The sequence below is a fragment of the Rossellomorea sp. YZS02 genome, assembly GCF_033963925.1.
Lineage (GTDB): Bacteria > Bacillota > Bacilli > Bacillales > Bacillaceae_B > Rossellomorea.
Map to the genome: position 1 here is coordinate 1 of NZ_JAXBLY010000008.1, position 56,814 is coordinate 56,814.

Genomic DNA, 56,814 nt, shown 5'->3' on the forward strand with positions numbered 1-56,814 from the left:
CGTGCCGAGACCCCGGAAGCGGTTTTTGCTGAGGAGGCTCGGCCGAACGTCCGTGGAAAGCGGAGCAGTTCCCTTCACCCTCCTGCACCACAACTTAAATGACTGAGCATCGTAAATCTTAATTTGTATGAGAATAGCAACAATCTTTGCGAAAACAGCCTAAAAAAACACCCCGTTCGGGTGTTTTTAAGTTTCTAAACTTTCAAATCGTACCGGGTGAATCCTCTGTAAACATACATACCTGCTTTTTGGTAGACAATGGTGGCGTCGGTGTAGCTATCACTGTCGACGGAGAGTGCGGCGGTTTTCATTCCCCGTTCGTTCAGTTTTAAAAAGGCATAGGAAAGAAGGAGATGGGCTAGCCCTTTTCGACGCCAGTCCTTCCTGATCCCGAGATGGGAGATTTCCCCTATTTCAGTTTCCTCATTAACAGAACAAAGGATAAATCCAACCATATCGTTTTCTTCTTTTAAGAGATACCATAGTGTAGGATCAAATGATGGCCGTTGGAATCTCTTAATGAATTCCTGAAATTCTGAGGGGTGATAATCAAAATGATCTGAGAATACGTCCTCAAATGTCTCATAAAGAGACTGTGCTTCAGTATCAGGGTTGAATTCAGAAATTCGATAAGAAGAGGGAATCGACGGATTGTCCAAACCTTCGAGATTCTTTTTCATCTGAAACCAGTATCGGGTCGGAGTAAATCCAATTTTTTCAAATGTCCTCTTCTCTGCATCGAGATTTGCTGATAATATAATTGTTTTGGAATCGGAAATATGTTCTTTTCGGGCTCTAGCTGATTTGATTAATTCTGTTGCCATCTCTTCGATATACATACCAAGATTCTCGTCAGGCTTGCCTAAAATCAAAGAAGGTAGGCGGTGATCTTTTTCTGTCAAAATGGAAACTGCCACCAGATCCCCATCTTTCCAAAGTCCGATCCGATCTCCTGCAGGTATGAATTCAAGGATTTCCTGTAATTCCCCTTCACTTGTTTGCACTTCACCATATACCTCATTTTCATAGTTCATAAAGAGCTTAACAAGCGATGGTTTATCCTCCTTGGATATGATTCGCTTACTATATGATCCGTTCATATTTTACTCCCCGTTTAATATTAAATTTCCCAGCAATTTGATCGAACGATGTGAGGATTTGAATGATCAAAAAAAAGCTGATTTCTCCCGTGAATGTGGGAGAAATCAGCTGGAAGAAGGATTATACTTCTTCAAAGTACTCTTTGTAAAAGCCACCCATTTTTCCACTCTCATCGATCACGAAGAAGTAATCTTCTGATTCATTCTTCACTTCGTATTCTTTTCCAACGGTGAGAACATTAGCAACTGTGTATTTTTTGGCATCAGTATGTACACATTTTACCTTTTTATTAGTATTGTGCTCAGTCCAAGTCTTATGGATCACATCAACAACCTCCTTTTAATGAGAACTATGCTACTAGTATATTCTTACAGGCTCATTTGTTCAACTACTATCCTGCGGCATTGTATCTATTTCGTTTCTCTTCGATTGATTCATTAAAAAAGTAATTTGTATATTTTTCACAAAATCTGTCACATCTATCTTTTTATATGGTATATTATAGGAGATTAAATGTTTGGAGAGGTTAGGTACAAGTGAAAAAAGAATTAACCAGAATGGGAATGATCTTCTCTTTCATGCTGATTGTCTATATGAGTACACATAGACCAAGTGAAGCCCAGTTCTACTCATGGCTCTTGAAGGAATATAATATTGAATGTCATGAATCAATAACGTGCACGAAAAAATCAGAGGGCAATTCATACACAACACTGATCGAAACAGGATCAAATATTAAGAACGGATACCTTCTGTTCAACACGATCGGCAAGATCTATGAAGATGAGAATGGCTCAAGAATCACTGTTAAAGCGATGGGTATGTTTGGGAAGTATTTTACAATCATAATTGATGAACAAGGCTGATGGCAAATCAACACTTCCATCAGTCTTTTGTTATTTTCGGTATCTTACTTTTTTCCATTTTGTAGTGAGTGTACTTTTTTTCATGATGTGTATGAGTACGTATATAATGATTGAGATAAAAAGGATAGCAAAGAAGATTCCTGCTTTTACACTCACTTCCTCTAATATCGCCTGAAATCTTTTAGGAAAGTACCGTCCAATCTGAAAATAGATAAATCCCCATACGAAAGCTGAAGGAAGGGCATATAGAAGGAATTTCATAAAGGGGATTCCCTTTGACGCACCTGCAATGTAAGGCATGAATAATCGGACACCAGGTATAAAATAGCTGAACGAAATGGCTAAAGGGCCATATTTATGCAACCAGATCTCTCCATTTTCAATCAGTTTTTTTGATTTTTTCCCCTTCATCATACGAGAAGTTACCTTTGAGCCTAAATACCTTCCATTCAAGAAGGCAAAAATCCCATAGGAGATTAACCCACTGTACATAAAGAAAAAAGAGGTGTAAGGGTCAAAATGTCTCCATTCTGAAAGATATCCCGCTAATGCTGCAGCCAGTTCGTTTGGTACCGGTAAGCCTACAAATACAACCCAGCTAAAAAGGAACATGGCCAAATATCCAATTTGATCTACCAACTCAAGTAAAAAGTCCATCACACACCTCTTTTCACTTCCTGCGATTCGTTCCGCCCATTGAGATTCCTAGACGCTTACCAATGAATCACCCGCTTACGGGAGAGAAAACCATTTCAGAATAGAATTAACTTAATGGATTTACCTGTTTAACTTGGCTTTAAAAGATTCTGTACTTGTTCCTTTGTCATACCTATTTCCGTTAATTGTTTTTGTAACTTTTCATGGTATGCCATGCTTACGTGAGGAAGACTCCCTCGAAGGATTTCCCTTGCGTAATGATCGGGAGGACATGTTTCTTCATATTTCGCTTTTACAATAAAGGTCAACACATCTTTATGGCGGGTACCGTCAATTGTAATGTCAATGAAAGCGGCTCTGTACCAGCCAGGTGTCACACCCTCCCTCGTAAACAAGTATTCTACTGCCTGCTGAGGGATTTCATAGACGACGCCTTCCATTGTCCCGCCATCTTCTACAATGTCTCCTCGACCTCCATCATCAACTTGAAAAAGATATTTCATCGTATAACCTTCCAATTCACCGGCACCAAGGCAGTTTGCGAAATAACGATCTACTCCAGCTTTTTTAAAGCGATCATCATCCATGCAGGAACCGTATGCAAAATAAAGGGTTCCTTCAGGTTTTTCCTTTAGATATTGATGAACTTTCCAGTCCCCTGAAGGAATTTCTTCTTGAAATAATGCTTCGTTTTCAGAATAATATACAAACGCTTCATATTCTCCTGTATCAGTAGCAACTTTTTTTATCTTCCGAATATAGAGGTTGTCTTCTCTGCCTTCCAAGAAATCCTCAAGTTCATCCACTTTTGATAATATATCTGAGTTAATCTTATACAATTCTCCATAGACTCTTCCATCTCCTTCTCTAAGGGCGGGATACCCTCTACTAGTCTCGTAAAGAACTCCCTCAACCCAGGCTTGCTCCCTGATTAATAAAGATTCCTTCAATAGTGTATGATTACTTTCATGTCTTCTTAACGTACCATAAACAAAAATGTACACCGTTTTACCCCTTCCCCTTGGTTAACATAACTTTATTATTGTGAAACAATGAAATTTACTTTTCTATATTTTATCAAATGGCCGATCAAATTTCAGTTAAACATACTCAAAGAATAGGGATATAGTGTAATAGGGCATTCCTGTCATGACAGGAATGCCCTATGGGAAACGCTTTCAATTATTCAGTTACTTTTTGGTATGGCCGTTTGTCTTGCCTGCTCTCTTAATCGGAATTTTTGTATCTTTCCAGAGGCTGTCATTGGGTAAGAATCAGTAAATTCTATATACCTTGGAATTTTATGTCGGGAAATCTTACCGGTACAATACTCTCTGATTTCTTCAGACGTTGCCTTGTGACCTTCTTTGAGAATGATCCAAGCCATGACTTCCTCACCATATACCTCATCTGGGATGCCAATTACTTGTACATCCAACACCTTAGGGTGGGAATAAAGGAACTCTTCAATTTCTCTCGGGTAAATATTCTCACCACCTCGAATGATCATATCTTTAAGCCTTCCGGTAATCCTGCAATATCCATGTTCATCCATAACGGCCAGATCACCTGTATGTAGCCAGCCTTGATCGTCGATGGCAAGTCTCGTAGCCTCTTCATTTTTATAGTACCCTTTCATAACATGGTAGCCCCTGGTACATAATTCACCCTGGACTCCATTTGGTACTTCCCGGTTTGAACCAGGTTCCACGATCTTCACCTCAACATTCGGAAGTGCTTTTCCTACGGTCTCTACTTTTAATTCGATCGGATCATGAGTGCGTGTCTGTGTGATCACCGGTGATGACTCGGTCTGGCCATAGGCAATCGTGATTTCATCCGCTCCCATTTTATCCATGACACCTTTCATTACTTCAATTGGACAATTGCTTCCTGCCATGATACCGGTACGCAGATGAGACAAATCGTATTGATCGAAGTCAGGGAGATTCAGTTCTGATATGAACATGGTCGGTACTCCATGGAGTCCCGTACATTTTTCATCCTGTACGGTCTTTAAGACCTGACGAGGATCGAATTCCTGTAATGGAACCATTGTAGCTCCCACGGAAACACATGCAAGTACACCTAATACACACCCGAAACAATGAAAGAATGGAACAGGTATGCAAAGACGGTCTTTTTGACTGAGCCTCATGCACCCGGCTATGTTATAACCGTTGTTTACGATATTGGAGTGTGTGAGCATGACCCCTTTTGGAAATCCCGTCGTCCCCGATGTATATTGCATATTAATAACGTCTTGGGGGGAAAGGCTTGAAAGTCTTTCGTCCAACTCTTTGTCATCGGTTTCCTTCCCTTTGTCCAAAATATCCTGCCAGCTATATGTACCCGGATAGGAATTCTCCCCCAGAACAATGACGTTTTTCAAAAAAGGAAGTTTTTTACTCATTAATTCCCCCGGCTTGCAAGAGTTTAACTCCGGACAGATTTCATATAACATGTCTATATAAGACGCACCTCTGAAGCCTTCCATTAGAATGATCGTCTGACTGTCAGACTGCTTTAACAAATATTCTAATTCCGCGGTTCGATAATTGGTATTCACGGTTACCAGGACCGCGCCCATTTTACCTGTTGAGAATTGGCTCACTAACCATTCTGGAGTATTTGATGCCCATATGGCAATGTGATCCCCTTTATCGATACCCAGCTTCATGAATCCTTTTGCAGCCTGTCTGCACAGTTGATTAAATTCATGATATGACCATCGCAATCCTCTGTCCGCATAAACGACTGCCTCGATATCAGGCTGAATTCGTGCTTTTTCTTCAAGAAGTTCCCCTACTGTAGTGTGTAAAATCTCCGACAAATGAATATCCCCCTTTACTTAGACCGAAAGATGCTTGGAACCCTGCGAGCGTATGTAATCCTTGAGGTGAAAAATTTAGTTCCCTATTCGTGTATATTATCACAAAAATTTAAATTTTCAAACTAATCAATCCACCTTTATGCTTTAGAAATTTAAGTAGTTTAGTAAACTACAAAATTCCACAATATAAAAATGGTTTAACTAAACATTATAGACAAAAATCGCCTCACCTAAACCAAAATCAACAAAATAACTAAAAATACAACTTTTGACGTGATTTACGAAAAAACTCTTTTCAAATGTAGGTTTTCTATGTAGAATATATAGAAAATATAGAAAATTCTATATTTTATACATTTCCTGGGAGGTTGGTCATGAAAATCTTAAGTAATGAACAGTTGGTGGCAGCTTATCGTGATGCTGAGAAACAAGGGAATGATCAAGACTGGATTATGCTTCTTAAGAAAGAAATTCGTAACCGTGGATTAAAACCTTTTAGGAAATCTTGACTGTTTAAACATAATTAGAATTCAAGGCTTATATCTCACCCCCTGAGATACCATTGTGATGACAGACCCAAATTTATTTGAGTCTGTCTTTTTTCATTTCCTTCGATCCATGATATTCCTCGATTTGTTTATATTGCTCACTATCGAGCAGTCCCAACTTATGAAAAAAATAGGAATATTGAATGATTTTTTTTGAATGATACGGTTTCATAATTACACCTCTCTAATTTGTCCGAAAGTTTCCCGAAGTAAACTTTATTATACTTATCCATATTTTATGTGATTGGTGAAAAATGGTGAAAAAAAAAGCTGACTCATAGACCTAAAATGGTCATATGAATCAGCCAAACATTCATCTATCACTATTCAATCAGAATGAATTAACCTTCAAGAAGCAAATCTTCCGGGTTTTCAAGTAAGTCTTTAACCATTGCAAGGAAGCCTACAGCTTCTTTACCATCAATGATTCTATGGTCATATGATAATGCAATATACATCATCGGACGATTCTCCATTGTATCTTTATCAATGGCTACAGGACGGAGTTGAATTTTGTGCATTCCTAAAATTCCGACTTGAGGTCCATTTAAGATTGGAGTAGATAAGAGTGAACCAAATACTCCACCATTTGTAATGGTGAATGAACCACCTTGAAGATCTCCTAAAGATAGTTTATTGTTTCTTGCCTTAGTAGCAAGTTCCATAATTTCGCCTTCAATTTCTGCAAAATTCTTGCGTTCACAATCGCGTACCACAGGTACAACCAGTCCATCATCCGTTGATACGGCTACACCGACATCATAGAATTTCTTCAGGACAATTTCATCCCCATCGATTTCAGCATTTACATAAGGGTATTTCTTCAGAGCCGCAACGACCGCTTTAGTGAAGAAACTCATGAAACCAAGTCTTACATCATGGTCATCGAAGAATTTGTCTTTTTTGCGTTTGCGGAGCTCCATGACTTTGCTCATATCGATTTCATTGAACGTCGTTAACATGGCAGCAGTTTGCTGAACCTCGACTAGTCGTTTCGCAATCGTTTGACGACGACGGGACATTTTCTCACGTACTACCGGCTTTCCATCATCTTTCTTAGCAGGCGCTTTCTTTTCCTGTGGAGAAGGCTTGGAAGCTTCAGCTGGCTTATTGCTATAGGCCTCGATGTCCTGTTTACGTACACGGCCAAGTGGATCTGTTGGTACATCCGAGAGGTCGATGCCTTTTTCACGTGCTAATTTACGTGCAGCCGGAGAAGCGATTGGACGATTCTTTTTGTCCTCTTTCACAGGTGCTTCTTCTTTCTTGCTCTCTTCCTTCTCTTCTTGTTTAGTAGCCTCTTCTTTTGCTTCAGGAGTGGAAGGAGCTTCTCCTCCTGCACCAACGATGGCAATCACTTGCCCAACTTCAACGGTATCGCCTTCATCGGCTTTCAGTTCCTGGATCGTACCAGCTTCTTCTGAAATGACTTCAACATTTACTTTGTCCGTTTCAAGCTCGACAATATATTCGCCTTTTTCAACATAATCCCCAGGCTGCTTCAACCATTGGGCAATCGTACCTTCTGTTATTGATTCTGCTAATTCTGGAACTTTAATTTCTGCCACTGTGATGTCCTCCTCTTTCTTATCGGGTTAACGCTTCTCTGATAATCCGTGATTGTTCTTTTTTGTGTACAGTCGGTTCACCTTCTGATGGACTTGAACGTCTGCGGCGGCCGACATAATGCACTTCTACACCCTCTGGTGCAATATCCCTGAGGCGTGGCTCTGCAAAGGTCCATGCGCCCATATTCTTAGGTTCTTCCTGGATCCAGACCAATTCTTTAAGGTTTGGATATCTCTCTAATATGGCAGTGATATCCCCTTTAGGAAACGGATAGATTTCTTCGACTCTAAGAATATGCAACCAATCTTTATCTTCGATATCCTGTAGCTTCTCTTCTAAGTCGATGGCAATTTTACCACTGCATAATACAATCCTTTCAACTGCATTCGAATCTTCCCCAAGACCCTTTTGCTCAAGGACTGGATGAAATTCACCATGTGCCAATTCTTCAGCTGTGACAGCAGCATACTGATTTCGAAGTAAGCTTTTCGGCGTCATGATGACCAGTGGTCTGACTTCATCTTTTTGTAAGATGGCAGCCTGACGCCTTAAGATATGGAAATATTGACCGGCTGTTGAACAGTTAGCGACAGTCCAGTTATATTCGCCACCAAGCTGTAAGAATCTCTCCAGGCGGGCACTTGAGTGTTCAGGACCCTGTCCTTCATATCCATGAGGGAGAAGCATGACAAGACCTGTTTTTTGGCCCCATTTTGCACGTCCGGCTGAAATGAATTGATCAAACATCACTTGTGCCATATTTGAGAAATCTCCAAATTGCGCTTCCCATAGAACCAGTGTTTCAGGAGCAAACACATTGTACCCATATTCATATCCGACAACCGCGGTTTCAGTAAGAGGGCTGTTGTGCACGACAAAAGATGCGTGGCTATCCTTGAGATTGTGTAAGGGAATATATTCCTCACCTGATTTCTCATCATGAAGCACCAGATGGCGCTGAGCGAATGTCCCCCTCTCAGAGTCCTGACCAGTCAACCGGATTGGGGTACCATCCTTTAAAATCGAAGCAAAAGCAAGAGTTTCTGCATGGGCCCAATCGATTTTCCCTTTTCCTTCAAATACCTGGCTGCGTCTCTTTAATATGCGCTCTAATTTCTTGAACACATTAAAGCCATCCGGCCATTCAAGCAATTCACTGTTCAGCCCTTCCAGCTTATCGAAATCGACGCTTGTATTGATTTCCGGCAGTCCATTCGCTACATACTCAGGAGGAGCAAGAACTGTATCGGGATCATCGTCCTTCGCAGGCACCTTTTCATACGCCGCTTTTAATTCTTCTTCAATTTCAGTATCCATCTTTTCGATTTCTTCTTCTTTTAAAATCCCCTCGGAGATAAGCTTATCTGCATACATCTTCTTCACATTCGGGTGATTCTGAATGATTGAATACATCAAAGGATTCGTCACCATCGGTTCATCCATTTCATTGTGACCAAAACGGCGGTAACCGATTAGATCAATGACAAAATCTTTTCCAAATGTTTTACGATATTCATAGGCAAGGACTGCAGCTGCGAGACAGGCTTCTGGATCATCTGCATTGACGTGCACGATAGGCACCTCGAAACCTTTTGCAGTATCAGATGCATACTTTGTCGAACGTGAATCACGGCTTTCAGTTGTGAAGCCAATCATATTGTTCGCGATAAGATGAATTGAGCCACCAGTATTATAACCTCTCAGTTGACTCATATTTAATGTCTCTGCTACCACACCCTGGCCAGGAAATGCCGCATCTCCATGAATCATCACTGCATATGATGATTCAGGTGACTGCTCAGGATATCCTCTGTCTTCACGGACTTCCTGAGCTGCACGGGTATATCCTGCAACGATCGGGCTCACGACCTCCAAATGACTTGGATTGTTGGCAAGCGTCACCCTTGCACGTGCCGTAGGTGACTGTTGGGGAGATATTTCCCTGTCTGCTCCCAGATGATACTTGACGTCTCCTGTCCAGCCAAAGGTGATTCCGATGGAACCTTCAGAAGGTATTAAATCCTTGCTTGGTGCATGCTGGAATTCTGCAAAGATCATTTCATACGGCTTACCGATCACATGTGCCAATACGTTTAAGCGTCCCCGATGGGCCATTCCAATGTTGACCGTTTTAGCTCCAGATTCAACAGAATAACGGATCATCTCGTCAAGAAGTGGAACCATTGTATCCAATCCTTCAATCGAGAAGCGCTTTTGTCCTACGAATGTACGATGAACATATTTTTCAAATCCATCCACTTGAGCAAGGCGCTTTAACAATGCGACTTTTTTATCCTTTGATAGAGGAGCGAAATAGGATTCCGATTCAATCTTTTCCCTTAACCAGTTCTTTTCTTCAAGTTCATGCACATGAGCATATTCAAAAGCTAATTTATTTGTATAGACTTGTCTTAAATGATTGATCGCCTCGAGCCCATCCTTAATATGGGAAGGTGCATTCGGACATAAGAAATCAACCGGGATCTGCTTTAGATCTTCTTCGGTCAGGTTGAACTCCGAAAGTTCGATTCTTCTAGTATCCTTATTCCGATCATTCAGGGGATTAATATCCGCAGCCAAATGACCATATGTACGAATATTATCTGCTAATTTAACCGCAGCCACCATTTTGCTCAGAGCGGTTGGCTGTTCTGGTAATGTGAATGACGAATCACCGTGTTGAGCGCTAGCGATGACCTTGACATCTTCAACGGTGGGAGGTCCCCATTGTTCAAATAATTCCTTCAGCTCAGGATCTACCTCAGTTGGATCTTCAAGGAATTGTTCATAAACCTCCATCACATAACCCAGGTTTGGTCCGTAAAACGATTGCCACGGTTCCCCATGTGCAGATTGCTTTTTCATTGTGAAAAACCTCCAACTATTTTGCCAGTTAGTATAATTTGGGTATCATGTATTCTTACAGTTCACTTATCGTTTTTCATTATGCAAGAATAGTAATTTTTACTGCATTAAAACGCTTACAAGGACATTTTATCACTGTGCAGTGGTAAGATAAAGTCTTTATAACAAATTTCTCAAAATTTTGTTTTCCACATTTCACATGCGGCTATTACTTATATTCCCATAATAAACATTGGGAAAACCCTTTCTTAAATCGACTATTCTGAAATAATATTCTATTAAGCGCTTTCTCTTTCACCTTCTTGTATCCCGTGAGGGTACTTTTTTCATAAACCATCTTACTACTGTTACCTAAAAAAACCAAATATTTTTTGCTGATTTCATGTATTTTTTATTTTGTTAGAAATTTATAGAGTGATAGATACAGATTTTTAGGTTGCTGGCCGCATCTTCAGCTTGAAAAATGAACTCATCGCCCACCCATTGCATAGTATAAAACTAAAAGCAAATCAACCAATACAGTTTAAAGTGAGGTGGTTCACATGTTCCCATGGAGTTTATTTCCTTTCAATAAAGGTATGAAAGATCAAATGAACCAGATGAACCCGAAAGAAATGGATTCCTATATACAAGGAATGATGCAGAAAATGTTCCCTGGCGGTTGGGAGAGCATGATGAATCCTAATGATATGATGAATGGGGCTCAATCCTTCATGAACCCTATGGGGAATCAGGGGCAAAAAGAGAAGAATGAGAAAGGATACCATTCCCACTCCTCATCCATTCCAGTAACTGTCTTTGAAACATTTGAAGATATTTATATACGTTTTCATATTCCGAACGAAGAATGGATGAAACACCTGAAAATCTTCCACACCTCCAACCAGGCAATCATAGAAAACATCCCGGGGAGTGAAGAAAGACAAGTGATCACTCTTCCTTGTTTAGTAAAGAAAAAAGGGGCTGTGGCTCAGTTCAAGGAAGGAATCCTGGAGCTCAGGATCCCTAAGAGCATTGATATGCAGTACACAGAAATAGACGTCTCAGAAAAATATTGAGACGTCTATATATGAAGTGAATATTCATCGGACGTATTTAAGGGATAGCCGGATAACAGTTCCATCTGGTTGGTTTCTAAAGGCAGTGATGTATCCCTCATAGTTTTGGATTAGTTTTGATGCAATGGCCAATCCCAGTCCATATCCGCCCTTTTCCCGGCTTCTCGCCTTATCTACGCGGTAGAAACGATCAAAAATCTTAGGGAGATCTTCTTCCGGAATACCGATCCCCTCATCCTTTACCTCTACGATTAGTTCCCCCTGATGATCCGAAAGCTTCACTTCGATGGTGGAATGTTCATCTGAATACTTTACGGCGTTATCCAGGAGGATGATCATGATCTGCTCCAGATGCCGTGGCATGATGGCAACCAAAGCTTCCCGGTCTAATTCATCCAAGGATGCGAACGTATAGTTCTTATGAAGGAATCTAAAGTCCCTTATCACTTTATCCACTACTTTCTGAACGTTCGCACGGGCATTTTCCAGATCGAAATTTTCCCGGTCCGCCCTTGAGAGCTCCAGCAATTCACCCACAAGGCGCTTCACTCTTTCCAGTTCTTCTAATGATACTTGTAAAGATTCCTCCAGGATGGTTGGATCTTTTTTTCCCCAGCGGTTCAGTAAAGCAAGATGCCCTTCAAGTACCTGGATGGGGGTTCTCAATTCATGGGAAGCATCTTCCACGAATTGCTGTTGTTGTTGAAAGGATTTTTCGATTTGGCTCATCATCTTATTGAAGATCTGTGACAAATCACTGATTTCATCATGAGCCTTGACGATCTCGACTCTTTCATGAAACCCTTTCCGTTCAATCGATCTCATCGTTTCGGAAAGCTTATTCAATGGTCGAACAAAGCTTTTCGCCATGAAATAACCAACGACTGCGCTGATCAGGAGTGCCAAAATACCAGTTATAGTCATCATCCAGAAAAGGTTTTTCTTAATCTTTTCATAACGGTTCAACGGCTGAATGATTTCTACATATCCATTGAACTCGCTTGATTGAATCGATGAGCGTCCGATAAGCATCTTTTTCCCCTCGGATTCTATCAATGCCACAGATTTGGACTTTGCCTGCTGAAAGGGTACATAAAATGAAGCTTCATTTTCCCCTTTGATTTCCAACACTTGATCCCCTTGGTGATCCAAAATCCTTATTGTCTGGTCCTTTTCTGCAATTTGTTTCATCAAGTCCCGGCTATCATAAATGTCCTGAAGCTGAATATTGGGTCCTCTTTGTTTAAAAAATACAGAAATTTCATCCAATACCCGTTCAAAATTGTTTTCCTCTTCATCAAGCATCCATTTATTGATTGCATGATATTGAAAGAAACTGAACAGAAAAAATGCAAGGAATATGGCTGAGCCCGCGGCCAGAGCCCACTTCAGCTTAAGTGATGAAGGGTTCAAACGATTGAGGAATGTATTCATGTCCTCATCACATAACCCGTCCCACGTACCGTTTGGATATAGCTATCTTCGCCAGGTGAATCAATTTTATTCCTTAAATACCTCACATACACATCCACGACGTTCGTTTCTACTTCAGTGTCATACCCCCATACCTTGTTCAGAAGAACTTCTCGGGTCAACACAATATTCTTGTTTTCCAAAAAGGCGAGTAAAAGGTCATATTCCCTCTTCGTCACCTCAATTTCTTCTTCAAGCTTAAAAACCTGTCTGGACTCTTTGTGTACAGTGATATCCCGGAAATGAAAGGTAGTCTGGGTGACCACCGTTTCCTCTTTTATTGCACGCCTGAATACGGCCCTGAGTCTAGCTAACAATTCTTCAATTGCAAAAGGTTTGACAATATAATCATCCGCCCCGCTGTCAAGCCCTGATACACGGTCCATTACACTGTCCCTTGCCGTTATCATGAGTATGGGAATGGACTTCACTTGACGTATTCTCCTGCAAACTTCCAGACCATTCAAACCTGGGAGCATCAAGTCCAAAAGGATGATGTCCCACTCCTCTTCCAGTGACTTTTCCAAACCATCCCTTCCGTCATATGCGAGACCCACATCATAACCCTCATATTTAAGTTCCAGTTCGATAAAACGGGATAGATTTTTTTCATCTTCAATGACCAAGATCCTTTTCATACAATCACCTGCTCTAAAGCTTCTTACATGTTATTTTAGTTTACTTTTATTAAAAATAAAATCATTAAGGGCATGGAATATTTCGATACCTTGATAAGTCATTAAGGTAATGGCGGTAAAACTGAAAAATAAAACAGGAATAATTCGAATCCACATGGTTCTAACCTCCCTTTTATCAATACATTCATTTTCCTCTTCCATCATTAAAATGAAATGAGAAAAGGGTGAATTTTTATTAAGAGATACCATTGTTTACATAATAAAATTATAGGTGATTAAATTCGTAGTATGAAATAACCTTGTTTGAAGAAAATAAGCTCTGTAGAAACGAGAATGAGGTGCACGAAATGGAAAGCAAGAAAAAGTTGGATTTATTTGCATTATCATCTATTCCTTTAGTTATGACACTTGGGAATTCCATGTTAATTCCTGTTCTCCCTCAATTGGAAAGAGAATTGAAGATTTCTGGCTTTCAATCAAGTCTGATCATCACGGTCTATTCGATTATTGCAATCCTTTGCATTCCCATAGCGGGATTTTTGTCCGATCGCTTCGGCAGAAAGAAAATATTGATCCCTAGTCTCATCATTGCTGGAATTGGTGGAATACTTTGCGGTTTTGCGTCCATTTATGGATCAAATGCCTATTTCTTTGTGATCATCGGCAGGGTCATACAAGGGATAGGTGCAGCAGGAGCCTTTCCGGTCGTCATTCCAACAGTTGGGGATTTGTATGAAGATGATGATCAGATAACCAAAGGGCTGGGACTGATTGAAACGTCAAATACGTTTGGTAAAGTATTGAGTCCGATATTAGGCGCTTTATTTGCTGCCTGGATCTGGTACATTCCTTTTTTTTCAATCCCTCTCTTTTCAACACTTTCAATTGTTCTGATCCTTTTCATGGTAAAAGTGCCTCCTAAAAAAGGGGAAGAGGCAAAACAGTCTATCAAAGAGTTCATCCACGAAGTTAAGGTGGTCCTTAAAAAAGAAAAGAAATGGATTTTTGGTATCTTTATCATCGGTATCCTTTCTATGTTCATTTTATTTGGATTTCTGTATTATTTATCAACCCGACTGGAACAGGCTTATCATATCAACGGGATCATAAAAGGTCTGTATCTGGCCGTACCCCTACTATTTTTATGCTTGACCTCATACATTACGGGGAAATTAATTGGTAAGAGCAAAAATAAAATGAAGTGGGTCATTGTATTAGGTTCCTTAATGAGCTCTATTGCATTTCTCCCTCTATTATTCAGCGAAGGTAAATGGGTGATAATAGGCATCTTTTCTATTGCAGGAATTGGCATGGGGGCAGCATTGCCTTGTCTGGATGCATTGATTACAGAAGGTATCGAAAAAGAACATCGTGGAACAGTAACCTCGATTTACAGTTCCATGAGGTTTACGGGAGTCGCCCTTGGCCCTCCGATAGTGGCATTGATTGAACCGATGACCATTTTTATCATTTTTATTATTCTCAGCATTTTTTCGTGTCTCATCGGGATGTTTCTCATTAAAATTCCGGTTTCAGATCCGCATTCACTTTCAACGAGAAAGGCATGACCAAAGAACGGAGCCAAGGCTCCGTTCTTTATAGCGTTCCACCACATTCCCTACCGTATATGGTTTATTTTTTTCATATCGTGGTAGATATAACCATAAATATGGAAGAGAAGCAAAGGGGGAATAAGTATGACGTGGGTCATTGTAATCGTTTCTTTCTTTATCCTGCTCACCCTGTCGGAAGAGATGGTTTATTATTTTTTGCGGAAAAGAATCATGGAGAATCCATCTAAAGAGGATAATACTGAAGGTAAAATGAAAGAATGGTTCTATAAAGTGAAATTAAAGCTGAATCATCCCCAATAACCTGAATACATATACAGACTGGCAGAGAAATTTTTCTCTGCCTCTTTTTTTGAATGATCTTTTTTCCTCCATTTACACCTTCTCACCCTAAAGGATACTGATCAATATCTATACTCACAGTTTTCTCAAACCTAAAAAAAGAAGACAAAAGCTTCAGCAAGGCTTTTGTCTTCAAAGGAAAGAAATTAGAATGGGTCTTACATAATAAAGATTTAAACAGATTGAGAAAGCTACCCCACTTTCCATTCTGTTTAGGGAGTGATAAATCCTTATTCATAAGCAAGATTCATTGTATCTTTCAAAAAAGTGAACTCTATTAAAACAAGATTAAAATTTGATGAGAAAATACCTTTTTGACCGTGAAGTCCTTAATCAAAAGGAAACAGAACATCGGGTTTTATGATATGATGTAGAAGAATTCAGAATGTTATAATACATTCTCATGCTTGAAAGGATGAAAAAATGAAAATCGATTTAAATTGTGATTTAGGAGAAAGCTTTGGTGCATATACAATTGGTAAAGATGAAGACATGATGAATTATGTCACCTCTGTTAATATCGCTTGTGGTTTTCATGCAGGTGATCCCCTTGTAATGAAACATACTGTAACAAATGCCATGAAGCATAATGTGAAAATCGGCGCCCATCCGGGACTGCCTGACATTCAAGGCTTTGGCAGGAGAATGATGCATATTTCACCTGAAGAGGCTTATGCTCTTATTCAATATCAAATGGGTGCTCTTTACGCCTTTGTAAAGGCACAGGGAGGTGTTTTATCTCATGTGAAGCCTCATGGTGCTTTATACAATATGGCTGCGAAGGATTTCGCACTGGCTAAATCGATTGCTGAAGCCGTATATGACTTTGACCCGTCCCTCACTCTATTTGGTCTATCTCAAAGTGAATTAACAAGAGCAGGTGATGAAGTCGGTTTACATGTCGCTCATGAAGTTTTTGCAGATCGAGCCTATCAATCAGACGGTTCATTGACTCCTCGCTCTCTTCCACATTCAGTTCTTCATGATGAGAACGAAGTAGAAAAACAGGTCCTTCGTATGGTGGAAAAACAAGAAGTGATGTCAATTGATGGTAAAATCGTATCCATCCAGGCAGACACCGTTTGTCTACACGGGGATAACGAAGCAGCTCTATCCCTCGCTAAACGTTTATATAATAAGTTAAGGGTATGATACAGGGCGCATATGCCCTTTTCATCCCTTTCACTAATTGGGATTCAATAGGTTAGTGGTGGATATGGAGGGTTTTACATGAACAAGACAATACTTTTAAAAGGATTTAGGTGGATTTTTATCTTTATAGTCGGATTCGTCATTGTGATTTACTCGTACAAGCGGGTCCTATTGCATTCCGGTATAGAGTCAACCATTCATACCGTTTCCCCCCGGTCCACGATTGTGGGAATCATTCAAACTCATACAACAACCACAAATAAAAAAATCTATAAGGCTCTTTATAAAACAACAGAGGGAAAGTGTTTCAATGCTACATTTGAGCGGAAAAGCTACACGATCATTGAAAATCGTGAATCACCTTGTCAGTAAAGGAGCGAAAACAGTTGAAAAGGGCCATTCATATCTTTCCATCCTTTCATAAATCAGAAAAAATTCAGGATATCAGATATATTTACGATCCGCTTTTTGATAAGATTCCTCCTCACATCACCCTTGTTTTCCCTTTTGAATCCCGCATTCCCCAAAACGAATTATTCGCCCATGTTCAATCGCTGGCAAATGCTGTTGCACCTTTCAACCTTACCATGAATGGAGTGACTGGCTCAGGAGGGAAATATCTATTCTTAAATGTTAAACAAGGTAACGATGCTATTATCCATTTACACGATGAATTGTACAAAGGAATCCTGGCACCTTTTCGGAATCATCACATTACATACACTCCCCATATTACTCTTGGACGGATAAAATATCAGGAGGAGTGCACCCTGGCCGTCGAGAAATACAAGGATTGGGAAGAGAACTTCCATACGGTTGTAAGAGAAGTCGTCATAGAGGAAATAGGTGAAGATGATCATTCCCAGGTCATCGGGAGGATACGACTTGACGATAACAGGTTTTAATCTCGGCTTTCAGTGGAATGGAAACGAATAGATCACACAAGAAAAGAGGCAGGTATATATATGATAAAAACACTCACCATCGATACAAAGAAACGTGACGAAATGATCGAAATTACTGACTATGTGCAGGATATCATCAATCTTTCAAATGTGAGAGAAGGTTTTGCAATCGTTCAATCCCTGCACACAACTGCAGGGATTACGGTCAATGAAAATGCCGACCCGGATGTAAAAACCGACTTCCTCCGCCGATTAGACGAAGTGTACCCTTGGCATCACGTCTCAGATCTCCATGGTGAAGGAAATACAGCGGCCCATTTGAAAACGAGTACAGTTGGCCATTCTCAGATGATCATCGTTACGGAAGGGGAACTTTTGCTTGGGACATGGCAAGGTGTTTACCTATGTGAATTCGACGGACCCCGTTCTCGAAGAAAAGTGTCCGTTAAAGTCATTCCTTCAGAATAAGCCTTTTAGATCGAATTGGAAACCATCAACCTTGATTTATTAATCATCACGGATGTTGAAGTAATAAGTATCTTCAACATCCGTCCCCCTCGATTCATTTTCACAACCAGGTACTTCACACTGCAATATCCTTATTCTAAAAACCGATCCCGAATGTTTCCCGAAGGCAGCATACACGATTCCTTTTTTCCAAACCATTTATATCTATTCCTGGCGACCATTCTATATATGCTGTCTCTCAAGGGTTTTGGAATGAGGAGGAATACACTGAAAATCTTCCAGGGCCATACTAGCTTTGAACAAACCATTAAGGCTGCTGTCGATTCAATGAAGGCTTGATGATCATCAATCAGTACAAAACTGTCAGTCGTTTCAGGGATATTGTGTTTTCGTAATAATTCCTGTCCAATCTTGCTTTGCAGCGAAGCAAATCGAAAACTTCCCCTTGGATCCCGCTCAATGATGAAGCGGACGCTACTATTGCAAAAATTACAAATACCATCAAACAAAATGATTTTCACATCTATCACACCTTCGCCTTAAACAGATACCATGCACCTTCACTATAATACAGTCAATCAGAACCATAAAGGAAATTGTTCCTATCCTAACTGATACAATTCCTTACACCATTTCTGATAAATGACCAATCTGATTATAGGAACGGATGAACCACTTGCCATCCTTAAACTGAATGTCAGTAAAACATCCGTTCTGTAATTTCACATGTTGAAGTCCTGAAATACCTTCATGATATTCCCTTATTAAAGCATTGATGACGGCTCCATGGGCAACGACCAATACCTTTCGATCAGGATAAAGAGCATGGATATTTCTTAATCCAGTTTGGACCCTGGCTACCAGTTCTTCATAGGATTCCATATTTGGGAACGTAAAGGCCGGATAGTGCTTTTCCCTTTCTTCACGCAGCATTCCTTCCCCTTCACCAAAAAAACGTTCCTTGAAATGATCCATTTCTATCATATCCAGATTCAGGTCCCCATTAATGATTTCCGCCGTTTTCTTTGCCCTCTGTAAAGAAGTGGAGATCAGTACATCCCATCGATGGTTTTTCAAAGCATCCCTGCACTCTTCCGCTTGCCGTTTTCCAGTTTCATTTAATGGAATGTCGGTTTGACCTTGTAACTTTCCACAAAGGTTCCAATCTGTTTGACCGTGACGGACAAAACATATATGCGTCATACATTCTCCTCCTGCTGTTTCATTATATTGAAAAAATGGCCAAAACCCTCCAAAGGAAGATCGATACTTTTTGGTGAGTATAATTTTACTAGCTTTTATGATATACTATATTACCATTAATAGAGATTATTTCGAAATTTTCAAATCCATAAGCAGTATAAGGAGTTGGCTTAAGAAATGAGAGACGAATTATTCTATATGGGGCAAGAAATAATATCCCATAAATCCGAAATCGCTCAAGGGGTCATTCACTATCAGGAACAACGATATTCTGATCAGCTTAAGTTATCGGGTGTAAAAATGGAACAAATCACAGAATGGCGTATGCAATTAATTGAAATGCTAGGTCAATCCTTGTTTGAAGATAAAGCAGTATCCCTTGATAAAGTAACGGAGTGGACAGGAAGGGTAGGAAAAGTTGCTCTTGAGAAAGGCATCCCACTCAATGAATCTCTTAAAACATTATCAGCATTCCGAACCGCCATTTGGGACATTTTCTCTGAACAGTTACGTGATCAACGAATTTCTGCCTCCTTCATGCTTCAGGTAAACTCAGAAATCAATCCAATCCTTGATGAAATCGTATATCTATTAAACGAAGTGTTCCGTACACAACAAAAGGATCAGCTTGCCTTAATCCATACTGCAATGGATGAACTTTCGGCACCGATTGTTCCGATTGCAGATAAAGTAGCCATTCTCCCGCTTATTGGAGAAATCGATACCCACAGAGCAAGTTCGGTCATGGAAACAGCTTTAAAGAAAAGCTCTGAATTACAATTAGAGTATTTATTTATTGATATTTCCGGTGTTGCCATCATGGACACCATGGTTTCCCATAATATCTATCAAATCATCAATGCCCTAAAGATGATGGGTGTGCAATCTGTCTTGACGGGAATCCGGCCTGAAGTGGCTCATACATTGGGAAATCTCGGCATTACTTTCGAAGACCTGAAAACAAGCGCCAGCCTGAAAAAAGCCCTTGAAGACATCGGATTCAACCAATATGAAGTGGTACTCCCTGTTTAATTAAAGAGACCATAAACCGGAAAAGGCGGTTTATGGTCTTTCTTCTATAAAGAAGAGGTTTTATGATCTTGTTTTACCTTATGATGAAGCAGGATCTGTATACTTTGAACAGCCATATAAATCGGTATGGACCAATACATCTTGTATCCCTTGTCGAAGTGGAAGATTCCGATTTTCACCGTAAACCACTCCATCAATAGAGAGAAAGCGGTCCAAATCAATATGTAGGCAAGATTCATGATTCCATTTATCTTCAACTTCTTATATATATAAATAAAAAAATAACTGTAAGGACCATACATAATATAACTGATGAAATCGATTCCCTGATAAGCGGAACTGTCATTCACATCATAAAAGTCCCAAGGTGGGATACTAATGGTGTGATCATAAAACATACCGATTGATATTCCGTAGACAAAGTAATTCAATCCCTCGAGAAATGAAAAAATCTTCGGAGTTACCCATATCAGCAGGAGGAGGACGATCAGGCTTATTATGATAAACCATTCATTCCAATCGAATGACCTTTCATAGATTCTGTCCATTGCTTCCCTCCTCCTTCTTCTGAAAGTAATAAAGTCCTTTCCCAAACCATATACAGAACAGTAGATATACACCATTAACAACCACAGTATTTAATAAACTCCATTCAGGGTAGGAAAGAGAATGAAAATGGACATGTAGAACATCCAATACGCTGATGAAGAATAAGAGACAAACAAAACAAACCATTTTATCTCTTGTTCTTCTATAATTCAAATAGCCGTTCACCATTATGACTCCTACCAGTGGTAAGATACACTCCCTGTTAATAAGTAAGCTGATAAATGACGTGATGTCTTCTGAAGCCTTCATCCATTCCAATTTATTCGTCAGAATCGTAATATAATTCGTTGAAATGATGGATAACACCATAAAGTAAATCGTATTAGCTGTAAATGAAAGTTTCTTCTTCATGAATAAGACAATGTAAATCAAGATGATTAATATCGTAATAAAAAAAGGAAGTGACATAGGAACCTCCTATACTTTTTTCATCATTGTTCCCTTAATCCACCCAATACATAACATTTAGAAAGCACCAAGAGGTTTGATTTCGTTAACAGAGGGAAAATAAGGAACAAGAATCGAGGAGGTAGAGCGATGAGACATGAATCTGTAAATCCTAAGTATGCAAAGGATGAAATCAAAGAAATATTTGTAGATGGCTTGCAGCGTGACCTTTCAACCGAAGAGGAAACCCTTATCTCAGGCTGGACCCGATCTTTCGATAAGGGTGAAAGAGCAACCATCATCAATCTGTTGAAAGAATTACTGAACAAACATAAAAGGCATGACTGAAACAATAGGTGTGAGAATGTAAATGAGACATAAAAAAGGCAAGCCCCTCTTGAATGGGCTTGCCTTTTTCATATCTATATAGAGTTCCTATCAAAGATTACTTGTTGATTCCAATAGTTGATCAATATCAACGCGAAAGATCGGGCGCTTTAATTCCTCTTGTCCAAGTTCTACGGTATCGTCTAGTACTTCATCAATATTCATACTTATAATACCTCCCAAGTTGTGAATGTCAGAATGTGATGAACGGATGATTTATCATCTTCTCTATAGGATACGATGGAAACATCTCATTTTTGGGGGTATTTTTGAATTTTTCATGTTTAATTGTCTATAATAATCGGAAAGTTGAATCAAATGTCACGTTATGTTATCGTTAAACAACAATTGATTCTACTTAAATAGTAATAGATGGGTAGAATGGCTCTCTCCTTTAAGGAGGCATAACAATGAAACGATTTTCCATGCTTCACGTTCCTAAGGATATCAGGCATAGATGGCGACCAGCTGTTACTGTTCATGTCTTACCGGTCCATAAAGAATACTTTGCGGTAGGTAAATCATTAAAAGGACACGGTAAAGCTGCTAACAACAACGAAAAACTAGCCGCATATTATGCGTATCTAGATACTTTACAATAAAACGCTTATCTATAAAACAGCTGATCAGAACTTAATCCGATCAGCTGTTTTTTGTTCAAGGGTAACGCCTTAATTCTGTGTTCATTCTCTTACACCGAGGTGATGCCTTTGCCTTTGTATATTCATTGAAAATGTGTAGATGACTGCTTACCATGGATTGTGGCAATCCATCAAACGGATAGAACTTTAATTGAATGGATTCAGATGGATCCGCCCTCATTTGCCCGTGAAACTCTTGAGTAAAATAGGCCGTAGTCACAACGTAAAATTCATCCCCATTTGCCGCTTTAATGAATTGATCAGCACCTGAGTATACATTTAATAAATGAAGTTCTCCCAAATGGAGACCCGTCTCTTCTTCCACTTCTCTTCTTGCTGTCTCTTCTGTTGATTCCGCAAGCTCCATCAAACCACCCGGGAGGCCCCAGGTTCCACTCGGAAATCGCCTTTCCTGTAGAAGTACTTCATTTCGCTCATTTACTATAATAACTACCGCCCCAACCAAGATCAGTGGACGATTCCCAACTAATTCTCTAATTTCTTCTATGTATCCCAGCTACATTCATCTCCTCTCAGATAATGCAGAAGTTTTTTTACGGCAAATACTGACACACCTCAAAACAATTCCCATCGGGGTCATAAAATTGAAAATAGGTTACCCCTTCATCTACCTTAATGGTCCCTACCTTGACACCTTTCTCCATGAGCTTCAATCTGGTCTCCTCCAGTGCATCTGAAAATAAAATGGGTTTAATGGATGAGGGACGGACCTCGCCTTGTTGAATGGTGAGAGTGGACTCCCCTACCCCAACTTTATAAACAAGATAATTACCTGAATCGAAGGCTCGTTCTAACTCCAATACCTCTTCATACCATGCTTGAGCACTCTTTAAATCTGCTACTTGAGTATGTACCGTATCAATTTTTGAAAACAATGGTATTTCCACCTTCCCTAGGTTTAATCTTTCAATAGACTTAAATGACCGACAATTTCCTTCGCCTCAAATTTTTCCATAGGGGGAAGTGCAGTCACGGTTAAAGACCCCTTTACTATCTCCGTTAAGCCACTGTCATGAATACTGAAATATCCTTTCTTCTCCAGCTTTTCCAATTCTGTGTATTTGCCCTTCAGGACCACTTTCTTCATTCCCGTTTGTACCCATTCGATAAAGTCCGCCTGCCTGTTTTTGAATGGTGAATCCTCCGACATCATCGTCAGGGTACTCAAGGTTGCAGCATGTGCCACTTGTGCGGCTGTCTTTCCTTTAGACATCTGTAGATCCTTGTTTACGATAAAATATTGTACGAGATCCCTTCTTGTCATCCGTTTTATCATCCCTATCATCATTTTATTGGAGTACCATGATATCATCCTACCACATACTCGTTTTACTTCCTTCTAAGTTTCACCGTATTCTTTTCAATTGTGACAATTTTCACTTCTTCCCCGACAGTAAAGTCCAGATATTCTTCACAATTCAATTTATAGGTACGACCATTATCAAATTTCATGGCACAAGAGGAATTACTGTCATTCATATCCAGCCTCTTCCCAGATTTTATTCCCACCAGCCCCTCTCCTACACCTTCAGGAAAGTATTTTTCCTCAATCACCACCCAATCTTCTTTATCTCTGTTTACGAATTGCACGATCAGCAAACACATCAGCAGTAAGACCAATAATCCCAGAACAATCACTTTCATCCAAAAGGCTTTCATATAGTTCCCCTTCTCTTGTTAATAAACAATAAAGGATTATATGTCAGAAAATATTAAAACATTCGACTGCGTAACGATTGACTACCCTTGCATTTAATTGAAAAGGGATTTATAATCAACTAACGACCGTTAGTTAGTTTAGAGGGGATGATTCTTCTTGAATGATAATAAGCAATTGATTAAGACCGTTGCACTGGACTTATTTGGACAAAAAGGCTATGAAGATACCTCATTAGCAGAGATCGCACGGGAAGTAGGAATAAAAAAACCTTCCATCTATAATCATTTCACCAGTAAAGAGGATTTATTTGTGGAAGTATTGAAAGATCTGATTGTTTCTGAAGTGACGGCATACAGAATGGCTCAGGAGGAAATGAATCCCTCGGAACCCGTTGAGAATATCAGGACTCTCTTTGACCTCTTTTGTCGGCGATTGATGACAACAAAAGAATCTCTACTATGGAAAAGGGTCACATTTTTTCCCCCAGAGCCATTTAGAGATTTAATTCAGGAACATTTTATCCATTTTGAAGAAGTGACCTCTGCTATTCTGGTGACTATATACGAGAAAGGGATAAGCCAAAAACGGTTTCAAGGAATCACTGCAGATGAATTTGTGGCATCGTTTTTATGCTTGGTTGACGGGGTTTTCTTAGAGCATCATTATTACACGCAGGAAATCTTCCAGCAAAGGATTGAATCAGCCTGGAAAGTATATGAACGTGGAATAGTAAGTGACAAAGGAGTGTAGCATCATGGGTTGGCTTTATGTCATTATAGGAGGTATTCTCGAAATTGGGTGGGCAACCGGACTTTCCCTATCTGAAGGGTTTACAAAACCGGTGCCAAGTATTATTACGGCATTTCTCATATTGGTGAGTTTCTACTTTTTCTCCAATTCAATGAGATTACTACCCATAGGGACGGCTTATGCCGTCTTCACGGGCATTGGTGCAGCAGGGACGGCTTTGATCGGAATGTTCTTCTTAAACGAAGGGATAAGCTTTCTAAAGATAGTATTCATCTGTTTACTCATTTTCGGAGTCATTGGATTGAAGATGAGTGATAAGGAAGAAAAAGAAGCAGGGGGTGAACTCTGATGGCGTGGATATTTCTCCTCTTTGCAGGGTTTTCTGAAGTGATCATGGTATCGTTCATGAAGCTTTCGGAAGGGTACAGAAAGCTTTTTCCATCCCTGATCAGCTTTGTAGCCGGTGCAATGAGCTTTTATTTATTATCGCTATCCCTTCTTGATATCCCTGTAAGTACGGGGTATGGGATTTGGACTGGAATTGGTTCGGCAGGGGCCGTGATCATGGGGATGATGTTTTTCAATGAAAAAAAAGATCTCAAACGAATGATGTTTATATGCTGTATAGTAGGAAGTATCATTGGTTTGAAGTTCATATCTTAAAAAGAAAAGATCTTGTCCCCCATATGGGCAAGATCTTTTTCTATATGTTAATTGATGATCCCGTTCCCGACAATTTTCAATTGAATAGTAGGTTTTATAATGATGGTCGGGTATTCCTTCTCCCAGTCCAACTGTTCCCAATCCTTATGATGAAATGCGATTAATTCTCTCCCTATTCCCAATAAATCTGAGTTCGCCACTTGGATCTTCTTGATGACCTCTTTCGTTTCTTTCTCCAAATGCTCTGTTATTTTCTTTTCCAACTCCTTAACATTTGCTTTATCCGCCAATTCATCTTGGGGGAACTCCACAATAGAAACCCCTGTCGTCAATGATAATTCTACTTGTATATTTCCTGGAGTGGTTGATATTAATTTCATTTTCGTCTTTGGGTCCACCAAATTATACGTAATATAATTTTCTATATTCACTTTCTTTTCTTTATCCACTTTGGTGACGACCCTTGCAATTTTCGCTTTTTCATTCATTAACACGAGCATAAGGGTCGATTCAGGAATAGAAAGGGTACCAGACATCGCCCGTTTATGGAATAGCGCAGTGCCGTCCATGATAACTTCTTCATCTTTTATCCTAAAGAAGGGTACGAAGAAATCTTTTCCTTCATCAAACATGACAGTACAAACAGATTGAAGATTCACTTTCGGTACCCCTGTGAAAGACTCTCCAGAAGTGATGGATTCAATAAGATACTCTGATATGAGGACATTTTTCTGTTCGATGGTCCTGAGAATATCCCCAGCCTCTCCTTCTGCAACCGCTAACTTGGAGGAAATGGAGCTATTTGGATCACGATAGAAAATATCAAGGAAATCGTATACATCCTTCCTCGCCAAATCTTCACCCAATATGAAGATACGGTTTTTTGACGGTTCGAAATTGCCTGATATCTTGCGGTCCATATGCATTCTGACTTCGCGGATCGTATTGGCATCTGCCTCTACCTCTGTATTGGTTGGAGTTCCTTCTTTAAAGTCCCGAATGATGGCGGTGGCATGTATATTTCCGTCCGGGGTTAAATCGAAGGCAGATGAAAATACAAGCCTCCCATTTTTCAACAGCCTCTCATCCCAACATCCTGAAAGGGTAAAGGAACTTATGATAAGTAGGATTAGAATTTTTTTCTTATTCATGAATTCTTCTCCCATTCCATTTTTTTGAACAAAAAGGATATACAAAGCAGCAAGAAAGGAATCAAGATGACAAAAATATAACTCATAAAGATAATTGCCTTATTGTACACTTCCATTTGTTCGTTTTTCACCAATAAAGCAATGATTAGCCCAATAATGCCAAATAGGACGGGTAGAAAGGTGCGTTTGATTTTTTTGAGCTTCCTGATAAAGAATGATGTCCCTTCCGTTGAAAAAAACAAGTAGCTTGTCAGGGATGTGATGACGTTGACAATCCACAGGGATACAAAAACAAGGTCGATCCGTTCGATGATTTTCAAATACAGTGACTTCACGAAATATAAAACGGGTTGTGGAACAATTGCAATTTCAGCGGGACTGAATGTCACAATACTTACGATCGTCATAAAGCAATAAATGGTGGTCACGCTTATATTGGCAACCGTGACAGACTTTAAGATTGATGCAGACCCGATCTGCTGAAAGTGGGGATATAAAATGAGCAATAATTCAAATCCAAGCATGGAAAAGTACGCTTCATTCGCCCCCTTCAACCAATTTAAACCTCCTGAATGAGCCATGGGAAACAAATATCTGAAATCAACTGGATACGTCACCAGAACAATGATGGATATGACAAGCAGAAAGAGGATGAGGCTTGATACAACGACATAGACATTGCTTATCCCAACGACATCTTCTTTCGCCAAATATATGGCCGTGGCGACTAAAAGGACCATTATGATCCATTTAGGAGTAAAAATTAACACCCACATTTTAATGATTTTCGTTGAGTACATTAACACCAACGCGGTGACTAATATGCCGTAAAGGATGTAGCCACAATTCAGAAGTGTCCCAATACCCCTTCCAAGTAAGATCTTCGAATATTCAAATATGGATTTTGAAGGAAATCTTCTGCCTAGTAACCATAGAAGGAAGATGACCCCCTGTACCAGGAGGCCGGCTAAAATCACAGAGATCCATGCATCCTGCTTTGACTTCAGATAGACATTAAACGGGAGTCCTAATATTCCTACTCCTATTTGAGTCTGAAGAATAAAGAATGTGAGTTGCACACCACTCAGCTTAGTCTGATTGTTCATTCTTTTTCCACCTTCTTGGATCCGTCGTTTTCCATTTATATATCGACTTTAAATCTCTTGGCCGCTCTTTCATTAACCATATCGGAACTCTCATAAATGTATCTTTCCATGCCTTTAAATCAAGAGGCACCAGAGGATATAAGTAATAGTGACCAAGGGACTTCAGTTTTGCCATATGTATAAATGTGAACATCAGACCGATGACAATTCCAAAAAAACCGAATATCGACGCTAATAGCATCAGTGGAAACCCCAATATCCGTAGTGAAGTACTCAATTCATTGGAAGGAATGACGAATGATGAAATCGCCGTAATAGCAACCACAATAACCATTGTATTGGAAACAAAGTTGGCCTCTACCACAGCTGTCCCGATGACGAGCCCCCCCACCACACCGATGGTTTGAGCAACAGGATTTGGCAACCGTATGGCAGCTTCACGTAATAATTCCAAGGTGAATTGCATAATGGCCGCTTCGATAAGAGGCGGAAAGGGCAGATACTCTAATGAACTTTTGATAGAAAAGATAATCTCGACCGGAATGACTTCATAGTTATAAGAAATAACCGCGATGTAAAATGCAGGAAGACACAACGTGGTTATAAAACTTATCAATCGGATCAGCCGTAAGAAAGAAGCAATAAATGAACGTGTGTTATAATCCTCTGCCGTTTGAAAAAAACTGAAAAATGAAACAGGAAAAATCAAGGCAGTCGGACTCCCTTCCATCAGAAGGACCATCCTGCCCTCCATCAGATTGGCCACCACCCTATCCGGTCTCTCCGTATTTAGAAACTGCGGAAAAGGGGAAAATGAATTATCTTCGAGAAATTCTTCAAAATACCCCGGAGATTGGATGGAGTCTGCCTCAATTGTTGAGATCCTTCTTTCGATTGTCTTCACTAAGTCAGGATTGGTCAATGTGGATATGCTGACCAGAGCATACTTCGTTTTTGTTGTCTCTCCCACGTGGGAATATTTCACCGTCACATTTTTATTTATGATTCTCTCTCTTATGAATTGGACATTCTCTGAGACATTCTCACTAAACCCTTGATGGGAACCCCTGACGACCTTTTCATTGGTAGGTTCAATCCGATGTGCCGACTGATCTTTCGGAGAGGGGATCAACAGCATGCATTCTTCGTCCTCTTGTATCAATAGGCATGAGCCATCCACCAGTCCATCAAGAGCTTTCTGGAGGTCGACCGTCTCAATGATGGTTGCACCATTCACGATATGACGTATGTTCCCAAAAGGGGTTTCCTGCATTGGCTTGATGACATTCATTTGAACACTCTTAACATCTACTATTGAATCAATGAAAATCAGCTTGATCCTGCTATCATTGAAGATCAGATTCCTAATGGAAAGGTCATCTGTTAAATAAAGGCCATCTCGAATAAACGTTACTCTCTCCTCTAAATTAGAAGGGGAAGATACGCTCACTTCTTTATCCTCTTGAGCCGGATTGATTAATTTTCGTGTGGTCCTTGTCTTGAATGACCTTCCCATGTTTAACACCTACTGAAAGAGTTTATTACCATGTAGGGTGTCCACAATATGCCGTGCTATTCAAAGGCATCAATGGGCATTTCAAGTTAAGGTACGACCTTCAATTGATTAGATGCGTTTTGCTTGGATGAGGTGTCATCCTCAGTTTTAGTGATCCCATTCAAAAAAATTCTCTCTTTCCATCAGATATTAGTAGGGTGTACCTGCCAGTTTTTGATATACTTAATCAGATAAACTAGTCGATAGGTAGAGGTGAATAGATTGACCAAGAAAAAAATGTATTCATGGAGTTTACAAATCCTTATTATTCTTACCATCATTTATGTTTCAACTAAAATTTCCTTTCTATTTGAACCAATCGTTGTATTTGCTTCAACTTTATTCTTCCCGATCATTATTTCAGGGTTTCTATATTTTTTATTAAACCCGTTGGTCAATCTTCTCGTTAAAGCAAGATTGCCGAGAACAGTTGCGATCATCGTCTTATATGCGGCGATTATCGGTGCTATGGTTCTGATCATAGGAAATATCGCCCCTGTCATTACACGCCAGGTGACGGCATTATTCAATGCACTGCCGGAGTATGCTCGTCAAACGAGGAATTTCATTGAGTATTTGTCTGAGACAGAACAATTTAAATGGATGATGAATCAGGATTATGTGTCACTGAAGGATATTGAGAATCAGCTGGTGGATTTCGCCAATACATTGCCCGATAATATCACAACAGCATTAAAAGGTTTGTTGAGTGTCTTAACCAGTATTACAATCCTTATTGTAACCGTTCCTTTCCTATTGTTCTTCATGTTCAAAGATGGGCATAAATTTCCGAGAGCGATTTCGAAGTTCCTGCCTCCAGCTTACCGCGAGGAAGGAGTCAACACATTAAAGGATACAAGTGAAACACTTGCTGCTTACATACAGGGACAGCTGACCGTCGCTTCATTTGTAGGGACCCTGACTTTTATCGGTTATTTAATCATTGGTTTGCCATATGCATTAGTTATGGCACTGATCGGAGCGGTCACGAATATCATACCGTTTATTGGTCCTTTCATCGGTGCAGCACCTGCCATCATCGTGGCATTATTTGATTCACCGACGAAAGCGATCCTGGTGGTGGTCGTTGTCACGATCGCTCAACAAATTGAAGGGAATCTCCTTTCACCCCTCATTCTGGGTAAACGACTGGATACCCACCCGGCGACCATCATCATTTTATTACTTGTTGCTGGGAATTTGGCAGGGATACTCGGAATGATCTTAGCTGTACCAACTTACGCCGTGACGAAAACCATAGTATTGAATACAGTGAAGTTCATTAAACTGCGAAGATCAACCATACAGGAATGATCACGGAGACAGCCGGGCTTGCCCGGTTGTTTTAATGTTGAGATCTTTTGCCTATAAACAAAAAAAAGCAAACCCCCGACATGGGAATTTGCTTCTCTTTTCATCTTTTCTTTTTAAATAATTTATCCGATGCCCCTTTGACTGCTTTGCCGGCCGTATCGACGGTCTTTCCAACCATTTTATTACCGGTATTGCCTACATTTTTCACAAAGTCTGCCGAGGTATCAGAAACCTTCCCTACCAATCCACCTTTACCGCTCACACTTTTAATCATGTCATTTGCAGTGTCTGCCGTTTTGTTCAACAGTTCACTGGCCTGCTTGGATGTATTCTTGACTAATTCACCCGGAGTATTTCGTTTATCCTCAGTCATGCTGATTCTCCTCCTTAGATAAAGACTCATCACTATCCCTATGTAAGAGGAGACCAAAGTATTCGAACCAGCCGACAATCACGTGCTATGTTTTAAATAATTTGTCGTTAGTTTGGTTTCCCGGATCGCACCATCTTGTCTTTCAACCCAGTATGCGGAAGCATGCTCCCTGGAACTCACTACATTGTGTAGTTCACCATCAATAAAATGCAGGGCTGCCCCATCATCTGCTGCATAGCCAACCTTCAATTCACCACTCTTAATAAAAGAATGATAGAGGGGGCGTCGGTTCTCTTCTCCATCATAATGGGGGGAGTGACTGCCTTTCAACAAACCCAATCCTTTAATTCCTTCTAATTCATCACCGTATGAATCGGTCGTACCTTCTTCAAACCAGCATATAGAACCTGCACTTAATCCTGAAAGGATGATCCCGCACTCCCATGCCTTTCTTAATATGGAATCGATCCCCCACTCTCGCCATAGTGCCAGCATGCATTTTGTATTGCCCCCTCCTACATAAATAATATCCTTATCTAATAGAAATCCTTCTAAATCCCTTGTGGAGGGCTTGAATAAAGAAAGATGTGAAGGCTCACAGGATAGGGATTTAAATGAATGGTAGAACCGTTCAATATAACTGTCGGCATCTCCACTGGCTGTCGGAAGAAAACATATCTTTGGTTCTGAGGCTTTTGCCTGCTGGAGTATGTACTGATCCAATAATAAGTTTTCGGGCTCCATGGAGAAACCTCCTCCACCCATTGCAATGATTTGTTTCATGAAAATACCCACTTCCTTTTATGGAATAAAATGATAAGTACCTCTATCCTATCAAATTAACTTGTGTTCGGGTTATAGAATTTTGACTTACATCCTTAAAATAAAAAAATAGGCTGTCATCAAGAGTCATTTTTCATGATTTCTTGAGACAACCTCTATTTACTATTCAGTTCAAATAACTAATTATCTGTACCTGCTTCTGTTTTTCTTTTTCTCTTACTGGTTTCCTTTTGAAAGGAAAGAATCAGGCCATATGTCATGAAGAGTAATATCACTCCTAATGGCAAAGCCGTTATGATAGTGGCTGCCTGTAATCCACTGATCCCACCTGAACCCATCAAGATCGCAGCAATGGCAGCCAAGACTAGACCCCAGCTGAATTTCACAAAGAATGGAGGATTTAAACTTCCATTTGAGGTTTGCATCCCCAATACAAATGTTGCAGAATCTGCAGATGTGACAAAGAATGTAATGATGAGGAAAAGCGAAATAACCGACAGAACTCCACTTAATGGCATCTGATCAAACACATAAAATAGTGAAGTCTCCAAACTTTGACCGGCTACATCAATTCCCTGAACAAGATCATAATACAATCCTGTCCCTCCAAATACACCAAACCAGAGAGAGCATACGATGGTTGGTACGATGATGACCGCAATGATGAATTCCCGGACTGTCCTACCCTTTGACACCCTCGCTATAAAGGTCCCGACAAACGGTGTCCAGGAAATCCACCATGCCCAGTAAAAAATCGTCCAGTCTTTCACCCATTGGTTATCTTCAATGTTGAAGGGTGAAAACCGCAATCCCATACTGGGAAGATTCTGAACATAGCTCCCAAACGTAGTCAGAAATAGTTCCAATACAAATTGAGAAGGTCCAACGATAAGGAAAACAATAAATAACAATACCGCCAGGATCATATTCGCATTGCTCAGGTATTTGATTCCCTTTGACAATCCTGTAGAAGCTGACGTAATGTAAAGTATCGTTGCGATACCCATGATGATCAATTGAACATTGAAGTTTATCGGGGTTCCTATTAAGTAATTAAGTCCACTATTAATTTGTTGAGCTCCAATACCTAACGAAATGGCTACGCCAAAAATCGTTGCAAATACCGCAATAATATCCACGACATATCCTATCGGCCCATTCGCTTTTTTGCCTATGACCGGATACAATGTAGCACTCATCAATCCCGGCATGCCCTTTCTGAACTTATAATAGGCTAATGCCAATGCAACAACCGCATAAATGGCCCATGCGTGAAATCCCCAGTGAAGATAGGTATACCTCAACCCGATTTTAGCTGATTCAATGGTTCCTCCATCACCATAAGGAGGTGTGGCATAATGAGAAACCGGCTCGGATACCCCATAAAACAGGAGACCGATCCCCATTCCTGCACTAAACAGCATGGCGAACCATGTTAACGTCGAATATTCCGGCCTGTCCGTATCTTTCCCTAAACGGATCTTACCGTATTTACTTAATGCAAAAAAGATGGCGATGATAAAAAAGAATGTGGCTGAGAACTGATAAAACCAGCCAAACTTATCAAGGAGAACTCCTTGAGTATTTGTCATAACTTCGATCAATCCCTGAGGAAAAATGACTCCCCATAATACAAAGATCACGCCGATCGAAATCGCGATCCAAAACATTGGTGTAAAATTCTTCAACTTACTTCCCCCTCAATACAATTGTGTCAATGAATAATGTACAGCTTGATATGTAATAAAAATAAAGACATGAAATTATTTTACCCTCTGGTATATAGGACTAAACTAGTAAGTTAATGGTAATTGAAAAGGGGAGATCCATTTACAGTTTCCTGTTCATTTTATTTTAGAGGTATCAATTTTGAATTAATGGGCAAATTATAGTAGACGGAGGTGATAAACATGACAAACAAAAACAACAAAAATCCACAACAGCAAAAAAATGAAGCAGAATTTGCTCAAGAGCAAAACGCTGCTGAAAGAGCGAAAAAAGCTTCTAAACAACAAAACCAACAAAATAAATAATCTAACATAGTAATAAATATTGAATACTTAATGGGAGATCAGTCTAATGACTGGTCTCTTTCTTTTTGAAAAGCCCTACCGGAAATCAATCTTTAGGCTAGAACAAGAACAACCTCCCCGCAATCCTTCGGGGAGGTTGTTTTCTTTCCATGGAATTCAATGAAAAGGAGATGAACCCATTTCATGTAATTATTTAGTATGACTGCTCTTTTTGGTGAACGGTTTGTAGGCAACCACTACGGCAACCACCGCCGAGACCGCATTTATTAAAGTTCCGACCATAGGAGAGCCTTTATAACCTGTACCATCATACATGTTCGTTATGATTAGACCGGCTATAACACTTAATAATAGGCTCACTCCCAGGAATACTCCTATAAAAATAAAAAACTTCTTGGCATTTTTCCACAAAATTACAGCACTCCAATGTAAGGGATTGTTTATTAGAATATAACAGGAATACGCAGCAAAGACCAGTTACAGGCATCTTTGATCAGGTCATGGGATACTCATTATTTCAATCTATTCCACTTTATCCATTGAAGGTTGATTATCCGAAACTTCCAACCTGCTTTTCCCCATAAGATATACAAACACAAGAGCAATCCCTAGTGGAATCAATGCGTAGGCGAAAGTAGTTGTAATCGACTCAGACATAGCATTAGTAATCTTAGCCAGCACGAAATCAGGAATCTTCTCCCGCATTTCAGGTTCAAAGATACTTCTTGGATCACCCTGAATGTTGCCGCCTCCTTCTTGTCCTTTAAAGGCGCTTTCCAATTTAGATGAAAATAGTTTCGTCTGCAATGTTCCGAATATTGTTATACCGAGAGTCATCCCCAGAGAACGGAAAAAGGCATTTGTCGAGTTTGCTGAACCTCTAAATCGGGGATCAAGCTTATGGATTGTCGCATTCGGCAGTAATGAAAATGAAAAACCTACACCGAAACCACTAATGATCATATATACGGTCAATAGCCATCTACTCGTATCCGGCCCCATCGTCGCAAGTAAAACCATACCGATAATAAAAGAAATAATGGAGATCCACATAATACTTCGATAACTTGTTTTGGTCATCCGAATGCCAGCCACAGCACTTCCTGCTACTGACCCCAGCATCAACGGCGTTAATATCAATCCGGCATTTGTAGCCGATCCACCATACACAGCTTGAACAAATATCGGGATCAAGATAGTCAGAATGATGAAAGCAGCACCGTAGAGAAAGGCCAAAGCCTGTGCAGACGCAAATAAGGGACTTTTAAACATCCAAAATGAAATGATCGGTTCTGCTGCTCTTCTTTCTATAAATAAGAAACTAATAAAGAATAACAGGAAAGATCCAAACAATCCGATAATTTGCCAGGAAGACCACGAGAATTCCTTTCCTCCAAATTCAAGGGCAAACATCAGACTGACAACCGCAATCACTAGCGTAATCGCTCCACCCCAATCAATGCGCTGATCAGATCTTTGGGTGGATTCTTTATAAGCAGTCGATATAAAAACGAGGGAAAGGAGTCCAATCGGCACATTGACATAAAAGATCCAGTGCCAACTGAAGTTATCCGTTAGAAAAGCACCGATTAAAGGTCCAAATACCGAAGCAGAACCAAATACCGCCCCAAGGAGTCCCGTCATTTTCCCACGTTTCTCTGGAGGGAATAAATCAAAAACAATCGTAAAGGCTATTGGCAGCAATGCTCCTCCACCTATTCCTTGAATGGCACGGAATATACTTAATTGAACAATATCCTGTGCAATCCCACACAGAGCAGAACCAATCAAGAAAATGGAAAGACCGAATATGTAAAACCGCTTCCTCCCATACATATCAGACAGCTTACCAAATATCGGCATTCCAGCCATCACTGCAACCATATACGCACTTGTGACCCAGACGAACTTATCAAGTCCGCCAAGATCTGAAACAATGGAGCCCAGGGCCGTTGCAACAATTGTGTTATCCATGGCAGACATGAGGATCCCCAACAATAGACCGGCAAGTGCCAGCTTCATATTACTTTCTTTCGCAACCATCACCATCATCCTTCCAAAATCCGTTAACTTCTTTTCCATTATAGAACTTTCTAGCTGTATGTCTAGCCGAACAACCCCTCTTTATAGAAACAAAAAAACAGAGTACGTCAGCTGACGTACTCTGTTTGGAATTATACGGTTGGATTACTTTTGAACGTTAGCCGCTTGTGGTCCACGAGCACCTTCAACGATTTCAAATGTAACGTCTTGACCTTCTTCTAATGATTTGTATCCTTCACCTTGGATAGCAGAGAAGTGAACAAAAACATCGTCTTGACCTTCAACTTCGATGAAACCGAAACCTTTTTCAGCGTTAAACCATTTAACTTTACCTTGTAACATAAAACATGTACCTCCTAGTGCAGTTGCACATAAAAATATTTATATTCCTGCTCTGATTAAGATTCAAGACGAATGTTCTTCAATCATGTATATTAACCGAACAAAAATAACTAATTTAACTATAACAGACTCTCCCTCAAAACTCAAGGCGGGAATGGGTCTAATTGTAAAATGACCAGATCAACCTACTCTGCCATTGTCTTATGATGTTCTTTAGTATACAACTTCTTGATCATCCGTATTTGGCCTCTGTGATTGATTTCATCTTCAAAGACATGAAACCATTTAAAGAAGTTATTGCCCTTTTGTCCATACCACCAATCTGTTTCTTGATATAACCATGTTTCGTCCAATTTCGAAAATTGCTGTATTGTTTTTTCTCTTGTAAGTTGAAGATTGTCCAGGTAATACTCTACAGATTTCCCTTTAATCGTTACTGCCGCCTGTCTTCCTAAACTTAGTGCAGGTTCCAATTCAGCAGCAAAGGCTTCTACCTCGTCATTTGTCAATTCTTCAAATGTCAGCGCCTGATAGATCTTCTCTACAGCATCAAAATGAGCCAACAACATGCCGATGGAATTTGCTTCATCATGACACCGGTAATCAAGCATTTCAACAGAAAGATTTTCGACTTCACGTATAGAGGTGAATCTGGCATAATTCATCATGGATAGAAGCAAGGAAAAATCCTTCTTCATTCCCTCTTTTTCTTTTATTAAATATAACGAGTTCATATCCACTATTTAATCCCCCTTTGATCTTATTTGTCTATATTAGATAAATAATGGATATTCCCTCTATTTTTGTCAAATTCATTCCGATTGATTTGCAGTTGCCTTTAGTAGATCTCGTATTTCTCTCAGAAGTTCTTCTTTCGGATCGACCTTGGCCTCTACTTTTACCTCTTCTTTTCTCTCCATTCTTTTATATATTCGTACGATAAAGAATATGACCCACGCAATCAGAAAGAAATCCACTACATTTTGAATAAAGACCCCATAGGTAATCACTGCGTCCCCGAACGTAACCTTTAGGTCCGTGAAACTGATTCCCCCAAGGATGATGCCAAGAAGGGGCATCACGATATCGTCTACAAGTGATTTGACAATTTTGCCAAAGGCTGCGCCGATGATTACAGCCACTGCGAGATCTATGACATTCCCTTTTACGGCAAACTTTTTAAATTCTTGCCACATGCTCATTCTCCTTTATACTTTTCTCTACAGTTAAATCAGTACTTTATCCCGATTAGTTTGCCACAATTATACAAATTTATATGTTCGTTTAGCTTTCTTTCTGCTAAACTGGACTTTCACATGTTCAAAGAGAAAAGGAGAGATGACATGTTATACCCTATCAGAATTCGTGCTGGAGCTGTCATTGTAGAAGAAGGAAAAATCTTATTGGCTGAGTTTCAAGACGAAAACGGGCTTCATTATAACCTTCCCGCAGGAGGAGTTGAAGAGGGAGAATCGATTAAAGAGGCTGTCGTTAGAGAAGCCTTTGAAGAAACAGGAGCACAGGTAGAGGTTGAAACGTTAGCATTCACCTACGAATATGCCCCCCATCTGAATGACCAAAGATATGGACCGACCCACACCCTTTCCATGTTTTTCTCTTGTAACCGGACAGATTATCATTCCACCCTTTCACCAAGTCAGCCGGATCCTACACAGACGGGCATCAAATGGGTCCCGCTATCTGAACTTCATTCCATCGTGCTTTACCCCATGATTCAGGACCGGATCTTGAAGTATATTCAAGAAGAGAAGCAGGAAGTATTTATTGAAGAAAATGAGCTTGTTAAGAAATAATCACGACTAACACATTGATCCAACCTTCATTTGGATACCTTTGTTACAATTCTACAAAGGGGGGGATATTATGTTTTGGCTCTGGTTGATCTTTATATTTTACGCTATGTTTCTTGCACCAGGAAAAGGTCTGCAAGTGACCCCATCATACACGATCTACTCCAGGGAAATGTCAATGAAGTGGATCCACTCGTTTTGACCGTCTTCACCTTTCTTGGTCTCTTTCCCTTGTTATTTGCAGCGTTAATACTACCTTTCGATAGGGACAATATCCCGGCATGGCCTTTCATTCTTGGCTCACTCGCACTGGGGGCATTCAGCCTTCTTCCATATTTTTTCCTTAAGAGAGGTGATAATCGATCTCTTCCCAGGACTCCTCGATGGTTGGATAACACGGCTTCATCAAATGCTCTCGGTTTTCTTCTGATCTTAATGGCCATTACTTCAGTAATGCAACTTAGAAATGGGGTCTCACTCGCTTCTTATTGGAATGCATTCCAAGCTTCAAAGCTTGTCAGCGTCATGACAGTCGATTTCTTCATTTTACTTTGGCTTTCTTATTACACAATGATTTCAATCTATAACATTAGGAAGAATCGGTGGCTTTCTTTCATACCCGTCATCGGGCCTGTTATGTTACGATGGAGGAAACCAAACTGGAGGGTTACATATGATGTTTACAAAGATCCCAAAGGAACAGAAAGATGAAATGATTGGAATGATCCAAAGCTTTTACTATGAGCAAACAGGGGATGAAATCGGGGATTTAGGCGCTGAAAATTGGTTCGACTTCTTCATGAAGGAAATAGGTCCCTTCCTCTACAATAAGGGAGTGATGGACTCCAAGGACGTGTTGATGGATAAAATGCTGCTTCTCGAGGACGACCTTTATGCATTGAAAAGACCAGTGAATCCCAAATGATGCAACTCGCAAAAGATTGTTGTTATATACAAACTAAGATCTGCGAATGCTCTGTCATTTAGGATGTGGTGCAGGATGGTGAAGGGAACTGCTCCGCTTTCCACGGACGTTCGGCCGAGCCTCCTCAGCAAAAACCGCTTCCGGGGTCTCGGCACGCCCGTTTTCCGTAGGAGTCTACGCAGTTCCCTTCACCCTCTTGAGTAGTAAGTGTTGACAGAGCAAAAAAAATAAATCGTGAACATCAGTTAAGGAAGCGTAATGTACGATTAAATAAAATCGTTCACTACAACAAATGAAAAAGCAGTGGCATAAACAATCTCCACATTTTCTTTATGATTGTAAAAACATAGTTGATTGGAGCGGAAGGTGCTCGACTCCTGCGGGAAACGCTGGACAGCACGAAATGCGGAGGCGGCTCGTTCAGCCCCGACAAGCATAAGATGAATGGGCTAAGAAGGCGTTCTTTTGCCTTCTTGGACCATTTAGCTTATGACCTCGAGGGGCTAGCCGCCGTAGCTGGACTGGTGAGACCCCGCAGGCAAAGCCGAGGAGGCTCACCGCCAGCCCCGCGGAAAGCGAGCACCTGTAGCGGAAATCAACAGCCACTCTCTACATCCAAAAGCAAGAAATAAAAAGGAGCAGGGAAAACCCTACTCCTTTTTAATTTTATGAAGAACCATGTCATCAATCCGTCCATTATCATTTACGATTTCAATGGTTACGGCTTCTTTATCTTTATTTCTTATTTCGTCAATGACCTTATCCATATCGTCACTCTTTTTAATATCTACGGTTTTCTCTACTTTGAACTCTTGAACTGCCTCTCCTTCTGATCGGCTTTTGAGCTCTTCATCCGAATAGATCAAGTCGGTCCCCAAAGCATTCTTGATTGTTTTTCCTTCCAGGTAAAAACGGGCACGGAACTTGGTATCCGGTTCTATGGCTTCATCGGTTAATAGTCCGGAAAATGTAAGTGTTTCCTCTTCTTCATTCCACGTTACACCACCGTTTACGACCATATCTGCTGCATTTCGGTTGCATCCCGTTAAAAGGATGGCAAATAATACTCCTGCAATCATAATTGCTTTTGATTCTTTCACTTGTTGTCCTCCTTATATGTATGTGCACTATCATCTTACCAAAGTATCAATAATGTGCGCCAGAAACAATTGTTTTCCATACCAAGAAGGAATCATACCTTGTTTGATTAGTGATGAGCATGAAGAGATGAAATAAGCTCAGGAGGGATATGGGGGATAAAATGGAGTGAGTACCAGCGAATGATCTTCTAGACTTTTCGGAAATATTCAAAAAAGAATAGGCAGGTGGTTGGATCAATGTATCCATGTCGTTTCCACCACATTTCCATAAATGGAATGGGATTCATGTAAAACATTCTTCGCTCCCGATATTGATCGTGCCACCAATTAACAATGTTCAAAATGAAATAATTGTGTCTCCATGTCCAGGGGTCATTTTTTCAGATGTTTATTACATACCGCCTTCAGGATAAACAGTTTTTCCTGTACACTTAACATCCTCCAGCATTTAGCACGAATGATCATAATTTTTCCCCTCTCCTTAGTTCATGTTACTTGTCTTTACCTCCTTCTAACCTTTTACAAACCATTCAATTTGCTACAAAATGTCAAACAAAAATACCTTCTCCGACAGATTAGCTTATCGAAAAAAGTATTAAACCGAAACGAATGTCACTCCGTACAAGTAAATGTAGAATTTCTTTTTATCTATTTTTATTAAACAGCAAGTCAACGGCGATTATAGCAGTTTAATAAAATGATTCAGCACACGGGCGGTGAGTCCCCAGATGACTTTGTCCTCATAATAGTAAAAATGTTCCTTCATAGTCCTAGCTTGCCATTCGTAGTTTTCGCCACCAGGAATTTGTTTATACGGAAAGCTCTCCTCAGGTTCCATTCTAAATTTAATATTATATAATTCCGGTTCTTTTTCACGAAGATAAGAAAGGGGGGCGGTGAAAACTTCTTCCACTTCCGCCGGGTTTGGGCGCATATCTTCAAATAAGATATTCAGCTTTCCCACATAAGGATAAATGATGGTCCCAAATGGTGATACGATATAATCCAAGGGATGTATGTCGGTGATTGCTTTCTCTGCAATCCCGAGTTCTTCAGACGTCTCCCTTAGCGCAGCTGCCCTCTCATCGGAATCACTCCGGTCGATCCTGCCTCCCGGGAAACATATTTCCCCCGGCTGTCTCCGCATATTCAATGAGCGCACTTCAAATAATACGTGAATCTCATCTTCCACTTCTATCAAAGGAAGTAGAATAGCATACTCAGAAAATGATTCACTTCCCAGCACTTTAGGCGTTCTGTCTTTGAAACGCATCAAAAGCTCGTTCATATCCATCCTATCCCTCCTTAATTCGATATTCTATTCTATGATTTTCTTTATTATAGTATGAACGTGATCCAACACCAAGCCATATGTGCTCGATACTACACGAACCATTTTTTACCATAACTTCTATGAAACTATGATATACTGATGAAGTCTTCCCGGATGGGGAGAAGAACACTCAGTCATTAATAGAAAGGATTTGATAGCATGTTTGGAAAAGTTGCTTCAGATGTATTAGGTTTAAGTGATATTGGTACAGTCATCAAGCCGGCTGATTACGATAAAGCCGATTCAGATGATTACATTATGCATGAGGATGGAGAAAAGATCTATTTCCTGATCAAATCCAAGTCCGATGAATATTGCTTTACAAACAAAGCGCTCATTCATCTGGACGGCACGAGTGCAGCCAGCAAAAAACGGGTGCTCCGCCGCCTCGATTATTATAAATATCAGCTGTCGAATGTCCTTCTTGAAACCGCAGGTACAGTTGATCTGGATGTGGAAATCAAATTCAAGATCGGGTCGGAAGTTTATTCCATTGATGTTCATAAAAAACACTTAACTGAAGTGAAAGATTTATACAAATCTCTGATCAAGATTGGTGAAATCACTACTGACAACAGCATATATTCATCTTTCTCAAATGAAAGTCTCCAACTTGCGGCCTCTACATTGGGACAAGTAAAGACAAATGATGTGAATGTAGTCGAGCAGTTTAAAGAGGTCAATCAATATGCCTTCAATTGGATGGCAGATAAGAAAAAAGAGTTGACCCTAAAGGATTTCGGCTTTGTATTTGAAAAATTCATTCAAAATTAATCTTCACCATCCGGCTGGAATGCTCAGCCGGATATCCCTTATGACATTTCATGGGAATGTGTCCCTTTCCATTCTTGGATACCGTCATCCTCAATGATGCCTAAAGTGACATCAGCGATATCAGGATCGGCAATTAATTTCTCCTGGATGGCAAACTTAATGTCATCCGCTTCTGAGAGTGGCAGCCCCTTCTTCAATTCAAGATAGGATTCTACATGGTAATAGCGCCCTTCCTGGGTGATTCTCAACTTAAAGATATCGATGACTGCTTCATGTTCAAAGATGGCAGCAGCAATCCTGTCTTCAACTTCTTTAGGAGCAGCAACTCCAATCAGACCGACCATGTTATCGTAGCCTACCCGAAAAGCTACACCCACCATCAGGAATCCTATCAAGATCGTCACAATCCCATCCAATAGTTGAATCGTGCTGAAATAAGAGACAAGTACGGCGATCAGCGCAAGGATTGCCCCGGATACAGCTACCAGGTCTTCATAAAATACGAGCCTTGTTGGTGGTGCAGCCCGTTTTACATGCTTGAACGCACCGGTGACAATACCTGCTCCACTGCTTTCCACACGAGCTTCCTGCCCGATTTCCTTCATGACTTTAAAGAGAATGGTTCCATCAATGACGATGTTTAACAGCAACACTGAAACATTGATCCAGATTCCTTTTACTTCTGCAGGGTGTTTGAGAAGGTGAAACCCTTCACGGATCGTCTCATATGCCATAACCGATACGACGATAACCGCGATCATACAGAATAAATTGATGACACGGCCGAAACCTGTCGGGAACTTTTCTGTCGGCTTTTTTTCTGAAAGAACACTTCCGATAAACACAAAACCTTGATTGACTGCATCGGCCAATGAGTGCATAGCCGATGCAAACATGGCCCCACTCCCGCTGAATAGGAAAGCTGCCCCCTTTGCGATTGCCAGGATCCCGTTCCCTACCATTGCAAAAAAGGAAGATTTATTGCCTTTTTTCACTAGCGAAAGAAAAGACTCATTACTCACCACGATCACCCCTTACGTTTTATCCACCTAATACGTAGTATCTCTAAAGTCTGTACTTTCATAAGTCAATTGACGAACCTTTTGAGCTTTTCTATACTGATACAATAAGTATGTATACATACGATTTCCAATCTAGTTAGGAGTAAATATCATGGATTTTACGATACAGCACCTTTCCTTTTATTTAATACAGGTTGAAGGCAAAGGGGAAGAAGCAGATAAACGACATAAACACTTTCAAACGTTAACCGGGGCTGAATATGAAGAAAGCCCCCTGAAAAGCTTTCTTGACGGAGAACTGACGAAGATCGTCAAACGTAAGGTTGACAGGCATTCCAAGTCAGAATCAGCTCCAACTAAGATTGGCCGCTTTGTTGTAGAGCCCGGTCATGAATTGACCTCGAATCCAAACTATAATTTATTCCACCGAACCCGGTACGCAGAGAGTGCAGAAGCGTTTCGAGAAGAGTGCGATCAAATTGTCCAAATGTATATTGAAGCGAGCGCCATTAGAGGCGGAGCATTTCTGGTAGCTTCAGCAAAGCTGACGAAATTTTTTGATGATCCCTTTTTGTTCATCATGAAATGTGATTTTGAACCAAAAGTTGCCACCATCACGGATGAAGCAACCTTGATCCACAATGTAGAAATGGCGATTACGACAAAAAATATGAAATCGATCCAATATCCCTACATGCCTGAAGAAGGTATGATGGATTCAGCCGAAATCAAGATCCATCAAGCGTCACATGCGAGGTACTTTGAAGATTTCCTGAAATGGGTGGAGTATGAAAAATCCATGCCAGAAATCGTCAAATCCCAAGTGTATGGAATGGTGAAGGAACATATATCTGAAACGTACGCGGAAGAAAGTGACGAACGGATCGAATTTGAAGAAGCCGTGGAAGAATGGGCGATCAGCCCAAAGCGTGAACTGCAGGAACGATTCACGACGGAACAAGTCGTAGAAGCCACTTCTCAAATCGTCGAGCAGTCCCCTGAAGTGGAACTGAAAGTGAAGCTTGATCATGTGTCAGTCAAAGCCCTCCTTTCAGACTTTGGGGACAACATTCATTTAGCAAAAGTGAATGGGCGCTATGTCTTGATGATTGAAAGCGAATCGGTCATGTTTGAAAGAGGGTTTTCCCCTCTGGAATTTTTAAAGCCCGATGACCTGCATGAAGTGATTCAGCGTATACAAGAGAAAGAATAATTATTAGCCATGTAGAAGAGCATGGCTTTTCCCATGGATATTCGTGTGTTGAACCTATTTTTATTTCTTTAAATCTACGCTCCACCCTTGTGAAAATATGGATAATAAAATAAAATTTAGTAAGTAAATGTTTTATTCTTTGAAAGAATGGGGACGTCAAATGCTTACTTCGAAACAGCTTCAAGATATAAAGGATCTGCAGAATGTCTGCGAAACGTTTGAAGGCATAAATTTAAAATTAAACTGGGAAATGCTTAAAAAGAGAGAGAATGATCAAGATGATTTCCTTCTTTACAAGGATAATAAACTGATTGGATTTTTAGGTATTTATGGATTTGGAGATTCGTATGAAATATGCGGAATGATCCATCCGGATTCCCGCCGTCAGCACCGGTTTCAAGAACTCCTTCAAAAGGCTCTACACTCTTTAAAATCCCGTAGTGTCCACAAGCTCTTACTCAATGTTCCGGGCTCTTCTGCTTCTGGAAAAGGATTTATATCCCAAACAAAAGCAGCTTATGATTTCACGGAATACGAAATGAAGTGGAATAAGAAAGACCTCATCCCAAATACCGATACTGTCGTTTTAAGAGTGGCGGATGAACACGATATTGAAACAATCATTGACCTTGATGAAAAATGTTTCCAAATAGTCAGAAGCGATGCTCAAATGTACACCAAAAGATTATTCGCAGAATCCAGGTCAGGCAACCTCATGATCATGTACGGTGAAAAAACGATAGGAAAGATAAGAGTTCAAAGAATGGACAAAAAAAGCTCCATTTATGGTTTTGCCATCTTCCCTTCATTTCAGGGAAAGGGAATCGGGAGGAAAGCATTATCTCAAGTGGTGATGCAGGAATCGAAATGGACGGATGACATATATTTGGACGTAGCAGCCACCAATTCCAAGGCGCTGAAACTTTATGAATCCAGTGGTTTTCAAATCATCTATCGTCAGGATTATTTTCAATACCCTATCCAATAAATGAACAGTGGCATATTCGGCCACTGCTCCTTACTAATCATAAAATACATGCTCTATCTTCCAAGTCTCCTCAATCGTCAATACACCATGGGAATAGTATGGAAGCTTTCGTTTATCCGTGGGGGACCCGGGATTGAACAGAAGAATCCCTTTCATAAATCGGGAAAAGGGGATGTGGGAATGACCAAAGATGATCACATCCACATCTTCCCCTTCAAAAGCTTCCAAAGCCCTTTTTTCAGTGGTTTTACCCTTCCCGTCCCCATGTGTTATACCAATCTTCATGCCTTTTCTTTCTATGATCCTTCTTTTTGGGAGAAGAGATTGAAGTTCAGAATCATCGATATTTCCGACAACGGCAATCAATTCCCCGTATCCCATAAATTCTACATAAACATCATAAGTCCCAAAATCTCCTCCATGAATGATGAGGTCGCTCTCCATAAGATCTTTCTGAAGGATAGGAGGGAGCCCCCTCCCTTTGCTCGGCATATGAGTGTCAGATACAATGACGATTTTCATTTCATTCTCCTTTGACATTGGATTTTTCAATCAGCTTTTCCCGTTCTTTATCGATCGATTCCAATTCAATCCGGGTAAACAATGGTAATGTATTCTCTATCGTTAACTTCAAAGGGAGGTATGCATTCCCCCAAACCGGTTGTTGGGTCATGCCTAACTGTTCCCCGACCTTTGAAGCTGTGAAAGGTAGAAAGGGCTCAAGGATGCTTCTCAGATTACTGATGATATAGATGAATTCTTCGAGCACCTTTCTCCCATCTCCCCTATTTTCTTTCATTATTACCCATGGTTTCTTTTCATCAAAACGTTTATTCGACCACCGAATGAATTCAAATACTTCCTCGAGTCCCTGCCTTGTACTTCCTGCTTCAATCCATTTGCCTACAGAAGTGAATACCTCTTCCACTCTACGTTCTACTATCTCGTCTACACTAGTTACTATTAGGTTGTCACCGAACTCTTTCTTATAGAATTTCACTGTACGTTGAACAAGATTTCCGAGAGCGCCAAGAAGCTCACTGTTATGACTATAAATAAATTCCCTCCAAGAAAAGTCAGCATCCCTCTTTTCAGGTGCGTTGATCGTAAGAAAATAGCGAATGGTATCAGGATGGTAATCGGTTAAAAGATCCTTTAGCCAGACAGCCCAATTTTGGCTCGTCGATATTTTTCTTTTCTCCAATGTCAGATACTCGTTTGAAACGATGTGATCCGGTAATTTCATTTCTTCATTCATGCCCATAAGTATGGCTGGCCATATGATCGTATGAAAAGGAATATTATCTTTTCCATGCACATAATAAGAGACGGAATCTTTATCCCAATATTCGTTCCAATGATCGTTTGCTTCTCCAGCCCATTTCTTGGATGCACTCAAATATCCACACACTGCTTCTATCCAGACATAGATCATCTTGTCACGGAAGCCTTCGAGGGGAACCTCCACTCCATTTTCCAAATCTCTTGAAACCGGCCGATCCTTCAGTCCCTCTTCAAGATAGCGGCTTGTAAGCTGGACGGCATTTTCCCTCCACTTTCCTTTATGTTCATTTAGTAGCGTCTGTAAGGGTTGTTGAAACTTGGAGAGAGCAAAATATAAATGTGTGGTCGTTTTAAGAACCGGTTTATGCCCGCAAAGTTTACAGCTTTTATCTAATAAGTCTGTTGGATCCAATACAGTGGAGCATTGATCGCATTGATCTCCCCTCGCCTTCGAACCGCAGACCGGACAGGTTCCTTCCACGAATCGGTCCGGTAAGAATCGCTGATCGTGAACACAGTACACTTGCTCTATTTCCTTTTCATAAAGCCATCCATTTTCATACAGGAGGGTAAAGATCCTTTGTACCTCCTCATGATGCTGAGGCTGATCCGTTCTGGTATACTGATCATAGCTGAATCCCAGTGATTGAAAGCAGTGGATAAATTCTTCATGATATCGATCAGCTATATCTTCAACCGTCACTCCAACTTGTCTCGCCCGGATTCCAATCGGTGTACCATTACAGTCGCTTCCTGACACATAGAGAACCTTTTTCCCCTTCAACCTATAATAACGGGCAATGATATCCCCCGGCAGCAATGCTGCGATGTGCCCCAAATGCAGGGAGCCATTGGCGTATGGCCAAGCCCCACCTATGAAAACAGTCATATTGTTTCCTCCTCGATATAAATAAAAACCCCTCGTCCTGATAGATATCGAAAGACATCCAAGGACGAGGGGTTAAGCTCGTGGTACCACCTTAGTTTATAGCTTGCTCACGCAAGACTACCTCAACAAGTACGGGGAAGAAAAGCCCTTATACCGTGGCAATGATAACGGACGCCCACCCCCGTTCTACCCTACACCATATTGGTTCGAGTAGAATGCTCCGAGACCATTTTCCTAAGGAAGTACCCTTGCTTCTTTTCAGCTACCGAAGCTCTCTGATAAAGGGACCGACTAAGTACTCTTCTCATCAACGCACAAAGTAATTTGATTATATTATGCCACTATTCCAAAAAAATGCAACATAAATTCTTAGGTTTTATTCACAAGAAATAGTGGAATAGTGAAGGGACGAATCCCTTTTGAAGGAAAAGTGAATAGAGGTGATGTCCCGTTGTTTTCAATTCAAAAGCACTTCAAGCGTCCAAAAGGGTTCCTAGGCTGGTTTGTGGGAAAGGTGATGGAGTTTGATAATCGGAAGATAAATAACTGGTCCATTAAGCAACTGGCCATCCAAAACGGTGAACGCATTCTTGAAGTTGGATATGGTACAGGATACTGTATCCGGCGGATTTCCAAACTCTATCCGGGTTCCTTTGTAGATGGCGTCGATATTTCCGATACCATGAAAGAAACCGCCCAAAGCAAGAATGAAGAAGCCATAGAGAAAGGCAGGGTTCGCCTGTTTGTTCAGGATATCAGTCAATTCGAGTTAAATGATGTTCAGTACGATCGAATCCTTTCCGTCAATAACTACCCATTATGGAATGACCAGAAGCAGGCACTCATCCATTTATACAAGATGCTTAAAACGGATGGCACACTGCTCATTACCGTTCAGCCCCGGGGAGATGAAGAGCGGGACAGCAAAGCTCGAGTCTATGGAGCGGAGATTTCACAGGCTTTACAGAACACCGGTTTTAAAAATATTACTGTTTCCTATAAAGATGCGAATCCTTCACTGACTGTCTCCGTTAAAGGTGTAAAATAATTCATCCTGCCAAGTAAACAGCCGACCCTATAAGGATCGGCTGTAGATCTTTTACTCCTCGGTGTTGCTCTCGTCTGTATTACTTTCTTCATCCATGTTCTCTTCTGTTCCTGTGTCATCTTCTGTGTCGCTGCTGCATCCGGCTGCAAAAGTTACTACTGATAGTGCTGTCATTAACATTAATAACCACTTTTTCATACTTTTCATTTTAATAGCCTCCTGTTATGATGCTTTGTTCAACTACATCTCTATCATACTGATTTTTTAGAGTATTAGAAGACTATTTACCTTTATTTAACATTCATTTAGACTCTGTTCATCAACTTCTACATTTATTTACAAAATGGATGTTTTCACGCGTGAAAAATCCCCTTCGATGCCCCGATTAATTCCTTGATTTCATCAAATGAGCCTTGCTGAATAAGGTCTATGATCTTACTTCCAACCACTACCCCATCACAGTTTTCACTCATGCTGCGAACATGATCAGGGCTGGATATCCCGAATCCTGCCAGAACCGGAACCGGACTGTTGCTCTTAAGCTTGTTTAAATGAAGGGATATATCCTCTGCAAATCCCTCTCTTGTTCCTGTAATTCCATTAATCGTGACCGCATAGAGGAATCCTTCTGTTACAGAAGCCAATTCTTTCACTCTTTCCAAAGGACTGGTGAGTGTTGCCAACTGAATGATTGCAACTTCCTTATCTCGGGAAGATGCTTTAACCAATTCGTAATGCTCCAGCGGCAGATCGGGAATGATTACTCCGTCAACACCGGCGTTTTTACAATCCCCAAAGAAGCGTTCTACACCATATTTATATATTGGATTAATGTAGGTCATAAAAATCAGGGGGATCCCGATTTCTTCTCTTCGTTTCTTTAATACATCGAACACCTTTCGAAGTGTAGTGCCCTTCTCAAGCGCCCTTTTACCCGCTTCTTGGATCGTCGGTCCATCGGCGACTGGATCTGAGAATGGAATACCTACTTCAATGGCTGTCGCTCCAGCTTCTTCCAACTTCTTTAAAGTTAATATCAACGTTTCAATGCCACCGTCTCCCGCCATTACATAGGGAATGAACAGTTTATTACCCCGTTTCAATTCGGCTTGAAGGGTGTTTTCCAGAAATGTCTTACCCATGCTGACTACCTCCCAATAATTCTTTTACTTGTTCAACGTCTTTATCCCCTCTGCCTGATAAACAAATGACGATCGATTGGTCCTTTGTCATGTCTTCCGCTATTTTAACCGCATAGGCAACGGCATGGGAGCTTTCTAGAGCTGGAATGATCCCTTCGGTCTGAGATAATTGTTTAAATGCTTCGAGCGCTTCACTGTCGGAAATGGAAGTATAACGGACTCTGTCAATCTCCTTTAAATAGCTGTGCTCAGGTCCCACACCAGGATAGTCAAGACCAGCTGAAATGGAATGGGCTTCCTGTACTTGCCCTTCTTCATCCTGAAGGAGATACATCATGCTTCCATGGAGGATTCCGACGGATCCTTTCGTTAAAGTGGCTGCATGCTTTTCTGTTTCAACACCGCTTCCGGCTGCCTCGACACCGTATAAGTCGACTTCTTTGTCTTCAATAAACGGATGGAACATCCCAATGGCATTGCTTCCACCCCCGACACATGCCACAATGGCATTCGGGAGACATTCTTCTTTTTCAAAGAATTGTTTCTTTGTTTCTTTTCCAATAACACTCTGGAAGTCCCTGACCATCTTAGGAAATGGGTGTGGACCTAAAACGGACCCCATGATATAGTGGGTGTCCTCTACATTGGCAACCCAGTAACGCAGCGCTTCATTGACGGCATCCTTCAATGTGGCACTTCCCTGGGTGACACTGATTACCTTTGCTCCGAGCAACTCCATTCTGAATACGTTCAGCTTCTGCCTGCGGATATCTTCCGCTCCCATGAAAATGACACAATCAAGGTTCAATAGAGCACATACGGTGGCGGTTGCGACCCCATGTTGGCCTGCTCCTGTTTCCGCTACCACTTTTCTTTTTCCCATCCGTTCAGCAAGCAGGGCCTGACCAATGGTGTTGTTGATTTTATGTGCACCGGTGTGATTAAGATCTTCCCGCTTAAGATAGATTTTGGCTCCTCCTACCTGCCTGCTAAGGTTTTCTGCAAAGTAGAGAGGATTTTCCCTTCCTACATAATCCTTTAAGTAGCTCTGCAGCTTCTCTTGAAAATGTTCGTCATTGATTGCTTCATCGTAAGCGGCTTCAAGCTCCTGTACAGCTTTCATCAATGATTCAGGAACGAACCTCCCACCGAATTGACCGAACAGTCCTTTCTGATCTGGTTGCGCATATAACATTCTTCTTCCTCCGTTCACTATTTTCATTTTATTCAAGCACCGATTTTACTTCCTTGATGAATGACTCTATCTTTAAGCGATCCTTTTCCCCTTCGGTTTCAACCCCACTCGAGACATCCACCATATAGGGACGGACCTTGATGATGGCTTCCCTTACATTGTCCGGATTTAATCCTCCTGCAAGAATCAGATGCTGGGGAATATTGATTGAATGTGCATAATCCCAATTGAAGGTGGTGCCATTGCCTCCACGATGGGGTCCCTTTCCGCTATCCAACAAAATCATTTCACCAGGAAATCCCTCAATCCCGTCTATATCTTTTCTTTCCTTCACCGAAATCGCCTTGATAAAAGGAAGATTGAGAGTTTCACAGAATTCCACTGATTCATCTCCGTGCAGCTGCACATAATCGAGCTGAACGAGATGAAAGATTTCTTCCATTCTTTCTTTTGTTTCATTTACAAATACACCGATTTTCAATAGGTCTGGAGAAACGGCTTTGCTGATCTCGGCCGCTTTCTCCACATCGACTTTCCTTTTACTATCGGCAAACACGAACCCTATCGCATCAGCTCCCGCTTCTAATGCCCACTCGGCTTCTACCTGCCTCCTGATGCCGCAGACTTTGACTTTCGTCATTTCATCTCACCTTTTTCAACTTGGAGAACTGTGAGGGTAGCTGCTGGATCTTTACTCCTCATTAACGTTTCCCCGACGAGGATCCCTTGTGCCCCTGCGTCTTTCACTCTCCTTGAATCCGACTCATCCCTGATCCCACTTTCACTTACGAGGACGACTTCCCTGCCCTTCACCATCGATGCCAGAGATTCTGTAATGAGAAGATCCACTTCAAAGGTTTTCAGGTTACGATTATTTACTCCGATGATCGTAGCACCGAGTTCTAAAGCTTCTATCATTTCTTCCTCATTGTGAACTTCTACAAGAACCTCCAGTCCAAGATTTGTGGCATAACAATATAATTCTTTCATCCTGGTGAAATCCAGGGCCGCCACAATTAACAGAATCACGTTTGCCCCTGCATCCCTGGCACGATCGATCTGGATTTCATCAATGATAAAATCTTTACATAAAATCGGGATCGAGACGGCTCTTCGAACATTTGCAAGATCCTCCATTCTCCCTTTGAAAAATGGTGTATCCGTCAGAACAGAAATGGCGCATGCTCCAGCTTCTGCATAGATAGCGGCTTGTGACACGGGATCCACTTCAGTTCGAATATCTCCTTTAGATGGAGAAGCCCGTTTGATTTCTGCTATCACCTGAAGTGACGAAGCGGATTTTAGAGTTTCATATAATGAATGGTTGTGGGTGCCTTGATACTGAAAGGTAGTATATCCGAATTGTTTTAACTCCTTCACTTCTTCATTCTTCTTTTTAATGATGGTTTCTAAAATGGTTGCCATTCAAATCACCAACTTTCTTCGTTGTCGACTATAGTGTACAAGGGATGCGAGCGCTTCATTTGCCCGTCCGGTTTCTATACTTTCCCTAGCCAGTTTTACACCTTCTGCAAAGGTCGAAGCTTTACCATGGGCAACTAAAGCAATTCCTGCGTTGAATATGACCGTATCAGTATAGGCTCCTTCTTTTCCTTGTAAGACGTCCTGTAAGATACGGGCATTCTCCCTTGCATCTCCTCCTTTTATCTCTTCAAGGGTATAAGAAGGAAGCCCGACCTCGTCCCCGGATAGCGTAAATGAGCTGATTTCACCATCCTCCAAAAGGACAAGATGATTTACACCTGCAAGGGACGCTTCGTCCATGTAATCCGCCCCATTCAGAACGATTGCCCGCTTTCTTCCCAATTCATGTAAAACATTTGCCATCGTTTCAAGTTTATCTCTTCTATACACCCCGACAAGCTGTGTTTCCAATTGAACGGGATTCGTTAATGGACCAATCAGATTAAAGATGGTCGGGATTTTCAATTCTTTCCGGACCTTCATGATTTTCTTTAGCCCTGAATGGATATGGGGGGCATAGAGGAAGGCGATATTGGTTCCATTCAGAAGATTTTCCACTTCATCTTCCCCGAAGTCCAGGGATACGCCAAGATGTTCTAATACATCAGCACTGCCAGTTTTGCTCGATATGCTCCTGTTTCCGTGCTTTGCCACTTTGACGCCTGCTCCCGCTAATACGAATGCACTCGTCGTGCTGATGTTAAAACTCTGGGAACCATCTCCCCCTGTTCCACAATTATCCAGTACACCTTTCAACGTGCTTTTTACCGGCAGAGCCTTCTCTCGAAGCACTTCAACCAGGGCTGTCATTTCCTCCACCGTTTCTCCCTTCATCTTCAACAGCGTCAGGAAACATGCGATTTGACTCTCGGTCGTTTCCTCCCTTAATAATTCCTGAACAGCTCCTCTCATCTCATCTTTTTCTAATGAATGACCGTCAGATAGCTTTTGCAGATAGTTTTTCACGGTTATTCCCCTTTCTCATTTCGTCTATAAAATGCTGTATGATTTTCTTGCCCGTTTTCGTCCCGATCGATTCAGGGTGGAATTGAACCCCGTACAATGGATATTTCATATGCTTGATGGCCATGATCTCCCCGTCATCCATAGAATGGGCAACCTCTTCCAGGGGAGCTTTCAACGTCCCTTTCTTAATCACCAAAGAGTGATATCTCATGACTTCAAGTGGTTGAGGCAGATATTCGAATACTCCGCTGCCATTGTGTTTAATGAGGGAAGTCTTCCCGTGCATCACGTTATCGGCCAATTCAATAGTTGCCCCAAAGGCGGCGCCGATCGCTTGATGACCTAAGCATACCCCCATAATCGGCACACTAGAGTGAAGATTCTGGATAATGGATATGCAGATTCCCGCTTGTTCGGGCTTTCCCGGTCCCGGTGAAAGGATGATACCTGAAGGATTTAGTTTCTTGATTTCTTCAAGTGAAGTTGCGTCATTCCGCCTGACAACCACCCTCTCTCCAAGCTCTTCTATATATTGATACAGGTTATACGTAAATGAATCATAATTATCAATGAGTAAAATCATCCTGTTACCTCCAATAATGATTTTGCCTTATTCAGCGTTTCTTCATATTCGCTTTCAGGATCTGAATCATATACGATACCTGCACCCGCCTGAACATTGGCAATGCCATCTTTCAGGACCATTGTGCGGATGGCCAGGGCAAAGTCCAGATTCCCGTTGATCCCGATATATCCAACCGCTCCCGAGTACACTCCCCGCTTTGTCGATTCAAGTTCATTGATGATCTGCATTGCCCTGATTTTCGGTGCCCCGCTGACCGTCCCTGCCGGCAAACAGCTTGTTAATGCTTCTAAAGGGGTCACATCACCTTTCAATTCTCCTTTTACCTCTGAAACGATGTGCATCACATATTTATATCTTTCGATGGTTAAGTATTTGGATAAATGGATGGAGCCGACTGTACAAACCCTGCCTAAATCATTTCTGCCCAAGTCAACGAGCATTCGATGTTCGGCAATTTCCTTTTCATCTGACAAAAGTTCTTTCTCCAGCTCCAAATCTTCAGAACTTGTTGTCCCTCTTCGCCTTGTCCCTGCAATCGGATTTGTCGTTATTTCGTCACCCTGGACTTTCAATAGACTTTCCGGTGAAGCACCCAAAACGATGTAGTCTTCGAAATCAATAAAAAACATATAGGGTGATGGATTTGATTTTCTCAAGCTCCTATAAAATGAAAATGGTTCACCAGAAAATGGAGCCTGAAGTCTTTGCGAAAGTACCACTTGAAAGATCTCTCCTTCAATAATGGATTGCTTTGCCTTCTCCACCTTATTCATGAATTCCTCTTTCGACGTTTGAGCACGAAAGCTGAGGCGGTCAAGTTTTTCTTTATGTGTGTGTAAATACACACCGGTAAGTTCATTCTCAAGCTTCTTGATCTTATCCTCCAGTTCCTCTCCTTCCCCCCCGGTCCATTCATCCATCACGACGATAAATACTTTATGCTCTAGATGATCGAAGACGATGACCTTTTCATAGAACATAAGGTGGATGTCCGGCATTTCCATTTCATCAGATGGAGTCTTTCCGATATCCTCATACTGCCTGATCACATCGTAACCCAGGTACCCGATCCCTCCACCAGCAAAAGGAAATGGAATATCCTTTTGCTGGTGGGGGATAAGATGTTGAATGATCTTTATCGGATCCCCCGTCCGCTCTTCTACCTGATCTGAAGACGTTCGTTTGATCTGTACGTCATTTCCGTATGCCTTGCATTCTAAAAATGGATCGCTTCCTACAAATGAATATCGTCCGGATTGTTCATGTTTGAGGGAACTCTCCAATAAAAACTTTTTCTTGCCCTCAAGGGATTGAAAGAGTGAGATAGGTGTATACATATCACCATTCAATTCTTTCACCATATAATTCAATTCCTGCTGTTTCATTATCTTTTTGCCTCCAATTCTCCACCATAAAATCCCATAAAAAAAGTCCCCTATGAACAGAAAAATCTGTTCATAGAGGACGATGCTGACCGCGGTGCCACCTCTATTGGGATATAGATCTATATCCCCTCTTGTTTCAAGTACGGGGTATATCACCCGATACTCTATCCTATTAACGGTGGAAATCCGTATGATCCTACTTCATTCAGATCATCTCTCATAAGTCCATTCCAGACAAGCTATCATGCTAAGGTCTCACTATCCTTAACTCCCTGTTAGGCATCACTTGAATGTACTCCTCTTATTCAACGATTTATCACTATGTAATTATAAAAAAAGGGCATCCCTATCCTAATCTTTTTCGAAAAAAAGAAAGGACGGGATACCCGTGGTGCCACCTTTGTTGACTGCCTCGGCAGTCCACTCAATCGTATCGAAGCACAATGCTTTTAATACGCGTCTTTTGTAACGATAAGACATTCGCCAAAGCCTACTCCTAACGTTTCGGTTTGGAAGCTCGGAAGTCCATTCCCTATGACCGTTCACACTGGTTCACACCAACCACCAGCTCTCTGCAGTGTCGATTATAGGTACTCCTCTTCGTCAAAGCCAATCGCTCATTTAATTAATTGTTTATTATACTAATCTCTTTTTATCACGATGTCAACTATTTCTCAAATAAATTATATTCAACATTTTGGTTAATGGTTCACACTATGGAAATCATCATCGAATCGCAAACCGGCCGATATCCGATTTCTATATAGATCTTGTTGGACGTGGGATTATCCAGGTCCGTATACAGGGAACAGAAAGAATGATCCTTCAATAAAAGGCGGCTGAGTTCGGCTACAACAGAAGATGCATATCCTTTTTTCCTGAATTCTTTAGGGGTATAAACAAAATTGACAGTAATTCCATTTTCCGTTCTTCTTGCCCCCCTTGCCATGGAAACAGGCTGGCCGTCCACTTCCCAAAAGAAAACATATGCTTCCTTCTCAATCATGTCTTTCGCCCTTTTCAGCGATTCGTCTCCTGACATAGATACCACTTCTGTATCGGCGACAAATTCACTGATCCATTTGGCCAACAACCTCTCCTGACCAGAGCATACGGGAACCATTTGTCCCTCGCTAAGCGGGATATCTTTCACCTTATTCAATTGATACACACGCTGGTTCATGCGGATACTGGTACTCGCTCCCGTAACGTGACTCCACTCCCGAGTCAATTGAAGCGCCGTTTCCTTTTCGGCAACAAAACCTGGAATCGATAGATGAACATCCTCACAGAAGTCTTTGAGTAGTATTGTAATTCCTTTAATCTCTTCTTTTTCTACTTTCAGAGTACTGACAAGGTAATGGGGTGGCGTCATGATGAATGATCCCACCACCAAGCCGGATTCATCTTCCACTAAAAGAAGCAGTGGGTCTTTATATTTGTCACTCGTTTTCATCGTATTCAATAAGCCCAATGGCAGGTTATTCGCCGCCTCATCCTCCATTAACAGGGAATGTACCTTATCGTAGAAGGCAATTGGATCCTTGAACTGTGTCAGCTTATACATAT

General features: G+C 40.9%; 66 protein-coding genes and 3 other annotated features. Of the genes, 23 read left to right on the forward strand and 43 right to left on the reverse strand.

All coding sequences use genetic code 11. From position 1 onward, the window contains the following. Positions 1-194: 194 nt before the first annotated feature. Together SLH55_RS09360 and SLH55_RS09365 are read right to left on the reverse strand one after the other, a co-directional pair. Positions 195-1,100, reverse strand: coding sequence for a GNAT family N-acetyltransferase (locus SLH55_RS09360; protein WP_219168133.1), 906 nt, complete (start codon positions 1,098-1,100; stop codon positions 195-197). A gap of 121 nt (positions 1,101-1,221) precedes the next feature. Beyond that, positions 1,222-1,425, reverse strand: a complete 204-nt coding sequence (locus SLH55_RS09365; protein WP_219168134.1) for a DUF6501 family protein — start codon at positions 1,423-1,425, stop codon at positions 1,222-1,224. A 212-nt stretch (positions 1,426-1,637) separates the two neighbouring features. On the opposite strand from SLH55_RS09365, the gene SLH55_RS09370 reads away from it, so the two are divergent. After that, the gene (locus tag SLH55_RS09370; protein WP_219168135.1) at positions 1,638-1,967 is read left to right on the forward strand and encodes a hypothetical protein; all 330 of its coding nucleotides are present in this window, start codon (positions 1,638-1,640) and stop codon (positions 1,965-1,967) included. A 30-nt stretch (positions 1,968-1,997) separates the two neighbouring features. Here SLH55_RS09370 and SLH55_RS09375 read toward each other — a convergent pair whose 3' ends face one another. The 3 genes from SLH55_RS09375 to SLH55_RS09385 all read right to left on the reverse strand — a co-directional run bounded on the left by SLH55_RS09375 (position 1,998) and on the right by SLH55_RS09385 (position 5,448). Then, positions 1,998-2,624 carry a DedA family protein gene (locus SLH55_RS09375; RefSeq protein ID WP_219168136.1) on the reverse strand — a complete coding sequence of 209 codons (627 nt, stop codon included), beginning with the start codon at positions 2,622-2,624 and terminating at the stop codon, positions 1,998-2,000. A 128-nt stretch (positions 2,625-2,752) separates the two neighbouring features. Next, complete coding sequence (locus SLH55_RS09380) at positions 2,753-3,628, reverse strand: gamma-glutamylcyclotransferase (RefSeq protein WP_320323298.1); 876 nt, start codon at positions 3,626-3,628, stop codon at positions 2,753-2,755. 182 nt (positions 3,629-3,810) lie between these two features. Then, entirely contained in the window at positions 3,811-5,448 is a 1,638-nt protein-coding gene (locus SLH55_RS09385) for an AMP-binding protein (RefSeq protein ID WP_219168595.1), read from the reverse strand. A gap of 383 nt (positions 5,449-5,831) precedes the next feature. On the opposite strand from SLH55_RS09385, the gene sda reads away from it, so the two are divergent. Next, the gene (gene sda / locus SLH55_RS09390; protein WP_201715126.1) at positions 5,832-5,966 is read left to right on the forward strand and encodes a sporulation histidine kinase inhibitor Sda; all 135 of its coding nucleotides are present in this window, start codon (positions 5,832-5,834) and stop codon (positions 5,964-5,966) included. 73 nt (positions 5,967-6,039) lie between these two features. On the opposite strand, the gene SLH55_RS09395 is transcribed toward sda, so the two are convergent. The 3 genes from SLH55_RS09395 to SLH55_RS09405 form a co-directional block, all read right to left on the reverse strand. Beyond that, positions 6,040-6,177, reverse strand: coding sequence for a hypothetical protein (locus SLH55_RS09395; RefSeq protein WP_219168138.1), 138 nt, complete (start codon positions 6,175-6,177; stop codon positions 6,040-6,042). 169 nt (positions 6,178-6,346) lie between these two features. Next, a complete protein-coding gene (gene odhB, locus SLH55_RS09400; protein ID WP_219168139.1) occupies positions 6,347-7,573 on the reverse strand; it encodes a 2-oxoglutarate dehydrogenase complex dihydrolipoyllysine-residue succinyltransferase in 1,227 nt (408 codons plus the stop codon). 19 nt (positions 7,574-7,592) lie between these two features. Continuing rightward, a complete protein-coding gene (locus SLH55_RS09405; protein WP_219168140.1) occupies positions 7,593-10,439 on the reverse strand; it encodes a 2-oxoglutarate dehydrogenase E1 component in 2,847 nt (948 codons plus the stop codon). A gap of 542 nt (positions 10,440-10,981) precedes the next feature. Between SLH55_RS09405 and SLH55_RS09410 the strand changes: the two genes are divergently transcribed. Next, on the forward strand, positions 10,982-11,497 hold the full coding sequence (locus SLH55_RS09410; protein WP_219168141.1) for an Hsp20/alpha crystallin family protein: 516 nt from the start codon (positions 10,982-10,984) through the stop codon (positions 11,495-11,497). Between the two features lie 24 nt (positions 11,498-11,521). Here the strand turns inward: SLH55_RS09410 and SLH55_RS09415 are convergent, their stop codons facing one another. Together SLH55_RS09415 and SLH55_RS09420 are read right to left on the reverse strand one after the other, a co-directional pair. Further along, complete coding sequence (locus SLH55_RS09415; RefSeq protein WP_257475065.1) at positions 11,522-12,931, reverse strand: HAMP domain-containing histidine kinase; 1,410 nt, start codon at positions 12,929-12,931, stop codon at positions 11,522-11,524. Beyond that, a complete protein-coding gene (locus SLH55_RS09420; RefSeq protein ID WP_219168142.1) occupies positions 12,928-13,608 on the reverse strand; it encodes a response regulator transcription factor in 681 nt (226 codons plus the stop codon). The genes SLH55_RS09415 and SLH55_RS09420 overlap by 4 nt, the downstream gene beginning before the upstream one ends. A gap of 347 nt (positions 13,609-13,955) precedes the next feature. Here SLH55_RS09420 and SLH55_RS09425 point away from each other — a divergent pair, with 347 nt between their 5' ends. From SLH55_RS09425 to SLH55_RS09450, 6 genes are all read left to right on the forward strand, one after another. Next, complete coding sequence (locus SLH55_RS09425) at positions 13,956-15,176, forward strand: MFS transporter (RefSeq protein ID WP_219168143.1); 1,221 nt, start codon at positions 13,956-13,958, stop codon at positions 15,174-15,176. Between the two features lie 129 nt (positions 15,177-15,305). Next, positions 15,306-15,482, forward strand: coding sequence for a hypothetical protein (locus SLH55_RS09430; protein ID WP_219168144.1), 177 nt, complete (start codon positions 15,306-15,308; stop codon positions 15,480-15,482). A gap of 462 nt (positions 15,483-15,944) precedes the next feature. Continuing rightward, on the forward strand, positions 15,945-16,673 hold the full coding sequence (locus tag SLH55_RS09435) for a 5-oxoprolinase subunit PxpA (RefSeq protein WP_320323299.1): 729 nt from the start codon (positions 15,945-15,947) through the stop codon (positions 16,671-16,673). A gap of 78 nt (positions 16,674-16,751) precedes the next feature. Next, on the forward strand, positions 16,752-17,045 hold the full coding sequence (locus SLH55_RS09440) for a hypothetical protein (RefSeq protein ID WP_219168146.1): 294 nt from the start codon (positions 16,752-16,754) through the stop codon (positions 17,043-17,045). Positions 17,046-17,059: 14 nt separating this feature from the next. Beyond that, positions 17,060-17,578, forward strand: coding sequence for a 2'-5' RNA ligase family protein (locus SLH55_RS09445; RefSeq protein WP_219168147.1), 519 nt, complete (start codon positions 17,060-17,062; stop codon positions 17,576-17,578). A 60-nt stretch (positions 17,579-17,638) separates the two neighbouring features. Further along, positions 17,639-18,046 (forward strand): secondary thiamine-phosphate synthase enzyme YjbQ, encoded by a 408-nt coding sequence (locus tag SLH55_RS09450; RefSeq protein WP_219168148.1) that lies wholly within the window; start codon positions 17,639-17,641, stop codon positions 18,044-18,046. 39 nt (positions 18,047-18,085) lie between these two features. Here SLH55_RS09450 and SLH55_RS09455 read toward each other — a convergent pair whose 3' ends face one another. The 3 genes from SLH55_RS09455 to SLH55_RS09465 all read right to left on the reverse strand — a co-directional run bounded on the left by SLH55_RS09455 (position 18,086) and on the right by SLH55_RS09465 (position 19,249). After that, positions 18,086-18,244: a hypothetical protein gene (locus SLH55_RS09455; RefSeq protein WP_219168633.1), complete on the reverse strand. Its 159-nt coding sequence runs from the start codon at positions 18,242-18,244 to the stop codon at positions 18,086-18,088. Next, the gene (locus SLH55_RS09460; RefSeq protein ID WP_308807566.1) at positions 18,178-18,576 is read right to left on the reverse strand and encodes a thiol-disulfide oxidoreductase DCC family protein; all 399 of its coding nucleotides are present in this window, start codon (positions 18,574-18,576) and stop codon (positions 18,178-18,180) included. The genes SLH55_RS09455 and SLH55_RS09460 overlap by 67 nt, the downstream gene beginning before the upstream one ends. 94 nt (positions 18,577-18,670) lie before the next feature. Further along, on the reverse strand, positions 18,671-19,249 hold the full coding sequence (locus SLH55_RS09465; protein ID WP_219168150.1) for a histidine phosphatase family protein: 579 nt from the start codon (positions 19,247-19,249) through the stop codon (positions 18,671-18,673). Between the two features lie 177 nt (positions 19,250-19,426). On the opposite strand from SLH55_RS09465, the gene SLH55_RS09470 reads away from it, so the two are divergent. Continuing rightward, positions 19,427-20,281: an STAS domain-containing protein gene (locus tag SLH55_RS09470; protein WP_320323300.1), complete on the forward strand. Its 855-nt coding sequence runs from the start codon at positions 19,427-19,429 to the stop codon at positions 20,279-20,281. A 44-nt stretch (positions 20,282-20,325) separates the two neighbouring features. Here SLH55_RS09470 and SLH55_RS09475 read toward each other — a convergent pair whose 3' ends face one another. Both SLH55_RS09475 and SLH55_RS09480 read right to left on the reverse strand, forming a co-directional pair. After that, positions 20,326-20,829 (reverse strand): hypothetical protein, encoded by a 504-nt coding sequence (locus SLH55_RS09475; RefSeq protein WP_320323301.1) that lies wholly within the window; start codon positions 20,827-20,829, stop codon positions 20,326-20,328. Further along, positions 20,813-21,298: a hypothetical protein gene (locus SLH55_RS09480; RefSeq protein ID WP_320323302.1), complete on the reverse strand. Its 486-nt coding sequence runs from the start codon at positions 21,296-21,298 to the stop codon at positions 20,813-20,815. The genes SLH55_RS09475 and SLH55_RS09480 overlap by 17 nt, the downstream gene beginning before the upstream one ends. Positions 21,299-21,427: 129 nt before the next feature. Between SLH55_RS09480 and SLH55_RS09485 the strand changes: the two genes are divergently transcribed. Continuing rightward, on the forward strand, positions 21,428-21,625 hold the full coding sequence (locus SLH55_RS09485; RefSeq protein ID WP_219168154.1) for a hypothetical protein: 198 nt from the start codon (positions 21,428-21,430) through the stop codon (positions 21,623-21,625). A 449-nt stretch (positions 21,626-22,074) separates the two neighbouring features. Beyond that, positions 22,075-22,266 (forward strand): hypothetical protein, encoded by a 192-nt coding sequence (locus SLH55_RS09490; RefSeq protein ID WP_320323303.1) that lies wholly within the window; start codon positions 22,075-22,077, stop codon positions 22,264-22,266. A gap of 55 nt (positions 22,267-22,321) precedes the next feature. Here the strand turns inward: SLH55_RS09490 and SLH55_RS09495 are convergent, their stop codons facing one another. From SLH55_RS09495 to SLH55_RS09510, 4 genes are all read right to left on the reverse strand, one after another. Continuing rightward, the gene (locus SLH55_RS09495) at positions 22,322-22,771 is read right to left on the reverse strand and encodes an NUDIX hydrolase (protein ID WP_307513968.1); all 450 of its coding nucleotides are present in this window, start codon (positions 22,769-22,771) and stop codon (positions 22,322-22,324) included. Between the two features lie 88 nt (positions 22,772-22,859). Beyond that, positions 22,860-23,201 (reverse strand): VOC family protein, encoded by a 342-nt coding sequence (locus SLH55_RS09500; RefSeq protein ID WP_219168156.1) that lies wholly within the window; start codon positions 23,199-23,201, stop codon positions 22,860-22,862. A gap of 23 nt (positions 23,202-23,224) precedes the next feature. After that, positions 23,225-23,590 (reverse strand): aminoacyl-tRNA hydrolase, encoded by a 366-nt coding sequence (locus SLH55_RS09505; protein ID WP_219168157.1) that lies wholly within the window; start codon positions 23,588-23,590, stop codon positions 23,225-23,227. 65 nt (positions 23,591-23,655) lie between these two features. After that, positions 23,656-23,985 carry a hypothetical protein gene (locus SLH55_RS09510; RefSeq protein ID WP_219168158.1) on the reverse strand — a complete coding sequence of 110 codons (330 nt, stop codon included), beginning with the start codon at positions 23,983-23,985 and terminating at the stop codon, positions 23,656-23,658. 157 nt (positions 23,986-24,142) lie between these two features. On the opposite strand from SLH55_RS09510, the gene SLH55_RS09515 reads away from it, so the two are divergent. From SLH55_RS09515 to SLH55_RS09525, 3 genes are read left to right on the forward strand one after another with little or no spacing between them, the layout of a single operon-like run. Further along, complete coding sequence (locus tag SLH55_RS09515; protein WP_219168159.1) at positions 24,143-24,736, forward strand: TetR/AcrR family transcriptional regulator; 594 nt, start codon at positions 24,143-24,145, stop codon at positions 24,734-24,736. A 4-nt stretch (positions 24,737-24,740) separates the two neighbouring features. After that, a complete protein-coding gene (locus SLH55_RS09520) occupies positions 24,741-25,085 on the forward strand; it encodes a DMT family transporter (protein WP_219168160.1) in 345 nt (114 codons plus the stop codon). Then, entirely contained in the window at positions 25,085-25,399 is a 315-nt protein-coding gene (locus tag SLH55_RS09525) for a DMT family transporter (RefSeq protein ID WP_219168161.1), read from the forward strand. The genes SLH55_RS09520 and SLH55_RS09525 overlap by 1 nt, the downstream gene beginning before the upstream one ends. 47 nt (positions 25,400-25,446) lie before the next feature. Here SLH55_RS09525 and SLH55_RS09530 read toward each other — a convergent pair whose 3' ends face one another. The 3 genes from SLH55_RS09530 to SLH55_RS09540 are packed head-to-tail and all read right to left on the reverse strand — an operon-like array spanning position 25,447 to position 29,172. Beyond that, complete coding sequence (locus tag SLH55_RS09530; protein ID WP_320323304.1) at positions 25,447-26,550, reverse strand: Ger(x)C family spore germination protein; 1,104 nt, start codon at positions 26,548-26,550, stop codon at positions 25,447-25,449. Continuing rightward, positions 26,547-27,656: a GerAB/ArcD/ProY family transporter gene (locus tag SLH55_RS09535; protein WP_219168163.1), complete on the reverse strand. Its 1,110-nt coding sequence runs from the start codon at positions 27,654-27,656 to the stop codon at positions 26,547-26,549. Before SLH55_RS09535 ends, SLH55_RS09530 begins: the two co-directional genes overlap by 4 nt. Then, positions 27,640-29,172: a spore germination protein gene (locus tag SLH55_RS09540; protein ID WP_219168164.1), complete on the reverse strand. Its 1,533-nt coding sequence runs from the start codon at positions 29,170-29,172 to the stop codon at positions 27,640-27,642. The genes SLH55_RS09535 and SLH55_RS09540 overlap by 17 nt, the downstream gene beginning before the upstream one ends. Before the next feature lie 261 nt (positions 29,173-29,433). On the opposite strand from SLH55_RS09540, the gene SLH55_RS09545 reads away from it, so the two are divergent. Continuing rightward, positions 29,434-30,525: an AI-2E family transporter gene (locus tag SLH55_RS09545; RefSeq protein WP_219168165.1), complete on the forward strand. Its 1,092-nt coding sequence runs from the start codon at positions 29,434-29,436 to the stop codon at positions 30,523-30,525. Between the two features lie 100 nt (positions 30,526-30,625). Here SLH55_RS09545 and SLH55_RS09550 read toward each other — a convergent pair whose 3' ends face one another. The 3 genes from SLH55_RS09550 to SLH55_RS09560 form a co-directional block, all read right to left on the reverse strand. Continuing rightward, entirely contained in the window at positions 30,626-30,898 is a 273-nt protein-coding gene (locus SLH55_RS09550) for a hypothetical protein (protein WP_219168166.1), read from the reverse strand. A gap of 78 nt (positions 30,899-30,976) precedes the next feature. Beyond that, the gene (locus tag SLH55_RS09555) at positions 30,977-31,681 is read right to left on the reverse strand and encodes a peptidase E (RefSeq protein ID WP_219168167.1); all 705 of its coding nucleotides are present in this window, start codon (positions 31,679-31,681) and stop codon (positions 30,977-30,979) included. A 179-nt stretch (positions 31,682-31,860) separates the two neighbouring features. After that, complete coding sequence (locus tag SLH55_RS09560) at positions 31,861-33,369, reverse strand: glycine betaine uptake BCCT transporter (protein ID WP_307513972.1); 1,509 nt, start codon at positions 33,367-33,369, stop codon at positions 31,861-31,863. A 222-nt stretch (positions 33,370-33,591) separates the two neighbouring features. Between SLH55_RS09560 and SLH55_RS09565 the strand changes: the two genes are divergently transcribed. Further along, positions 33,592-33,714: a hypothetical protein gene (locus SLH55_RS09565; protein ID WP_257475066.1), complete on the forward strand. Its 123-nt coding sequence runs from the start codon at positions 33,592-33,594 to the stop codon at positions 33,712-33,714. A 522-nt stretch (positions 33,715-34,236) separates the two neighbouring features. On the opposite strand, the gene SLH55_RS09570 is transcribed toward SLH55_RS09565, so the two are convergent. The 4 genes from SLH55_RS09570 to mscL form a co-directional block, all read right to left on the reverse strand. Next, on the reverse strand, positions 34,237-35,757 hold the full coding sequence (locus SLH55_RS09570; protein WP_219168599.1) for an MDR family MFS transporter: 1,521 nt from the start codon (positions 35,755-35,757) through the stop codon (positions 34,237-34,239). A 144-nt stretch (positions 35,758-35,901) separates the two neighbouring features. Next, the gene (cspD, locus tag SLH55_RS09575) at positions 35,902-36,099 is read right to left on the reverse strand and encodes a cold-shock protein CspD (RefSeq protein WP_032088076.1); all 198 of its coding nucleotides are present in this window, start codon (positions 36,097-36,099) and stop codon (positions 35,902-35,904) included. A 185-nt stretch (positions 36,100-36,284) separates the two neighbouring features. Then, a complete protein-coding gene (locus SLH55_RS09580) occupies positions 36,285-36,833 on the reverse strand; it encodes a DinB family protein (RefSeq protein ID WP_219168600.1) in 549 nt (182 codons plus the stop codon). Between the two features lie 78 nt (positions 36,834-36,911). Then, positions 36,912-37,295: a large conductance mechanosensitive channel protein MscL gene (mscL, locus tag SLH55_RS09585; RefSeq protein ID WP_320323305.1), complete on the reverse strand. Its 384-nt coding sequence runs from the start codon at positions 37,293-37,295 to the stop codon at positions 36,912-36,914. 147 nt (positions 37,296-37,442) lie between these two features. Between mscL and SLH55_RS09590 the strand changes: the two genes are divergently transcribed. After that, positions 37,443-37,913 carry an NUDIX domain-containing protein gene (locus SLH55_RS09590; protein WP_219168169.1) on the forward strand — a complete coding sequence of 157 codons (471 nt, stop codon included), beginning with the start codon at positions 37,443-37,445 and terminating at the stop codon, positions 37,911-37,913. Positions 37,914-38,583: 670 nt separating this feature from the next. Then, positions 38,584-38,835, forward strand: a complete 252-nt coding sequence (locus SLH55_RS09595; protein WP_219168170.1) for a DUF2164 domain-containing protein — start codon at positions 38,584-38,586, stop codon at positions 38,833-38,835. 650 nt (positions 38,836-39,485) lie between these two features. Here SLH55_RS09595 and SLH55_RS09600 read toward each other — a convergent pair. After that, positions 39,486-39,935: a hypothetical protein gene (locus tag SLH55_RS09600; protein ID WP_219168171.1), complete on the reverse strand. Its 450-nt coding sequence runs from the start codon at positions 39,933-39,935 to the stop codon at positions 39,486-39,488. Between the two features lie 679 nt (positions 39,936-40,614). Beyond that, positions 40,615-41,229 (reverse strand): NUDIX hydrolase, encoded by a 615-nt coding sequence (locus SLH55_RS09605; RefSeq protein WP_219168172.1) that lies wholly within the window; start codon positions 41,227-41,229, stop codon positions 40,615-40,617. Positions 41,230-41,427: 198 nt separating this feature from the next. Between SLH55_RS09605 and SLH55_RS09610 the strand changes: the two genes are divergently transcribed. Continuing rightward, positions 41,428-42,042, forward strand: a complete 615-nt coding sequence (locus SLH55_RS09610) for a PH domain-containing protein (RefSeq protein ID WP_219168173.1) — start codon at positions 41,428-41,430, stop codon at positions 42,040-42,042. 38 nt (positions 42,043-42,080) lie between these two features. Here the strand turns inward: SLH55_RS09610 and SLH55_RS09615 are convergent, their stop codons facing one another. Next, positions 42,081-43,067, reverse strand: coding sequence for a cation diffusion facilitator family transporter (locus SLH55_RS09615; RefSeq protein ID WP_374939769.1), 987 nt, complete (start codon positions 43,065-43,067; stop codon positions 42,081-42,083). 148 nt (positions 43,068-43,215) lie between these two features. Here SLH55_RS09615 and SLH55_RS09620 point away from each other — a divergent pair, with 148 nt between their 5' ends. Both SLH55_RS09620 and SLH55_RS09625 read left to right on the forward strand, forming a co-directional pair. Further along, positions 43,216-44,277, forward strand: coding sequence for a DUF3900 domain-containing protein (locus SLH55_RS09620; RefSeq protein WP_219168174.1), 1,062 nt, complete (start codon positions 43,216-43,218; stop codon positions 44,275-44,277). Between the two features lie 160 nt (positions 44,278-44,437). Continuing rightward, complete coding sequence (locus SLH55_RS09625) at positions 44,438-45,265, forward strand: GNAT family N-acetyltransferase (RefSeq protein WP_320323306.1); 828 nt, start codon at positions 44,438-44,440, stop codon at positions 45,263-45,265. Positions 45,266-45,298: 33 nt separating this feature from the next. Here SLH55_RS09625 and SLH55_RS09630 read toward each other — a convergent pair whose 3' ends face one another. Then, positions 45,299-45,787, reverse strand: a complete 489-nt coding sequence (locus tag SLH55_RS09630; RefSeq protein ID WP_219168176.1) for a metallophosphoesterase family protein — start codon at positions 45,785-45,787, stop codon at positions 45,299-45,301. Position 45,788: 1 nt separating this feature from the next. Beyond that, positions 45,789-47,438, reverse strand: coding sequence for a methionine--tRNA ligase (gene metG / locus SLH55_RS09635; RefSeq protein WP_219168177.1), 1,650 nt, complete (start codon positions 47,436-47,438; stop codon positions 45,789-45,791). A gap of 57 nt (positions 47,439-47,495) precedes the next feature. After that, positions 47,496-47,758, reverse strand: a binding site (T-box leader). A gap of 131 nt (positions 47,759-47,889) precedes the next feature. Between metG and SLH55_RS09640 the strand changes: the two genes are divergently transcribed. Then, the gene (locus tag SLH55_RS09640) at positions 47,890-48,486 is read left to right on the forward strand and encodes a class I SAM-dependent DNA methyltransferase (RefSeq protein WP_219168178.1); all 597 of its coding nucleotides are present in this window, start codon (positions 47,890-47,892) and stop codon (positions 48,484-48,486) included. A gap of 51 nt (positions 48,487-48,537) precedes the next feature. On the opposite strand, the gene SLH55_RS09645 is transcribed toward SLH55_RS09640, so the two are convergent. The 9 genes from SLH55_RS09645 to SLH55_RS09685 all read right to left on the reverse strand — a co-directional run bounded on the left by SLH55_RS09645 (position 48,538) and on the right by SLH55_RS09685 (position 56,812). After that, positions 48,538-48,693, reverse strand: a complete 156-nt coding sequence (locus SLH55_RS09645; RefSeq protein WP_171050748.1) for a hypothetical protein — start codon at positions 48,691-48,693, stop codon at positions 48,538-48,540. Positions 48,694-48,839: 146 nt separating this feature from the next. After that, positions 48,840-49,628, reverse strand: coding sequence for a tryptophan synthase subunit alpha (gene trpA / locus SLH55_RS09650; protein ID WP_219168179.1), 789 nt, complete (start codon positions 49,626-49,628; stop codon positions 48,840-48,842). Next, positions 49,621-50,823 (reverse strand): tryptophan synthase subunit beta, encoded by a 1,203-nt coding sequence (gene trpB / locus SLH55_RS09655; RefSeq protein ID WP_219168180.1) that lies wholly within the window; start codon positions 50,821-50,823, stop codon positions 49,621-49,623. Before trpB ends, trpA begins: the two co-directional genes overlap by 8 nt. A 28-nt stretch (positions 50,824-50,851) precedes the next feature. Next, a complete protein-coding gene (locus tag SLH55_RS09660; protein WP_219168181.1) occupies positions 50,852-51,463 on the reverse strand; it encodes a phosphoribosylanthranilate isomerase in 612 nt (203 codons plus the stop codon). Beyond that, a complete protein-coding gene (gene trpC, locus SLH55_RS09665; protein ID WP_219168182.1) occupies positions 51,460-52,248 on the reverse strand; it encodes an indole-3-glycerol phosphate synthase TrpC in 789 nt (262 codons plus the stop codon). The genes SLH55_RS09660 and trpC overlap by 4 nt, the downstream gene beginning before the upstream one ends. Further along, the gene (trpD, locus tag SLH55_RS09670) at positions 52,249-53,274 is read right to left on the reverse strand and encodes an anthranilate phosphoribosyltransferase (RefSeq protein ID WP_219168183.1); all 1,026 of its coding nucleotides are present in this window, start codon (positions 53,272-53,274) and stop codon (positions 52,249-52,251) included. After that, the gene (locus tag SLH55_RS09675; RefSeq protein WP_219168184.1) at positions 53,246-53,857 is read right to left on the reverse strand and encodes an anthranilate synthase component II; all 612 of its coding nucleotides are present in this window, start codon (positions 53,855-53,857) and stop codon (positions 53,246-53,248) included. Before SLH55_RS09675 ends, trpD begins: the two co-directional genes overlap by 29 nt. Continuing rightward, the gene (gene trpE / locus SLH55_RS09680; protein ID WP_219168185.1) at positions 53,854-55,245 is read right to left on the reverse strand and encodes an anthranilate synthase component I; all 1,392 of its coding nucleotides are present in this window, start codon (positions 55,243-55,245) and stop codon (positions 53,854-53,856) included. The genes SLH55_RS09675 and trpE overlap by 4 nt, the downstream gene beginning before the upstream one ends. A gap of 72 nt (positions 55,246-55,317) precedes the next feature. Continuing rightward, positions 55,318-55,563: a binding site (T-box leader), on the reverse strand. Positions 55,564-55,615: 52 nt separating this feature from the next. After that, positions 55,616-55,861 (reverse strand) — a binding site (T-box leader). 93 nt (positions 55,862-55,954) lie between these two features. Then, the gene (locus SLH55_RS09685) at positions 55,955-56,812 is read right to left on the reverse strand and encodes a GNAT family N-acetyltransferase (protein ID WP_320323307.1); all 858 of its coding nucleotides are present in this window, start codon (positions 56,810-56,812) and stop codon (positions 55,955-55,957) included. Between the last annotated feature and the right edge of the window lie 2 nt (positions 56,813-56,814).

Coding starts and splice junctions, on each gene's coding strand:
- SLH55_RS09570 (WP_219168599.1), bottom strand. CDS start 35,757: ATGGTTGCGAAAGAAAGTAATATGAAGCTGGCACTTGCCGGTCTATTG.
- SLH55_RS09660 (WP_219168181.1), bottom strand. CDS start 51,463: ATGACGAAAGTCAAAGTCTGCGGCATCAGGAGGCAGGTAGAAGCCGAG.
- SLH55_RS09435 (WP_320323299.1), top strand. CDS start 15,945: ATGAAAATCGATTTAAATTGTGATTTAGGAGAAAGCTTTGGTGCATAT.
- SLH55_RS09530 (WP_320323304.1), bottom strand. CDS start 26,550: ATGAATAAGAAAAAAATTCTAATCCTACTTATCATAAGTTCCTTTACC.
- SLH55_RS09430 (WP_219168144.1), top strand. CDS start 15,306: ATGACGTGGGTCATTGTAATCGTTTCTTTCTTTATCCTGCTCACCCTG.
- SLH55_RS09360 (WP_219168133.1), bottom strand. CDS start 1,100: ATGAACGGATCATATAGTAAGCGAATCATATCCAAGGAGGATAAACCA.
- SLH55_RS09470 (WP_320323300.1), top strand. CDS start 19,427: ATGAGAGACGAATTATTCTATATGGGGCAAGAAATAATATCCCATAAA.
- SLH55_RS09425 (WP_219168143.1), top strand. CDS start 13,956: ATGGAAAGCAAGAAAAAGTTGGATTTATTTGCATTATCATCTATTCCT.
- SLH55_RS09410 (WP_219168141.1), top strand. CDS start 10,982: ATGTTCCCATGGAGTTTATTTCCTTTCAATAAAGGTATGAAAGATCAA.
- SLH55_RS09590 (WP_219168169.1), top strand. CDS start 37,443: ATGTTATACCCTATCAGAATTCGTGCTGGAGCTGTCATTGTAGAAGAA.
- SLH55_RS09525 (WP_219168161.1), top strand. CDS start 25,085: ATGGCGTGGATATTTCTCCTCTTTGCAGGGTTTTCTGAAGTGATCATG.
- SLH55_RS09630 (WP_219168176.1), bottom strand. CDS start 45,787: ATGAAAATCGTCATTGTATCTGACACTCATATGCCGAGCAAAGGGAGG.
- trpC (WP_219168182.1), bottom strand. CDS start 52,248: ATGGCAACCATTTTAGAAACCATCATTAAAAAGAAGAATGAAGAAGTG.
- SLH55_RS09540 (WP_219168164.1), bottom strand. CDS start 29,172: ATGGGAAGGTCATTCAAGACAAGGACCACACGAAAATTAATCAATCCG.
- SLH55_RS09485 (WP_219168154.1), top strand. CDS start 21,428: ATGAGACATGAATCTGTAAATCCTAAGTATGCAAAGGATGAAATCAAA.
- trpB (WP_219168180.1), bottom strand. CDS start 50,823: ATGTTATATGCGCAACCAGATCAGAAAGGACTGTTCGGTCAATTCGGT.
- SLH55_RS09475 (WP_320323301.1), bottom strand. CDS start 20,829: ATGGACAGAATCTATGAAAGGTCATTCGATTGGAATGAATGGTTTATC.
- SLH55_RS09480 (WP_320323302.1), bottom strand. CDS start 21,298: ATGTCACTTCCTTTTTTTATTACGATATTAATCATCTTGATTTACATT.
- SLH55_RS09685 (WP_320323307.1), bottom strand. CDS start 56,812: ATGTATAAGCTGACACAGTTCAAGGATCCAATTGCCTTCTACGATAAG.
- SLH55_RS09580 (WP_219168600.1), bottom strand. CDS start 36,833: ATGAACTCGTTATATTTAATAAAAGAAAAAGAGGGAATGAAGAAGGAT.
- SLH55_RS09455 (WP_219168633.1), bottom strand. CDS start 18,244: ATGGTTTGGAAAAAAGGAATCGTGTATGCTGCCTTCGGGAAACATTCG.
- SLH55_RS09375 (WP_219168136.1), bottom strand. CDS start 2,624: ATGGACTTTTTACTTGAGTTGGTAGATCAAATTGGATATTTGGCCATG.
- SLH55_RS09450 (WP_219168148.1), top strand. CDS start 17,639: ATGATAAAAACACTCACCATCGATACAAAGAAACGTGACGAAATGATC.
- SLH55_RS09595 (WP_219168170.1), top strand. CDS start 38,584: ATGATGTTTACAAAGATCCCAAAGGAACAGAAAGATGAAATGATTGGA.
- SLH55_RS09405 (WP_219168140.1), bottom strand. CDS start 10,439: ATGAAAAAGCAATCTGCACATGGGGAACCGTGGCAATCGTTTTACGGA.
- trpE (WP_219168185.1), bottom strand. CDS start 55,245: ATGAAACAGCAGGAATTGAATTATATGGTGAAAGAATTGAATGGTGAT.
- SLH55_RS09510 (WP_219168158.1), bottom strand. CDS start 23,985: ATGAAAGCCTTTTGGATGAAAGTGATTGTTCTGGGATTATTGGTCTTA.
- SLH55_RS09565 (WP_257475066.1), top strand. CDS start 33,592: ATGACAAACAAAAACAACAAAAATCCACAACAGCAAAAAAATGAAGCA.
- metG (WP_219168177.1), bottom strand. CDS start 47,438: ATGACTGTTTTCATAGGTGGGGCTTGGCCATACGCCAATGGCTCCCTG.
- SLH55_RS09505 (WP_219168157.1), bottom strand. CDS start 23,590: ATGACAAGAAGGGATCTCGTACAATATTTTATCGTAAACAAGGATCTA.
- SLH55_RS09555 (WP_219168167.1), bottom strand. CDS start 31,681: ATGAAACAAATCATTGCAATGGGTGGAGGAGGTTTCTCCATGGAGCCC.
- trpA (WP_219168179.1), bottom strand. CDS start 49,628: ATGGGTAAGACATTTCTGGAAAACACCCTTCAAGCCGAATTGAAACGG.
- SLH55_RS09550 (WP_219168166.1), bottom strand. CDS start 30,898: ATGACTGAGGATAAACGAAATACTCCGGGTGAATTAGTCAAGAATACA.
- mscL (WP_320323305.1), bottom strand. CDS start 37,295: ATGTGGCAAGAATTTAAAAAGTTTGCCGTAAAAGGGAATGTCATAGAT.
- SLH55_RS09620 (WP_219168174.1), top strand. CDS start 43,216: ATGGATTTTACGATACAGCACCTTTCCTTTTATTTAATACAGGTTGAA.
- SLH55_RS09645 (WP_171050748.1), bottom strand. CDS start 48,693: ATGAAAAGTATGAAAAAGTGGTTATTAATGTTAATGACAGCACTATCA.
- SLH55_RS09605 (WP_219168172.1), bottom strand. CDS start 41,229: ATGGATATGAACGAGCTTTTGATGCGTTTCAAAGACAGAACGCCTAAA.
- SLH55_RS09610 (WP_219168173.1), top strand. CDS start 41,428: ATGTTTGGAAAAGTTGCTTCAGATGTATTAGGTTTAAGTGATATTGGT.
- cspD (WP_032088076.1), bottom strand. CDS start 36,099: ATGTTACAAGGTAAAGTTAAATGGTTTAACGCTGAAAAAGGTTTCGGT.
- SLH55_RS09415 (WP_257475065.1), bottom strand. CDS start 12,931: ATGAATACATTCCTCAATCGTTTGAACCCTTCATCACTTAAGCTGAAG.
- SLH55_RS09395 (WP_219168138.1), bottom strand. CDS start 6,177: ATGAAACCGTATCATTCAAAAAAAATCATTCAATATTCCTATTTTTTT.
- sda (WP_201715126.1), top strand. CDS start 5,832: ATGAAAATCTTAAGTAATGAACAGTTGGTGGCAGCTTATCGTGATGCT.
- SLH55_RS09675 (WP_219168184.1), bottom strand. CDS start 53,857: ATGATTTTACTCATTGATAATTATGATTCATTTACGTATAACCTGTAT.
- SLH55_RS09490 (WP_320323303.1), top strand. CDS start 22,075: ATGAAACGATTTTCCATGCTTCACGTTCCTAAGGATATCAGGCATAGA.
- SLH55_RS09535 (WP_219168163.1), bottom strand. CDS start 27,656: ATGAACAATCAGACTAAGCTGAGTGGTGTGCAACTCACATTCTTTATT.
- SLH55_RS09520 (WP_219168160.1), top strand. CDS start 24,741: ATGGGTTGGCTTTATGTCATTATAGGAGGTATTCTCGAAATTGGGTGG.
- SLH55_RS09440 (WP_219168146.1), top strand. CDS start 16,752: ATGAACAAGACAATACTTTTAAAAGGATTTAGGTGGATTTTTATCTTT.
- SLH55_RS09465 (WP_219168150.1), bottom strand. CDS start 19,249: ATGACGCATATATGTTTTGTCCGTCACGGTCAAACAGATTGGAACCTT.
- SLH55_RS09625 (WP_320323306.1), top strand. CDS start 44,438: ATGCTTACTTCGAAACAGCTTCAAGATATAAAGGATCTGCAGAATGTC.
- SLH55_RS09420 (WP_219168142.1), bottom strand. CDS start 13,608: ATGAAAAGGATCTTGGTCATTGAAGATGAAAAAAATCTATCCCGTTTT.